This is a genomic window from Pseudomonas paraversuta (assembly GCF_904063065.1).
GTDB lineage: Bacteria > Pseudomonadota > Gammaproteobacteria > Pseudomonadales > Pseudomonadaceae > Aquipseudomonas > Aquipseudomonas paraversuta.
This window is the reverse complement of record NZ_CAJFCL010000006.1, coordinates 284740-341619: the sequence shown is the minus strand read 5'-3', so window position 1 is coordinate 341619 and position 56880 is coordinate 284740. Positions and strand designations below refer to the sequence as shown.

The window sequence follows — 56880 nt, the reverse complement described above, 5'->3', positions numbered from 1 at the left end:
GTGCGAATCCGGCTGTCCCGGGCGCTTCTGTGCTTGCTTTTAAACAGCCAGCTGTAGACTTCCTGACGCTCGAATTCACTGGCGGCTATTGCTTGCTGGAAGGTGGCCTGGGGATTGTTCAGCAGATAGCCCAGCAGCCACAGATCCAGTGGATGGACTTTGGCAATGTAGCCCTGGTCCGGCAGGTCGTAGGTGCCGGGGCCATAGCTTTGGTAAAGCTTGGCCAGACGTTCGTCGATGATCTTGTCGCTACTGAGGTGCGAACGTACGAACCTGTTGAACGTGGCCTGCTCAGCATGGGGGAACAGATAGCGGTGCACCGCGGACATGCGAATGGCGGTGGGGTGCATGCTGTCGAGAAAGGTCTCCAGGCGCGCCTTGGAATCCTTGCCTTTGTATTTTTTCCAGAACTTGAGCATGTAGGTCGTACCTTCGCGGTCGGCGAAGCGGCTCAGGTATTCCTGCCGGCGCGGGTTCTGGTCATCGCGAAGCAATTCGGCATTGTTGCTGGGTGCCTGGTAAGAGGTGTAGCGCACCACATCGCGCATAAGGCGCACGAACGGCAGGTTGATCGATTCCCGTATCGCGTCCCGCAGGGAGGGGCTGCGGTTGTTGTCCTGATTGCGGAAGTTGTGGAAGTGATGCATACCGCCCCCGGTAAAGAAACCTTCCCCGGGGTTGGCTGAATACTGCCGGTCCAGAGCCGCATCGAGCATTTTGGCGAGGCTGGCGCCGGGGTTCTGGATCATGTAGGCCAGGGCCCAGCGAGTCAGAGGGTCTTGATCGGTAATCTGGATTTTTTTCAGGTCGGCGCTCGACTGGCTGGCATAACGCTCATGCAGCTCGGAAATGATTTGCAGGTAGGTGGTCATGACCCGCAGTTTGGCGGTTGAACCCAGCTCCAGCTTGCTGCCTTCATTGATATCAAAGGGTTGGTCGGTGCTGTCGGTCTGCACCCGCGCGCGCGCGCCATCGGGGGTGAGTTCAAACAGAGTGAAGCTGTAACGCACTTGCGCGGTACTGGTTGGCGTCAGCAAGCTCGGGCCCAACAGACCCAGCTTGCCGGCAAACACGGGGTCAGCCAGTTTGCGCAGGTAGTCACTGGCCTGCTGCTGCAAATCACCCTGCAAGGTGCTGGTGGCTGACAGGTCAAGGCGATCGAGATCATAGAGCGGGCGCTTGAGCAGGACCGATAGCCGACTGCGGGCGAGGCTGATGCCCTTGTTGGTTTCGACGGGTTGAATCGTCGGCGCCTGTTGCCAGTCGCGGTAGCTCACGCGGCTGGCCAGGGCGGCGGTTGTCAGTGCGGGATCGATCACATTGCTCTGCGCAAGCAATCGTATGTGGCTGTCGGTCAGTTGCGCCAGTTCATCGCGGCCCTTGGTCAAATAATGTGACGGGCGACGCTGGGCAATCATCAGCGACAGCACCTCGCGCAGCGCCAGGCCTTTATCTGCCAGGCTTTTTGGGTCAGTAGCGGGGCTGCTCAACTGTTGATTGACCTGATTGAAGTCGGCGCCGTACCACACGCGCAGACCCTCAGCCATGCCATGCACTTCGCCGTGGCCGGGTACCGCGGAAAGCGGCACGCTGTTGAGGTAGTCGCGTACCACTTTCTGGCGTGCTTCCAGTGTTTGCGGACCACCCTGGTAAGCCCGCACGCTGGCTGAAATCATTTGCCGCAGCTTTTCGCCACCGGACAACGTCAAACCATCCGGAGAGTGGCGGTATTTTTCGAGTTGTGTGGCCAGGGTGCTGCCCCCTGCCGACTGGCCGGGCAAGTGCAACAGTTTGGCCACTTGAGAGTATGCCGCCATGGCGAAACGCGGCCAGTCGACCGCAGGGTTGGCCATTGGCAGTTTTGGGTCCAGCAGGTCGCGGTTTTCAATAAACAGCAGGCTGTGAACCATCAGCGGCGGAATACTCGCAAAGCTGGAGTACAGATGCTGCGGGTAATCGTACTGGTACAGGGGGCTGCCGGCACAGTCGGTGATAGACAGCCCGGCCTGGATTTTTTCGGCGTAGGGCACGAAAAATCCTTTCTCGCTGTAGCTGAGGAGCTCAGGGGAGAAGCGGGTTTGCTCAGCGATTATGTAGTCACGCTTTAACAGACGCGGCAGGAAATCACCCAGGGCGCTGTAGCCCAGGCGCTGGTCGAAAGGGCCTGTTCCGGGATAGCGGATCGAGTCTGTGGGGCCTGCATGCATCGAGTAGCTCAGGGACGCAGCAAAACGGCTGAACTCCCGGGCCTGGAGTTTTGAAGTGCGCACTTCGTTGGCAATGGCAAACCCGCAGACGATCAGTGTGATTAACACCAGGAGCCAGAATAAACCCCAGCCATAGCGCCCCGATTTGCCCTTTTCTGGTTGGGGCACAGGTTCCGCCATTGTCGTTGATGGCTCTGCGGTTTTATTGGAATTGGAATGCCACAGTACGCCCATAGTTTGCAGATCCAGATGCGCATATTGGCTGCGCTTGAATGAAGCGTAGACGCTGACGCAAGCAGGCGAAAAGATTTGTGCCGTGGAAGTGAACAGAATTTTGCGACCCTGGCCGTTACCCAAGTGTTAAGTGGTATTAGTCCTAAAGTGCAGGACTAGAGCCTTCAAGCAGCAAAACAGGTCTTGGAACGGGGCATGACTGTGCACCAGCCCTATGCAATACTCGCCGCCGATCTCAACAGGGCATTTCCCTTTTGGTCCATCGACCTACAAGGTCAGGGCCGATCAAGAGGCAAGCCAGGTCACTCACCCGGTTTGGTCGAGCGCTCAGTTGATGCACATCCAAAAACAATACGAGGTTGTACTTTTATGCCAGTCGGCAACCACCAGCCCCACGGTGAAACCGCACAAGGCGGTCCGCTCAAGCGCGAGCTGGGCGAACGCCACATTCGCCTGATGGCCCTTGGCGCCTGCATCGGTGTCGGCCTGTTTCTGGGCTCGGCCAAAGCAATTGAAATGGCCGGCCCGGCCATCATGCTGTCTTACATCATCGGTGGCCTGGCCATTCTGGTGATCATGCGCGCACTCGGCGAAATGGCCGTGCACAACCCGGTAGCCGGCTCGTTCAGTCGCTACGCCCAGGATTACCTGGGGCCATTGGCCGGATTTCTGACCGGCTGGAACTACTGGTTCCTGTGGCTGGTGACCTGCGTTGCCGAAATCACCGCGGTGGCGGTGTACATGGGTGTCTGGTTTCCCGATGTCCCGCGCTGGATCTGGGCGCTGGCTGCGCTGATCAGCATGGGCTCGATCAACCTGATTGCAGTCAAAGCCTTCGGCGAGTTTGAGTTCTGGTTTGCTCTGATCAAGATCGTCACCATCATTGCGATGGTGATCGGCGGCATCGGCATTATCGCGTTCGGCTTTGGCAACAATGGCGTAGCGTTGGGTATTTCCAATCTCTGGACCCATGGCGGCTTCTTGCCCAATGGCATCCAGGGCGTGCTGATGTCCCTGCAAATGGTGATGTTCGCCTACCTTGGAGTGGAAATGATCGGCCTGACTGCCGGTGAAGCCAAGAACCCGCAAAAGACTATCCCGAGCGCGATCGGTTCGGTGTTCTGGCGCATTTTGCTGTTCTACGTCGGCGCGCTGTTTGTGATTCTGTCGATCTACCCGTGGAACGAAATCGGCACCTCGGGCAGCCCGTTTGTGATGACCTTCGAGCGTCTGGGTATCAAGACAGCGGCAGGCATCATCAACTTCGTGGTGATTACGGCAGCACTGTCATCGTGCAACGGCGGTATTTTCAGCACGGGCCGCATGCTCTACAGCCTCGCGCAAAACGGTCAGGCCCCGGCCAACTTCGGCACCACCTCGAAAAATGGTGTGCCGCGTCAGGCATTGCTGTTGTCGATTGCGGTGTTGCTGATGGGCGTATTGCTTAACTACCTGGCACCCGGACAAGTGTTCGTGTGGGTGACTGCGATTGCGACCTTTGGTGCGATCTGGACCTGGCTGATGATCCTGCTGGCTCAACTGCGCTTCCGTAAAAGTCTGAGCCCTGAAGAAGCCGCCGGCCTGAAGTACCGCATGTGGCTGTACCCTTACAGTTCATACGCCGCTTTGGGATTCTTGCTGATGGTTGTAGGGCTGATGGCCTACTTCGAGGAAACCCGGATCGCCCTGTTCGTGGGCCCGGCGTTCCTGATTCTGCTGACGGTGCTGTTCTACGTGTTCAAGCTGCAGCCGACCCAGACAACATCGCCAGCGGTCCGTAGTTAACTCCCCCTGCACCGCTCATTCTGCAGTAGCGAGCTTGCTCGCGCTGCAATCACCTCGGTCAATCCGTTAAACCGAAGTGATTGCATCGCTGGCAAGCCAGCTCCCACAGTGCTGCTTACCTGGCAAGCCAGCTCCCACAGTGCTGCTTACCTGGCAAGCCAGCTCCCACAGTGCTGCTTACCTGACAAGCCAGCTCCCACAGTGCTGCTTACCTGGCAAGCCAGCTCCCACAGTGCTGCTTACCTGACAAGCCAGCTCCCACAGTGCTGCTTACCTGGCAAGCCAGCTCCTACCGTGCTGCTTACCTGGCAAGCCAGCTCCTACCGTGCTGCTTACCTGGCAAGCCAGCTCCCACAGTGCTGCTTACTTGGCAGGTCGGGCCAGGCGCTTGTTCCAGTCCAGCCATGCGGCCAGCACGGCCATGATTCCCACGCCCATCAGGGCGCTGAAAATCTGCATCACCATGATGTCCCCCCCCAGTGCATTCAGCATGTCGGCCAGCGGCGCCAGAATCACCCCCAGACAAAACACTTCCAGAGAGTAGCGACCCATGCGGCAGGTTTGCCGGGCGAACCAGTTGTTCAGCCAGCCACTGTGGGGCACCAACCTGGCAACCACGTAAGCCAGCGCCAGAAAGTGCAGCAAGCGAACCGGCGAGAGATTGGTCTTGCTGATCGGGTACAGGTATTCCCCCAGCCATGGCGGCATGACTGCGTCGTGCAACTGAGGCCACTTCCATGACAACGCCAGCAGACCTGTGAGCAACAGGTACACCACGGCCGTCATAAACAGGGGTTGATGCGACAACGCGCGAGTTTCAGGCGCCTTGCCTTGTTGTCCGTGAAGCGCAGCCGCGCCCCCCAGAATGAACAGGAATTGCCAGGCCATCGGGTTAAAGAACCACACGCCGCCTTCCTGGGCCGCGAAGTTCCACACCGGTGCCAGCAAGTACAGCGCGAACGACACGGCCAACACGTATCGGGCTTTGCGCAGCAACATCGGCAGCACCAGCGGCAAGCCCAGCAACAGCACGATATACAGCGGCAGCGGGTCCATCAGGTTGGGTTTGAAACGCAGGAGCAGCTCGTCGGTCAGTGCCTGTTGCGGGTTGCTCAGGAAGTACTGCAAGCCCATCTCTTGCACCAGATCCCGGGTCTCTACATGGCTGTTGGCAAAGAACACGATGCCCATCAGCACCGCGAGCAAGAAAATATGCACCACATACAGCACCCAGGCGCGGCGCAGGATTTTTACTCCGGCGATCAGCAGGCCGTCACGCTGTGCGATTTTTCCGTAGGCCAGTACCGCGGCATAACCGGCCAGGAAGACAAAGATTTCTGCGGCATCACTGAGGCCGAAATTACGCACGGTCAGTTCGGCCAACGGGTTGTGCGGGATGTGATCCCAGAAGATAAAGATCAGCGCCAGCCCGCGAAAGAAATCGATGCGGTGGTCGCGTCCGTTAATCGTCACGGTGAGTACTCAAACGAAAGGTTGAATTAAGACCGGCGCGCGTAACAGATGATGCGCGCCGTACATCGGCGGCGCGCAGGGTGCGGGTATTGGTAGCTAATTGCAAAGGTTGGATATTGCAGAATATCTCAAGGGCCACAGGTTGGTGTCGTCAAAAGGCATTCATGAACATAAACCTGCATTCCTGCGACTGGTATGCATTGATCTGCGGCACCAACCGCCTGAAATGCTCACTTTGGCAGTGAGCATCCAGAGCGGCCTGATCGGGCCATTGCTCGACAAAAATAAAATGCCCCGGATCCTGGTGATCCACATACAAGTCGTAAGCGATGCAGTCAGGCTCCAGGCGGGTTTTTTCCACCAGCTCGGCGTACCACGGGCGCACAGTTTCAAGGTGTTCGTGCTTGATGAAGTCTTCGGCAATCACTTTCAACATGTTGATCAGTCCTGGTCAGGCTGCGGCAATTTCATTGGGTTCAAAGCTGTCGGCCCGGGCCATTTGCCACATGCGCGAATAGAACTCGCCATTGATCTCGCCGGTCAGCAACTCGCCGGGTTTTAGGAACACGTGCAGTTGCGAGAACAGTTTGATTTCGGTGGCCGAGACACGGCGCACCAGGTGTTTGGCCGAGAGTTGTGCCGGGTGTTCCAGGCCTGCTGCCGCGAGCATTTCGGCCAGTGCCTTGAGGGTGTTGGTGTGGAACTGCAACACCCGCTGCGCCTTGTCCGGTACCACCAGCGCACGCTGGCGCAGAGGGTCCTGGGTGGCGACGCCGGTCGGGCATTTGTTGGTGTGGCACGATTGCGACTGAATGCAGCCGACGGCAAACATGAAGCCCCGGGCCGAGTTGGCCCAGTCGGCGCCAATGGCCAGCACGCTGGCAATGTCGAAGGCGCTGACAATCTTGCCGCTGGCTCCCAGCTTGATTTTGTCCCGCAGGTTCAAGCCCACCAAGGTGTTGTGGACGAACAGCAAGCCTTCGCGCATCGGCGCGCCGATGTGGTCGGTGAACTCCACCGGGGCGGCGCCGGTACCGCCTTCCTTGCCATCGATGACGATAAAGTCGGGGAGGATGCCGGTTTCAAGCATGGCCTTGGCAATCCCCATGAACTCCCACGGATGGCCCAGGCAGAACTTGAAGCCGACAGGCTTGCCGCCGGATAGCTCACGTAACTGGGCGATGAATTGCATCAGTTCCAGTGGTGTTGAAAATGCACTGTGGCGCGAAGGCGAGATGCAATCTTCGCCCATGGGGACGCCGCGGGTTTCGGCAATTTCCGGGGTGACCTTGTGCTTGGGCAGAATACCGCCATGGCCCGGTTTGGCACCCTGGCTCATTTTGATTTCGATCATCCGTACTTGCGGGGTGCGGGCCTGTTCGGCAAAGCGCTCGGGATCGAATCGACCGTCAGAGGTACGGCAGCCGAAATAGCCGCTGCCCAGTTCCCAGGTCAGGTCACCGCCATTTTCACGGTGGTAGGAACTGATGCTGCCTTCGCCGGTATCGTGGGCAAAGTTACCGAGCTTGGCGCCCTGGTTCAGCGCGCGAATGGCATTGGCACTCAGTGAGCCAAAACTCATCGCCGAAATATTGAAGATGGAGGCCGAGTACGGCTGGGTGCATTGCGGGCCACCGATGATGATGCGGAAGCTGCCGGGGTCGGTGAGCGGTGCCGGGCGCATGGAGTGGCCGATAAATTCGAAGCCGGGCTGGTACACGTCAACCAGGGTGCCAAAAGGTTTGTCGGCGCTTTCATTCTTGGCGCGGGAATAGACCAGGGAGCGTTGCGCCCGCGAGAAGGGCAGTGCGTCGCTGTCGGACTCCAGCAGGTACTGGCGGATCTCCGGGCGGATAGCCTCCACCAGATAGCGGATATTGCCCAGGATCGGATAGTTACGGCGCACCGCGTGGGGGCTTTGCAGCAGGTCGAAAATCCCCAGCACGCTCAAGATAAGGGTCACGGTGGTGAATGGCCATAACCACTCGTAGTGCATAAATGGCAGGCTGGCGAGAGTGAAAATCACGCAGAAGGCAAAAAACGCATAGCGGCTTAGCAGTGACAGGCTCATAGGGTTTCCTGTTTCAGGCTTGTCTGTTCAGGCGGGCGTCGAACAGAAAAAACGGGGCGGTAAACCCCCGGCGATACAGCTGTAGCAGTCGGCTCCCTCTCTGGACTGGAGGTTTGCTGACAAGGCATCTTACCCATTGAACGGGGCTTAGTGTCTTAAAGACGGCAAATGTCCATACAGAGGGTTCGGTTATGCGCGGCATCTGTGTCTTTGCATGGGCGCCAAGCCATGTGATCCTTCGCGCTCTTTCTACGCTGCTGGCCGATTCTTGTGACGTCTTCTGAACGCTGCACCGCAACCCCTGACATCATCCGTATTGCTGCTGCTCTGCTGATCGGTCCCGATGGCCGAACCCTGCTGGTGCGCAAGCGCGGCACCCTGGCGTTTATGCAGCCGGGTGGCAAGATCGAACCCCACGAGCAGCCGATCACTGCCCTGGCCCGTGAACTGGAAGAAGAGCTGGCATTAAAGATTGATCCGGCCAATGCCACCTACCTGGGCCACTTTTCGGCACCGGCGGTCAATGAGCCGGGATTTGAAGTGCAGGCCGAGCTGTTTCTGCTGCATATCCAGCAGTCAGTGGCGCCCGCCGCCGAGATTGAAGAAGTGCAGTGGATCGATCCGCAGGGTGATGGCGGGCTGATATTGGCTCCCTTGACCCGAGACCTGATCCTGCCGTTTTATCGCGACACCATGCTGACCTCAGCCTGATTCCTTTTCTGACAAGGACTGACCATGATTCCTGCTCAAGACCTGCTGATTTTCGCTGCGGCGTGTTTGCTGATGGTTTTGACGCCGGGGCCAAACATGATTTACCTGATTTCGCGCTCGATCTGTCAGGGTCGAAAAGCGGGGGTGACCTCATTGGTCGGTGTGGTCGCAGGTTTTTTGGTGCACATGTTTGCCGCCGCAGCCGGGCTGACAGCGGTATTTTTAGCAGTACCAATGGCCTATGAGGTATTGAAGTGGGCGGGGGCCCTGTATCTGCTGTGGATGGCGTGGCAGGCGCTCAAGCCGGGTGCCCGCTCGCCTTTTGAAGCGCAGGAGCTGGCGCCGGACTCATCGCCCAAGCTGGTGCTGATGGGGTTTATGACCAGCGTCCTGAACCCCAAGGTCGCGGTGTTTTACCTGTCGGTGTTCCCGCAATTCATCAGCCCCGAGCATGGTTCGATGTTTACCCAGAGCCTGCTGTTGGGCCTGACCCAGATCAGCGTCAGTTTCACCGTGAACCTGTTGATTGCGCTGTTTGCTTCAGGCATTGCCTTCTGGTTTATGCGTAATCCGCTGTGGCTGGCTGTCCAGCGTTATGTCATGGGCTTTGTACTGGCCGGTCTGGCGGTAAAATTGATGCTGGAACAACGTAAAACCCTATGATTGGGACCCGATATGGCTATAGAACTGCTTGATCCCTCACACGCCAGTGCGTATCGCCAGTTACTGCTGGAGGCCTACGCGCTGCACCCCGAGGCTTTTGTTTCCAGCCTGTCAAACCGTGAAAAGTTGCCACTGAGTTGGTGGCAAGCACAGCTGGATGATGAATTGAGCGCGCTGTTCGGCGCCTTTGTCGATGACCGGCTGGTGGGGGTAGTGGGTCTGGCTTTCGAGCCGTGGGAAGACGCCCGGCATCAGGCCACGCTGTTTGGCTTGTACGTATCCGGGGGCTTTCGCGGGCAGGGGCTGGGCGAGCACCTGGTGCAGGCAGTGTTGTCCATGGCAGAGCAGGAGCCCGAAATAAAAGTGCTGCAACTGAGCGTGAGCGCCAACAGTCCAGCGGCGCTGGCCTTGTATCGCCGCTGCGGGTTTGAACAGTCGGGGCTTGAAGATTGCGCGATCCGGGTGGGGGAGGAGTATTACGACCGGGTGCATATGCGCCGGCTGGTATAAGCGAGCCGCCCCTGCAGGAGCGAGCTTGCTCCCGCAGGTTGTACAGGTTCAGCGAACGGCACTCACCCCGTCCAGGGTCGAGAAAGATGTGTCTTTGGCCGTCAGCAAAAAGTCGCGCATATAAGGGGCGTCGAGCATATCGGCACGTACCGCCGCGTAGAGCGTGGCAAACAACCCTTTCTCACCGAGGCGCTTGGCTTTCACGTAGCCGCGCGAGCTGTATTCATGCAAGGCCCAGTGCGGCATCCCGCATACACCACGGCCACTGGCTACGAGCTGCATCATCATGACGGTCAGCTCGGAGGTGCGCACTTGTGCCGGTTCAACGTCTGCCGGCTCTAAAAAGCGGGTGAAAATATCGAGCCGGTCGCGCTCCACCGGGTAGGTAATCAGAGTCTCAGTGCTTAAATCTTCCGGCACGATAAACGGCTTGCTGGCCAGAGCATGCTGATTGGCAACGGCCAACATGGCTTCGTAGGTAAACAGCGGCACATACGTCAGCCCTGCAATCTCTTGCGGGTCAGAAGTAACCACCAGATCCAGATCGCCCCGGGCCAGTGCAGGCAAGGGGGCGAAGGCAAAGCCCGAAGCCAGGTCCAGTTCGACCTCGGGCCAGGCGTCGCGGAACTGATCGATGGTGGGCATCAGCCACTGGAAGCAGCTGTGGCACTCAATCGCCATGTGTAAGCGTCCGGCCGTACCGCCGACCAAACGGGCGATATCGCGCTCGGCGCCGCGCAGCAGCGGGAGCATGGCATCGGCCAGTTGCAGCAGGCGCAACCCGCCGCTGGTGAAACGGACCGGTTTGGTTTTGCGCACAAACAGCGGCATGCCCATGCGTTCTTCCAGCTCTTTGAACTGGTGGGATAAAGCAGATTGTGTCAGGTGCAGCCGTTCAGCCGCTTCGACCAGGCTGTCGGACTCGCGTAATGCGTGCAGGGTTTTGAGGTGACGAATTTCCAGCACGGTGGCTCCATGAGTAAATTTGATGATCAACACGAAAACGTTGAGTTTGTCTCATGTTGCAGTGCGTGTCGATAATTGTGCCATTACTTACACGAAGGAATGTCGTTATGGCCCTGGCACACAATCTTGGTTTCCCGCGTATCGGTGCGGATCGTGAACTGAAAAAAGCACTCGAAGCGTACTGGAAGGGCGATATTGACCAGGCTGCCCTGCAATCTGTGGGGCGTGAACTGCGCGCCAGCCACTGGCAACTGCAAAAAGACGCCGGGATCGACTTACTGCCGGTGGGTGACTTTGCCTGGTACGACCAGGTGCTGACCCACTCGCTGACCTTCGGTGCCATTCCCGAGCGGTTCGCCAGTACCCTGGACGCCCAGGGCCGTCCAACCCTGAATACCCTGTTCGGCATGGCCCGTGGTGCGAGCCAGAGTTGCTGCGGCGAACACGGCAAAGGCCAGTACGCTCAAGAACTGACCAAATGGTTTGATACCAACTATCACTACCTGGTGCCGGAGTTCAGTCAGGATCAGCGTTTTGAACTGAGCTGGAATCAGCTGTTTGAAGAAACTGCCGAGGCCCTGGCCCTGGGCCACAAGGTCAAGCCGGTGATCATAGGACCGCTGACTTTCCTGTGGCTGGGCAAGACCAAGGGCAATGAGTTCAACAAACTCGATCTGCTGGAAAACCTGTTGCCGGTATACGCCGCTATTCTTTCCCGTCTGGCTGAACAAGGTGTGGAATGGGTGCAGATTGACGAACCGATTCTGTCGCTTGACCTGCCCCAGGAGTGGAAAAACGCCTTTGAGCGTGCTTACCACATCCTTCAGTACTCACCTCTGAAGAAGCTGGTAGCCACTTACTTCAGCGGTCTGGAAGACAATCTGGGGCTGGCTGTCAGCCTGCCGGTGGAAGGTTTGCACGTTGACCTGGTGCGTGCCCCTGACCAGTTGCATGCCATTCTGGATCGCCTGCCGACCTATAAAGTGTTGTCGCTGGGCCTGGTGAACGGTCGCAACGTCTGGCGCTGTGATCTGGAAAACGCCCTGGCCCAATTGCAGGAAGCCGAAGAACGCTTTGGTGACAATCTGTGGGTTGCCGGCTCTTGCTCGCTGTTGCATAGCCCGGTTGATCTGGACCGCGAAACCCGGCTGGATGCCGAGCTTAAAAGCTGGCTGGCCTTTGCCCGGCAAAAGTGCGACGAAATTGCCGTACTGCGCGATGCGCTGAATATCCCCCAGGATGCCAAAGTGCAGCAGGCGCTGGCCCAAAGCCGTGCGGTGCAGGCCAGCCGCGCCAACTCGCCACGGATTCACAAGCCTGCGGTGCAAGCACGTACTGCAGCGATCACCGCTGCTGACAGCCAGCGTCAGTCGCCGTTTGCCACCCGTATCCAGTTGCAGCGCGCGCGCCTGAATCTGCCGGCATTTCCTACGACCACTATTGGATCGTTTCCGCAGACAGCATCGATTCGGCTGGCGCGGCAGTCTTACAAACAGGGCAAATTGTCGGTCAGTGAGTACACCGACGCCATGCACAGCGAAATTCGCAACGCCGTACAAACCCAGGAGCGTTTGGGGCTGGACGTGCTGGTCCACGGCGAAGCCGAACGTAACGATATGGTCGAGTACTTTGCCGAACAGCTGGATGGCTACGTGTTTACGCAATATGGCTGGGTGCAGAGCTACGGTTCGCGCTGTGTGAAGCCGGCGATCATTTTCGGCGACCTGAGCCGTCTTCAAGCCATGACCGTGGACTGGATCAAATACGCTCAGGGCCTGACCGACAAGGTAATGAAGGGCATGTTGACCGGCCCGGTGACCATGCTGATGTGGTCATTCCCCCGCGAAGATGTATCGCGCAAAGTGCAGGCGCAGCAACTGGCGCTGGCGATTCGTGACGAGGTGATCGATCTGGAAAAAGCCGGGATCAAGATTGTGCAGATTGACGAAGCGGCTTTGCGCGAAGGCCTGCCGTTGCGTAGGGCGCAGTGGCAGGAATACCTGGACTGGGCAGTGGAGGCTTTTCGCCTGTGTGCTTCGGGAGTCGGGGACGAAACACAGATTCATACCCACATGTGCTACAGCGAGTTCAACGATGTGATCAAGTCGATTGCCGAGATGGACGCTGACGTCATCACCATCGAAACCTCGCGTTCGGATATGGAACTGCTGGATGCGTTTGAAGCATTCGATTACCCGAACGACATTGGCCCGGGGGTGTATGACATCCACTCGCCAGGGGTTCCGGACACGGCCGAGATGGTCAAGTTGCTGAGCAAGGCGGCCCAACGTATTCCGGCTGAGCGGTTGTGGGTAAACCCCGACTGCGGCCTCAAAACCCGCGCCTGGGCCGAGACCGAAGCGGCACTGATCAACATGGTGGCGGCGGCGCGGCAGTTGCGGGCGCAGGTTGCCTGAACCCGGCGCAGCACCTGTAGGTGCGAGCTTGCTCGCGAGCATTGGAGCTTGAAAGCTCGCGAGCATTTGATGTTGAAACAGGGGGTTGGCTTTATCTGATGATTTTGTCGACGTGTATATCGAGCTTTTTCAGGCGGTACCAGAAGCTGCGTTCTGATATGCCAATCAACTGCGCTGCAGCAGCCTGGACTCCGTGGGCTTGTTGCAGCGCCGCCAGGATGTAGGCTTTTTCCACTTCAGCCAGCGCCGCTTCCAGATCGGGCGGTACGCTCGGGCCCGGGCTCGGCAGGGCGCTGGTCTGGCTCGGCTGGGCACTGAACAGGTACGGCGGCAGGTCACTGTCCTGGATTGTGCTGCTGGAGGCCACAATGGTGGCGCGCTCGACGCAGTTCTGCAGTTCGCGAATGTTGCCGGGCCAGCTGTATTCGGCCATTGCCCGCAAGGCACTGGGGCTGAAACCGCTGATCCGTTTGCCAGCAGTAGCCCCCAGATTGTGGGCGAAGTGCCGCGCCAGCGCAGCGATGTCTTCAACCCGCTCGCGCAAGGCAGGCAGGGGAATCGGGAATACATTCAGGCGGTAGTACAGATCCTCGCGAAACTCTTTGTTGGCCACGGCTTCCAGCAGGTTTTTATTGGTGGCTGCAATGACCCGGACATCGACCTTGCGCTCGCGGGGATCTCCAACGGGCTCAATGACCCGCTCTTGCAGCGCGCGCAAGATCTTGGCCTGCAGGGCCAGGGGCATATCACCCACTTCATCGAGAAACAAAGTGCCTTTGTCCGCTTGCATGAAGCGCCCGACACGATCAGCGACGGCACCGGTAAAGGCGCCTTTGCGATGACCGAACATCTCGCTTTCCAGCAGCCCTTCAGGAATCGCCGCACAGTTGACCGCGACAAAGGGTTTGTCGGCCTGGCTACCGTGGTTGTGGATGGCACGGGCGACCATCTCTTTGCCGGTACCGCTTTCACCGGTCAGCAGGATGGTGGCGTTGCTGTCACGCACCGAGTCGATGGCCTGCAACACCCGGCGAAAACTCGGGCTGTCACCTATCAGGCTCTCGATATGCCAGTGCTCCTCGAGTTCGGCGCGCATGCGTGCGTTATCGCGCAGGATGTCGCGAAACTGCAGGGCTTTGCTGACGGTGATGTCCAGTTCGTCGATATCGAAGGGTTTGGCAATGTAGTCGTAGGCGCCATCGCGCATCGACTGTACGGCGTTTTTCACCGTGCTGTAGGCCGTCATCACAATGACTGGCAGATGCGGATAACGCACTTTGACCTCGGCCAGTAACTGCGAGCCGTCCATGCCGGGCATGCGCCAGTCGCTGATGATCAGGTCGATGTCTTCCTGTTCCAGAATGGCCAGTGCGTGCAGGCCGTTGCCTGCGGTAAATACCTGCACCTCGTTCTGGCTCAGCGCGGAACTGAGCAGGTCGCAAAGTTTCGGCTCGTCGTCGACCACCAGGATGTTGTGACTCATGACTCATCCCCTCCGTGGGCCGGAATATACAGGTTGAAGGTGGTTCCGGCGTTTTTCTCGCTGATGCATTCAATCCGGCCGTCGTGGTTTTCCATAATGGAGAACACTTTGGGCAGACCCAGGCCCGTACCCGATGCCTTGGTGGTTACAAAAGGCGTGAAAATTCGCTCGATCATGTCAGGTTCAATACCTTGGCCGTTATCGATAATGCTGATCACGGTGTCATTGTTGGTGTCACGGGCAATGCGCAATGTCAGGTGCCCTCCGTCAGGCATTGCGTCTATGGCATTGATGATCAGGTTCAGGCAAGCCTGTTTCAGTTGCCGGGTGTCTGCGTAAATGGTTGCCCCGGGGGCCTTGTCGTCTATTTCGGTTTTGATGTTGTGGCTGTCCAGCTCGGGCTTGCAGAAGCCCAGAATATCTTCGACCAGAAGTCGCGCCGGCTGGACTGAACGCACCGGTGCACTGGGTTTGGCAAAGTCCAGAAAGTCGGTAATGAGCTCGTTGATTCGCGATACCTCGCTGACCACGTACTCCAGATGGCGCTTGTCGGTTTCGTCCAGATTGGCCCGCCGGTGCAGCAGTTGGGTGGCGGTTTTGATAATGCCCAGCGGATTGCGGATTTCGTGGGCCAGGCCCATGGCGACCTCGCCCAGGGCATGCAGGCGATCACGCCGGCGCAACTGGGCCTCTAGATGATGCAACTGGGCCAGGCGTACGGTCATGTGGTTGAAGGTGCTGCTCAACTCAGCCAGTTCGTCCCGGCCAGACACCGCGACCAGTTGCGTGTAATCCCCGGCAATCACTGCCCGTACACCTTCAGACAGACCGCGCAGTGGCCGGGTCAGGCGCTCGGAAACCAGCCAGCCAACGCTTAGCGAAAGTATCGAGCCGACCAGGAAAATCAGTGCAAACAGGTTGCTCTGATTGACCAGGCCGACAAGACTGGTATGGCGTAGCAAACCACTGTAAATCACGCCTTGCAGTTCACCGGTACCGTTGAGGATTGGCCAGTACAGTCCGCTGTAGCGAGTGGTGAATTGCTCGCTGGGCTGTTTGGTCTCGCGCAGTATTTGCTCGATGGCAGTCGGCACCTGAAGCTCACGGTCATCAAAGTGCTGACTGGAGAAAATTTCGGAATAGCCATTACCACTGGACAGGTACAGGCGCAGGTCCAGGGAGTGGACGTCAGCGACGCTGGTCAAAAAGCTGTTGTCCATGTAAGTGGCAACCAGTAATTGATACGCCTCGCCATCCTGGGTGGTAGGAAAGGTCGAAACCACTGTGCCGGTGGGCACGCCGCCCACGTCGATGGTTTGCAGCACGGCATTGGGCGCCATGCTGATCTGGTCAACGATGGCTTCACTGGCCGTGCTGAATACCACTTTGTGGTCACTGCTGCGAATCAGCGCCACCACGTTAATGTCCATTGCACTGGCAATGTCGGCGGTCAACTTGTCGTGGCGCAGGGCTGTATGGGAGGTAGGCGGGTGGGTATAGCGCAGGAACAATTGCGCAGCGCGGGCATTGTCTTGAACGATTTCGCCGATTTCGTCTTTGACGATTTCGGTCGATTCCTGCAGCCAGACGCGCACGTTGTTGTCGAAAATATGCGACAGCGTGGTGGCGGCCAGTTCGGCGGCGATCATGGTGGGGATGACGCTGACCAGCCAGAAGGCCAGTACCAGTTTGCGCTGAACCGTCCAGCGCGAGACCTTGAACGCTGGAGCATTGCGCTTTGATTCAGAGGTGATTGGCATTAATGCTCGCTTATCGCTGCCGCAAGGGCGGGGTCATGACGGTCTGGGCGGACGAATAGTTTGACTAACTTGAGCATGTTATTGACCAACCCGTTGCGATGGCGGAAGAACAGCGTATTGCTCTGGAAGGTGCAGCCCAGGCGAACTTTGCTGGCGTATCCGGCCTGGCCACATTCGTATAGCGCAATTCTGTTACGGATGCAGTAGTCGACGTTCTCCATCCAGCTTCTGAAATACAAGCTGTACTCACGTGTCAGTTCAAGGTCGTGACCGAAAAATTTGTCCACCAGCCGATGTTCGTCGATCAGTAGCAGATTGAACGCTACAAGTTGATCATCGAGCCAATACAGCACGCAGAGCGCCCGGTCTCCCAGTTGCTGGAGGATACCCGTGAAATAAGCGGGCGGTAAGCGTTCGAATTGCAGGTCGCTGCGGCCCAGGCTGGCTTCGTACAAACGCATGATGTCGGGCAGGACATCGTCAATGCTGCTGCGCCATTCCACCCTGGGTCCGGGTGAGCGCAATTTGCGGCGCATGTCTTTGCGGGTGGATTTACCCAGGGAGCCGAGGTAGCAGTCAACCGAGCCAAAAGGTACGGGCAGCACGGCCCTGGGCAGGCTGGGCATGGACTGATAGCCCGCCGCCTTGCAGCTATGGGACCAGTCATCGTCATGGCTGGGGACGTCCTTGACCGCTATCAGGCCGATATCCAGCTGGCGGGCGTCGTGCTGCGCCAGAAGCAGCAGGCGTGCCAGCAGGGCCGGGCGCTGGTCAGGCGGAATATGGCTGGCGGTGCCCGCGTTGCATTGTTCGGTCACCGGGGAGCCGATGGCGTATAGAGGCAACTGCACCAACCCCGGCAAAATATGGTTCAGCTTTTCGGTAAATCGTTTACCGATCCCCTGAACCGTGGTGTCGAGGCGATAAGAGGTGGTGAATGCGGTGGCGGCGGCAATCAGGGTCGAGCCTCTGTACAGCGTCAGGTAACGCCACTCGAAGCCCTCAATGCCGGCGTTTTCCACTGCCACGATGTAGTCCCAATCCTCCAGAGAATCTGGGAAGCAGTCATTCCAGGCCTCGCGTTCGATGGCCTGGATTGATGAAAAGGCTTGGGCTGTAATCATGGATCTTCCTTGGTCAGGCTTGCTGCAGGTACTCGACAGAGCCCTGGGCAACGGTGCTGTGGTGCTTGATGAAAGCGTCACTCAGTTCAATCACGCGGCGGTATTGCAGGTCGACGGTGATCATGTGGTAACAGTTATCGAGCAGCACTTTGGTCACCGGGCCGCCCAGATGGCGCTCTACGTAATCGGCATTCCAGCGGCTGGTGATGTCGTCTTCGATGGAGTGCAGTACCAGTGCCGGGGTGGTGATCGACGGCATGCGTTTTTTCACCACGGCGTTCATCCGGTGCAGCTCGCGCACGGTGATGCCTTCCATTGTCAGTAACCCGGCATTGCTGCTTTCACCGGCTTTCATCTGTCGTTCAACGATCGCTCGCAGGCGCTCGTTCTTGATCCCGTAGGGCGGTTTCTCCTCGAAACTGCACAGGTGCACGCCGAACGGAATGGCCATCAGCAAGGGTGTCAGGAACGCCAGTTTATGAATGCTCCAGCCGTCGTAGCGCAAGGTGGTGGAGTACATCAACAGGCCCGCCACTTGCCCCGGGTGTTCGGAGGCCAGGTACATCGACATCACTGCACCCATCGACAGACCGCCGACGAAAACCCGGGCATGGCGCTGGCGGACATCGACGAAGGTTTTACGCACCCCTTCGTACCAGTCTTGCCAGCCGGTGGCCTGCAGGTCGCTGTTGTCACCGCAGTGGCCGGCCAGGGTGGGTACGTACACTGTGCATGTTCCGTCCTTGGCCAGCCCCTGGGCCACCCGCCGCAACTCCGTCGGGGTGCCGGTGAGGCCGTGGATCAACAGGATCCCGACCTCACCCGTGCCGAGAACGAAACCGGCGTCGCCTTCGCCCAGGTCGATCTCTGACCGCTTCACCGCTTCATGGCCCGATGCAACAGGCGATCGAGCAGGGCGATGCCAAGGTCGATTTCGGCGTAGCTGATTTCCAGCGATGGAGCCAGGGTGATGACGTTTTTGTAGTAGCCGCCGACGTCCAGAATCAGACCCAGACGCTTGCCGTCGATTTCGATATCGCCCTTCATGCCTTCTTCAACCATGTAGTCCAGGGTTGCCTTGTCCGGGGTAAAGCCGTCTGGCCCGCAGATTTCGCAGCGCAGGGCCAGGCCCAGGCCGTCGACATCGCCGATGATCGGGTAGCGTTTTTGCAGGTCCTGCAGGCCTGCCAGAAAGTATTTGCCTTTCTCCATGACCATCGCGCCGTAGTCGATTTCGCTGGTCATTTTGAACATTTCCAGACCCACCGCAGTGCCTAGCGGGTTGGAGGCGAAGGTGGAGTGGGTCGAGCCTGGCGGGAAGATTTTCGGGTTGATCAGCTCTTCACGGGCCCAGATGCCGCCCAGCGGGTTGAGGCCGTTGGTCAGCGCCTTGCCGAACACGATCACGTCGGGTTTGACGTCGAAGTGCTCGATCGACCATAGCTTGCCGGTGCGCCAGAAGCCCATCTGGATTTCATCGACCACCATCAAAATGCCGTGTTGATCCAGAACCAGCTTGAGTTCGCTGTAGAAGTTCATGGGGGGAATTACATAGCCGCCGGTGCCCTGGATCGGCTCGACGTAAAACGCGGCATATTCGCTCTGGCCGACTTTAGGGTCCCATACACCGTTGTATTCAGTTTCAAACAAACGGGCGAATTGCTGTACGCAGTGGCTGCCATATTCTTCTTTGGTCATGCCTTTTGGGCCGCGGAAGTGATAAGGAAACGGGATGAAATTGGCGCGCTCACCGAAGTGGCCATAGCGACGGCGGTAGCGGTAGCTGGAGGTGATCGACGAAGCACCTAGCGTACGACCGTGGTAGCCGCCTTCGAAGGCAAACATCAGGCTTTTGCCGTTGGTGGCGTTACGGACCACTTTCAACGAGTCTTCGATGGACTGTGAACCGCCAACGTTGAAGTGCACGCGTCCGTCGAGACCGAACTTGTTTTTGGCGTCGACCGCGATGCGCTCCGACAACTCGATCTTGCCTTTGTGCAGGTATTGGCTGGCAATCTGCGGCAGGGTATCGATCTGTTGTTTCAGGGCGTTGTTCAAGCGCGGATTGGAGTAACCGAAGTTAACCGCCGAGTACCACATTTGCAGATCGAGATAAGCCTGGTCACTGGTGTCCCATACATAAGAGCCTTCGCAGCGGCTGAAAATGCGCGGTGGTTCGATGTAGTGGACAGTGTCGCCGTACGAGCAGTACTTGGCTTCTTTTTCCAGAAGAATCTGGTCTTCAGGTGAGGCGATCCGGATATCAGACATGATTGAAAAGCTCCTGTTGTTCACGAGAATAGTGGGGGGCGTTGGCGGCGTTGCTTGGCAATTTGGCCAGCAGGGCCGCAAGTTCAGCGAATGTGTCGAAGCGTGCGTACGGGATGCCGTTGCGCTCGCAGTGTTCAGCCAGACTGTCTTTGGCGAATACGAAGTCGGCGCTTGCGGCCACACACATGTCGGAGCGCCCGTCGCCAATCACCAGCACGCGTTTGCCGCCAGGCGTGGATTTGCATTTGCAGTTGCCTGAAGCCGCATGGCAGGCGTCGCTGGCATGGGGGAAGTCGATGCGCCAACGGTTGTGGTCGACCTGGCGCAGGCGGTTGGCGAGGATCGGTAACAGGCTCACATAGTTGCGGGCCAGGATGCGCGCGATGCCCTGTTCGATGCCGTCACTGACCACTTCGATAGAAGCACCGAGGCCGATGACGTGATCAACGAAATCCGGAAAGTCCGGGTCAATCTCAACGGTATCGAAATAGGCCAGCAGTTCGGCTGGGGAGGCTTTAACCAGCGACAGCTGGCGGCTGAGGCATTCACGCGAACCAATCTCACCTTGCACCCATTGTTCTTCGATCGCTTCCCAGCTGGGGTCGGCGAAACGTTGAAGAATGTTGTCGATGACGTCGGTGCGGGTGATGGTTCCGTCGAAATCACACACGATATGCCATTGCATCATCTGCATTGTCCTGTTGTGGAGACGCGCACTTTGCGCATGTACAGGACAGAGCACGGACTGTGCCAAGTTGCCAAAGCCCCGTGGGCCGGGGCTTTGGCCGTTGCCCGCGGTGAGAATCCCCGAGCAGGCTACAATTTTTGTAGCTTGCTACAAACAACATCAGTGCTTGCGTCGAATTCTCAAAAAAGCGACTTATGCGCGCATGAATTCATATGGAACCTCTGTCATGAAAACCTGCGCTCCTGTTTTTTTGCTGCTCTCATTGTTGGGTGTCGGGGTCGTGGCGCGTGCTGCCGACGGCCCCAGTGGCGAAGTGGGGGTCGGGATTGGCTATCAGCCTTACGACCCCAGTGGCAGCCGCTATCAGACAGTACCGCTGCCGTATTTCGATGTGGACTGGGGCGATGTCAGTCTGGATACCGACAATGGCCTGACCTGGAGCAGCTTCAAAGCTGATGGCTGGAGCGCCGGGCCATTTATCAATTACTTGTCGGGGCGTAACGCCAACGGTTCGCTGCGCGGGCTGCGGGATGTTTCGGACATGGCGCAGCTGGGCGGCTTCGTGCAATACAGTCCGGCCGAGTTCTGGCGCGTGTATGCGCAACTGGGCCAGGCGGTGGGCGGTGCCGGCGGGCAGGGAGGGTTATTGGGGCAAGTGGGCGGTGAGCTGGGTTATCCGCTGGGCCTGGGAATTATCGGCAGCAGCCAGTTGGCGGTGAACTTTGCCGATGCCCGGCAAATGTCGACTTTCTTTGGTGTCAGCGCCAGTGAAGCCCGGGCTTCGGGTTTTTCTGCGTACAAGGCCGGCGGTGGTTTCCAGAACGTGACATTGACCCAGAACTTCGAGTTTGCGCTGACACAACATTGGTCACTGGTGGCCAGTGCCAGCTGGGTTCGTCTGGTGGGTACAGCGGCAGACAGCAGCATCGTCAAGGATGTGGGCGACGTGAATCAGGGCACAGTGCAGACCGCGATCAGCTATAAATTCTAGAGTGCGGGCTGACTCTGCGGGAGCTGGATAGCCGGCTCCCGCAGTTGCTCATCAGTCGATCTGTCAGTGCTCCGGCTCGCCGTCAGCCAGCAAGGCAATCCCGCCAATGATCACCGCCACGCCCGCCCAGTGCAGCGCGCTGATGTGCTCACCCAGGCCCAGCCACGACCCCAGCAGCACCCCCACGAATACCAGCGAACTCAGCGGAAACGCCAACGACAGACTGCTGCGGCGCAATATCAGCATCCACACGAAAAATGCGCCGATATAGCAGGCAATGGCTGCCCATACCCCGGGGTTGAGCAGCATGTCGTGCAGCCATTGCAGGGTGAAATCCGTATTGCCCAACTGGTCGCCGCCGACTTTGGTCGCTATTTGCCCTGCGCTTTCCAGGATGATCAGCAATGCCCACAGTACAACCGTACCCAGCCGCCCATGCAGCCATCCACTTTGTGGCAGATTCATCGGTTCAGAGTTTTGCATGATTAATCTCCTAAGCTCCGGCGATGCTGACCAGCAACACGCCGAGGGTAATCACCAGAGTGCCCATCCAGCGGCGACGGCTGACGTGTTCACCAAGAAACACCTTGCCGGCGAAGACCACGCCGCAATAGGCCAGCGCTGCGGCCGGAAACAACAAACTCAGCGGCGCCCGGGACAAGGCTTCAAGCCAGATGAAAAATTCGATCACGTAGGCAGCGATACCCGCCCACAGCATGGGAGCCTGGAACACCTGGCCCCAGAACGCATTGAGGCGAAAGCCGCCTTCGAGTTCGGGTAACCGGTCGAGGCCGATTTTGAAACACAGTTGGCCGATCACATCGAGAACGATGGAAAACGCCACTAGCGCAATAACAGTCAAAGTCACGGAAACAGCTCCTCAAACAACGAAATAAGGGCTTTGTTGGTGGTTGAGTTGCGTAACAAATCGCTTTCGCTCCAGCGTTCTGGTGGCGGCTGATCGGACTTGGCCTCCCAGCGTTTGAGCAGGTTGCTGTGTGGCGCCCTGGCGAAGTCGCCGCAGACGTCGATCCCCAGTACGCGCTTGCTGGTGGCCAGCGCGCGTATGGCGTGGAGCAGGTGGGTAAGACGCATGCCGCCCTGATCCCAGTTGGTGGCGGCGTCTTCGCTGGCCAGCACGTCTTTGTCGATGCTGATCCACACCCCTGTGGTGGGCAGGTTCTTGATTAGTTTGTCGATAAAGGTGGGCCAGTCCTGATCGGCCAGGTTGCGCCAGTACAGGAGATTTTCGTGTTGCTCATGGCCTGCGCCATCGCCGATGCGGCCCCAGACTTTGGTGGGCGCATGGCGCCATGGAAAGAGTTGTAGAGCCCCGCTGCGCAAGGCCCCCAGGTTGGCGCCTTTGAACTGCGGGCTTTTCAGGTCATCGCTGCAGGGGCCAAGGGTGACGATACGCTTGATATTGTGCAGTCTGAGTGCCCGGTTGATCCATGAACCGCAATGCCGGCGGGGAGCAAAGCGCACCCAGTCGGGGTGGTTGTCGAAATGGATCAGGGTGACAGGCTCGCGCAGGTCTGCCAGCAGGGCCGGGGTCAGGTGATGATAATCACCGGAGCCGACGAAGAATATTTCAGGCCTGTGGGCCGCCCGGCTGGGACGTTCCTGCAGTAATTTGGCGAAGCGCTGGTAATTGCGTTCGGTGGACCACAGGCGCAATTTCGGTCCCAGGGCCAGTAAATCCATACGGATCGCGCGACCATCGGCCAGCCGCAGCGCAATGGGCGCCTGGTGGGTCAGGCTGTGATCCAGATCGAGAATGTTCATGTGCTATGTACCCCCGTTTATTCACCGCCGGGTCAGACCAGGCGGGCGTCAGAGGGTAAATGCAAGGGGCGGGCCAGAATTTCGGCGGGTGTGGATCTCTGCTGGAACGAGACAGCTTGCGATCCAGGCCCCCGGGTATTTCAAGTGCAGCGCGACTTTGCTACCGCCAGCAAGCTCGCTCCTGGCGATCAGTGCAAGCGCACCCAGACACTGACCAGTACGGTTGCGGCGATCAGCCAGGCCACGGCGGCCAGTGCCAAAGAGGCTTCTAGACGCATGCGATCCACCAGTACGTAGAGTGCTGCGAGGTAGACGAAGTAGGGAATGATCGACCACATGCCGAAGACGATGGTGGTTTTCAGGTCGTCCAGTGAGCGCCCTTTGCCGACGATGTAGTGGGCAATCAGGGCAAAAGTCGGGAACAGCGGGACCAGACCTGCGATGTAGTAGTTTTTGGTTTTTGCCAGCATCGCCAGGATGATTACCACTGCGGCGCCCAGTGCAGCTTTCAGAATTAAATCCATCAGTGAGCCAGCCCGTATTTTTTGACCTTGTCGAAGAGTGTGGTTTTGGCCATGCCCAACTCCTGGCTGGCCTGGGTCAGGTTGCCGCCACTGCGTTGTAGTGCATCGCTGAGCAGATTGCGCTCGAACGCCTCCACCGCTTCCGAAAAGCCCAGGCCCTGGGCGACGTTGCTGCCCGATTTCTTGAAGGCCGGCAGGCCCAAAGCAAAACGCTCAGCCACGTTGCGCAGCTCTCGCACGTTGCCCGGCCAGTCATGGCTCATCAGGTTGGACAGGGTCTGGTTATCCAGTTCAGGCGCCGTGCGGTCGAAACGCAGGGACGATTGCTGCAGGAAGTACTCGAACAGTTGCAGGATGTCTTCGCGGCGCTCGCGCAGAGGCGGCAGCTCGAGTGTCACCACATTCAACCGGTAATAGAGGTCGCTGCGAAACTGGCTGACTTTGCTCAGCTGATCGAGGTCGGACTTGGTGGCGGCAATCACCCGGCAATCGACATCGATGCTCTGGTTGGAGCCCAGGCGCTCCAGTGAGCGCTCCTGCAGCACCCGCAGCAGTTTGATCTGCAGGTTGAGCGGCATGCTTTCTACTTCGTCGAGAAACAGGGTGCCGCCGTCGGCATGTTCGATCTTGCCGATCCGACGCTTGCCGGCACCGGTAAAGGCATTGGCTTCGTGACCGAATATCTCGCTTTCGAACAGGTTTTCCGGCAGCCCGCCGCAGTTGAGCGCGACGAATTGCCGGGGCTGGCGACGGCTGAAGTCGTGCAGGCAGCGGGCGACCAGTTCCTTGCCGGTACCGGTTTCGCCCTCAATCAGCACGTTGGCCGAGGTATCGGCGACGTTGGCGATCAATTCGCGTAATTGCTGCATGGCGGGCGAGCGGCCGATGATCCGGCCCTCAAGGGAATCACGCTCGGCCAGCTGCCGGCGCAGTGACCACACTTCCCGGGCCAGGCCGCGTTGCTCAAGAGCCCGGCGTGCGATGTCGACCAGGCGTTCAGGAGAAAAAGGTTTCTCCATGAAGTCATAGGCGCCATCGCGCATGGCGCCCACGGCCATGGAAATATCGCCATGCCCGGTAATCAGTACCACCGGCAGGCTGCGATCACGGGCCTTGAGCCGTTTCAGCAGCTCCAGACCATCGATCCCGGGCAGGCGGATGTCACTGATGACAATGCCGGGGAAGTTGTCCCCGACCATTGCCAGGGCTTGTTCAGCACTGCTCACGCCTTCGCTGCGAATATCTTCGAGCGCGAGCGCCTGCTGGCATCCGAGCAGGACATGGGGGTCGTCTTCGACAATCAGGACGGTCAGCTCGTTATTCATATCGGCTCGGCCTTAGCGGGTTGCAACAGCGGTAATAAGAGGACAAACGCAGCACCACCGGTGGCCGGGAACTCGACGCTGAGGCTGCCGCCGGCAGCGGCGGCCAGGCTGGCCGACAGGGTCAGGCCCAGGCCCAGACCCTGCTCGCCGGGTTTGGTGGTGAAGAAGGGTTCAAACAGGTGTTTTCGGCTTTCAGGGTCGATGCCGGGACCGTTGTCACGTACTCGCAGGCGGTACTTGCCGTCGCCGGGCTCGCCTTCCAGCCACAGCTTTTTGGGGGCTGCCTGGTCCTGCATGGCGTCCAGAGCGTTGCCAATCAGGTTGACGAGGATCTGTTCCAGCCGGGTCTGGTCGATCTTGAGCTGGACATCGCTGAAATCGCGCTGCAGTTCAACTCCGGCTGCTTCCAGGCGAAGCGCGAGCAGTTGCAGGGTCGCCTCCACTGCCTTGCCCAGGCTGGCCTGGCCCTGGTCATCGCCGCGTCGGGCAAAGGAGCGCAGGTTGGCAGTGATGCGGCCCATGCGGTCCACCAGATTGTTGATGGTGTTGAGATTGTCCGCCGCTACCTTCAGATCGCCGCGCTGGAGAAACCTTATGGTGTTGCCCGACAGTGTGCGCAAGGCGGCCAATGGCTGATTCAGTTCATGGGCAATGCTGGTGGACATTTGACCGATGGCGGCCAGTTTGCCGGCCTGGACCAGTTCGTCCTGGGCCCGGCGCAGGGTGTCTTCGGCCTGACGGCGCTCGCGAATCTGGCCCTTGAGCCGTTCGTTGCTGGCACGCAGGTGGGCGGTGCGCTCCGTGATTTTGCGTTCGAGCTGGTTATTGGCTTCTTGCAGGGCTTCGCGGGCCGCAAGCCTGGTTGCTATCACTTTGCGCCGCTCATTCCAGGCAATCAGCAAGAAGGCCAGCAGGGCAAAGGCCACGGCCACCAGCATGCCCTGATTGGCAGCTTCGCGGCGCAAGTCTTGTAATGGGGTGAGCAGGGTTATTTCCCAGGGCGTGTCGTTGAGCTTGCGGGTCTGGGCCAGATAGCTGACTTCCTTTTCATCCTTGGCCAGTCCGCTACTGGCGGCAAAGGTGACGGTTTCTACGCCTTCGGCCAGATGCTCACGTTCCACAGGTTGCAGCTCATTAAGCGGCCACCAGTAATACTGCAGGCTGCGCGCCAGTTGCTCTTTGGTGTCGGCGGTCAGGGGGCGGACCGATTTCAGGCGGCGGGTCGGATCACTCGACAGAATGATGATGCCGTTTTCATCGCTTACATAGGCTTCGAGCCGGGCGCGTTGCCAGCGCTCCTCAAGGGCTTCGAGGCGGACTTTGATCACCGCAACGCCAATGATTTTGCCTTGTTCTTCCAGACCGTGGGCCAGGTAGTAGCCCGGCTCGCCGGAGGTGCTGCCAATGCCGTAAAAACGTCCCGGCTGACCGCGCACTGCGTCTTGAAAGTAGGCCCGGAAAGACAGGTCTTCGCCCAGGTAGCTGTCGGCGTCGCGCCAGTTACTGGTGGCCATTACCCGGCCCGTGGTGTCCAGTACATAAATGGCACGGCTGCGGCTGCGGCGGTTCAGGCCTTCGAGGTATTGATTGACGGTAACCCGGTTCTGCGCGGTCGGATCTGCCAGCAAATGCGAAACACTGGACTCCAGCTCCAGCAGGCTGGGCAGGTAGGTGTATTTGCCGAGCTCACTCTCGACAGTGCGTGCATGGAGTTCAAGTTGACGCTCACCGTTCTCGCTGAGGCTGCGGATGCCAAAGTGTTCGCTGACGCGATAGCCCGCGTAGCCCAGCCCGATGGTTAGCAGCAGGATGAGCGGGGGTAACAGCAAATGGCGGAGCAGACGAGGTTTCACGGCAAGTGAGGGCGGGGCACCGCGATAAATAGTGGGGTCGCATTTCATCACAGATGCCTTGGGTCAACCACTGCGCAAGAGCAGCCGATTAACAGAAATCTCCTGTAGCAGCGAGCTTGCCTCGCGATCTTTTGGAAGATCGCGAGACCAGCCCGCTCCTGCAAGGAATGGTGCTGCTTAGTGCTGCAGGATTTTGGCGAGGAAGTGTTGCGCACGCTCGGAACGGGCCGTTACATCACCGAAGAACTCTTCTTTCTCACAGTCTTCGACGATTTTGCCCTGGTCCATGAAGATCACCCGGTTGGCGACCTTGCGTGCAAAGCCCATTTCATGGGTGACGCACATCATGGTCATGCCTTCGTGGGCCAGTTGCACCATCACGTCCAGTACTTCGTTAACCATTTCCGGGTCGAGGGCCGAGGTCGGTTCGTCAAACAGCATGACGATCGGGTCCATGGCCAGTGCGCGGGCAATGGCTACGCGCTGTTGCTGGCCGCCGGAGAGTTGTCCCGGGTGCTTGTGGGCATGTGCCGAGAGGCCAACGCGTTCCAGCAGTTCGAGGCCCTTTTTGGTGGCTTCTTCCTTGCTGCGCCCCAATACCTTGATCTGCGCGATCGTCAGGTTTTCGGTGATGGTCATGTGCGGGAACAGTTCGAAATGCTGGAACACCATGCCCACCCGCGAGCGCAGTTTTGGCAGATCGGTCTTCGGGTCGGCAATCGAAGTGCCATCGACCACGATGTCGCCTTTCTGGAACGGTTCCAGGGCGTTGACACACTTGATCAGGGTCGATTTACCGGAGCCGGACGGGCCGCAGACTACAACCACTTCGCCTTTTTTGACTTCAGTACTGCAGTCGGTCAGTACCTGGAAGTCCCCGTACCACTTGTTGATGTTCTTGATCGAGATCATACGGCAAACCTTTTTTGCAGACGCTTGACCAGCAGCGAGGCGGAAAAGCTGATGATGAAATACACCAGACCGGCGAAGATCAGGAACTCATTGGAGCGGCCGATGATGTCGCCACTGGAGCGCGAGGCATTGAGGAAGTCCACAAGGCCAACCGTGTAAACCAGCGAGGTGTCCTGGAACAAAATGATGCTCTGTTGCAACAGCAGCGGGGTCATTTTGCGAAAGGCCTGGGGCAGGATGATCAGGCGCATGGCCTGGCCGTAACTCATGCCCAGCGCTTTGGCTGCGCCCATCTGGCCTTTGGGAATGGCCTGTACGCCGGCCCGCACGATTTCGCAGAAGTAGGCGGCTTCGAACATGACGAATGCCACCATGCATGATTCGAATGCACCGATCGGGGTGTCTTTGCCGGTGATCCAGCGCAGTACGAACGGGACCGCCAGGTAGAACCAGGTAATGACCAGCAGTAGCGGGATGGAGCGGAAGTAGTTCACGTAAGCGCCGGCCAGGTTGGCCAGCCACTTGCTGGACGACAAACGCATCAACGCCAGCACGGTGCCCAGTGCAATACCGCCGATAACGCCCAGGACCATGAGTTTCAAGGTCATGAGCATGCCGTTCCACAGGCCCGGCAGGGCAGGAACAATCCCGCTGAAATCGAAGAAGTCCATTATTTGCCCCCCAATGACATCAGGCCGGGCACCGCGACTTTCTTCTCGATCAGGCGCATCAGCAACATCAGGCTCATGTTCAGGGTGAAGTAAATCAGCGTGGCCAGGGTGAAGGCTTCAAACAGGTTGGCGGAAAACTCTGCCGTCTGTTTGGTTTGCGCCAGCAACTCCATCAAACCGATCAGCGATGCCACAGACGAGTTCTTGAACACGTTCAGGAATTCGGAGGTGAGCGGTGGAATGATGATTCGGTAGGCTTGTGGCAGCAGCACGTTCCAGTAGATCTGCGACAGGCTGAAGCCCATGGCGCGCGCGGCGGCTTCTTGCCCGTGGGGCAGGGCCTGAATACCGGTACGTACCTGTTCGCAGACACGGGCGGCGGTGAACAGACCCAGACACACGACAACGCTCAGGTAGGCCGAGGTGGTCGGGTTGAGGTCTTGCTTGTACCAGTCCTGCAGGTTCTGCGGCAGCAGGTCGGGTACCAGGAAGTACCAGATAAACAGTTGAACCAGCAGTGGTACGTTGCGGAAGATTTCCACGTACACCCCGGCGATGCCGGCTACCAGGCGGTTTGGCATGGTGCGCATGACGCCCAGCATCGAACCCAGTATCAGTGCAACAATCCAGGCGACAACAGCGATCGCAATGGTCCAGCCCAGACCGGAGATAAACCAGTCGAGATATGTCTCGCTGCCTATGCCGGTGGACTTGAAGAACACGCTCCAGTCCCAGTTGTAATTCATGCAGGGTCTCCCCTCAGATGGGTCTATAAAAAAGCACTTGCTTCAGGGAATCCGTTCTCACCCGACAGGGTCCGTCAGGCACACCGAGCCCGCTCGATCATCAGGGGTTCGAGTGTTCTCTAATGCAGTAAGAAGCAGTACAGCCGGTGAACAAGACTGGTGAGCGCGTTCAATCGCGCTCACCAGTCGCCTCAGCCAGGGATCAGGCCGCTGGTTTTTCTTCAGGTGCCGGCTTGTCGTTTGGGTTGGCGATCAGCTCTTTGAGCTCTTTGCTCATCGGGAAGTCGAGGTTCAGACCTTTTGGCGGGATAGGGGACTGGAACCATTTGGCGTAGGATTTATTGACGTCGCCAGACTTGTAGTAAGTGATGATGGCGTCATCCACGGCTTTCTTGAAGTCAGGATCACCTTTACGCAGCATGCAGCCATAAATTTCGTACGACTGTGGCGTGCCGGTCACGGCCCAGTCTGTTGGCTTCTTGGCCTTGGCCATTTCACCGGCCAGCAGTGCGTCATCCATCATGAAGGCTACAGCGCGGCCCGACTCAAGCATGTTGAAGGCTTCGCCGTGGTCTTTTGCCGAGATCACGTTCATGCCCATCTGCTTGTCGGCGTTCATCGCCTTGAGGATACGCTCCGAAGTCGTGCCCGCGGTGGTGACCACGTTTTTGCCTTTCAGGTCAGCGAAGTCCTTGTAAGGCGAGTCCTTTTTGGACAGCAGACGAGTACCGATTTCGAAGATGCCGACCGAAAAGTCTACTTGCTGGGCGCGTTCCGCGTTGTTGGTGGTGGAACCACACTCAACGTCAACGGTGCCGTTCTGCACCAGCGGGATGCGGGTCTGGGAAGTGACCAGGTTGTACTTGACCTTGAGGTCGGGCATGTCGAGTTGCTTTTTCAGCCCTTCGACGATTGCCAGTTGCACATCGTGGGAGTAGCCAACCGGCTTGCCGGAGCCATCAGCGATGTAAGAGAACGGGATGGAGGAGTCACGATGCCCGAGGGTGATGGTGCCGGATTCTTTGATTTTCTTCAGTGTGCCGGTCAATTCGGCTGCAAAAACTGGAGTGCTAATCAGAGCTGCAGCAATAGCTGCGCTCAAAAGTTGCGGAACGATGCGCATCGATGTTTCCTCGACATTGTTTTTTTTATTGAGCCCGTTTGCGGACCCTTTTTGTACTAGGAATAGCCCAACAGGCTTGAGCACTGTTTAAGCATTCGGCTCAGAGTGTAGAGCATGAGTCGTGCCAAACGCGTGAATAATGCTCATCTATATGATTTGTAAGGGTTTTTTAATATTTCAAGAATGGCTGTCGATAGGGAATGCCCGGAAAGCCGAATCAATGTGGGGCTTGCCGTTCGGAAAACCGAATGAAACCGGGCTACAGCAGCGAGCCTGTTCGCGATGAAGGCAATCCGGTTGTCAGAAAACCGGGGAGGGTACCTTCGCGAGCAGGCTCGTTCATGCCGCGCGTCATGCCATCAAGCGGCTGCTACCTTGCGATGCTTCAAGTCCAGTGTGGCCATGTATTGCGCCAGGTGTTCCTGCTCTTGGGCCGTGGTGAACAAGCCGAGCTTGGTCCGGCGCCACAGGATGTCCTGTGCATCCAGTGCCCATTCCTGTGTGCACAGGTAGTCGACTTCACGACTGTAGAGACCGCTGCCGATATGCTCACCCATATCGTCCAGCCCTTGCGCACCGTCCAGCAGGTTCCATGAGCGGCTGCCATAGGTGATTGCCCAGCGCTTGGCAATGGCAGCATCCAGCCAGTTGTATTTGCTGGTCAGGGCAGCGCTCAGGGCTTGCGGGGTAGTCATGTTTTCGCCACCCGGCAGGGTGGCCTTGGCGGTCCAGCTTGGCTTGATCTGAGTAAAGTACGGCGTCAGTTGGGCCATGGCCGATTCAGCCAGCTTGCGGTAAGTGGTCAGCTTGCCACCAAACACCGACAGCAAAGGTGCTTCGCCCGGCACGCCGGACAGTGCCAGGGTGTAGTCACGGGTGACCGCCGACGGGTTGTCCGACTCGTCATTGCACAGCGGGCGTACGCCGGAGTAAGTGCGCAGAATGTCGGCACGGCTCACTTGCTGTTTGAAGTGGGCGTTGACCACGTTCAGCAAATAGTCGGTTTCCTGTTCGGTGATGCTGACTTTGGCCGGGTCGCCGGTGTATTCGCGGTCAGTAGTACCGATGATGGTGAACTGGTCCATGTACGGAATGGTGAACACTATCCGTTGGTCTTCGTTCTGCAGGATGAAGGCGTTGGGTGCGTCATACAGCTTCGGAACGATCAGGTGGCTGCCCTGAATCAGGCGAATGCCGTATGGCGAGTCCAGCTTGAGATCGTCTTTGATGAACTTGGCCACCCAGGGCCCGGCAGCGTTGACCAAAGCCTTGGCGCGAATCGAAAACAGGCTGCCGTCAGCGCGCTCAAGATTCAGCTCCCACAAGCCTTTGCTGCGACGAGCTCCGACGCAGCGGGTCTGGGTATGTACATGCGCACCTTTTTCCCGCGCAGCCATGGCGTTGAGTACTACAAGGCGTGCGTCATCCACCCAGCAGTCCGAGTATTCGAAGCCTTTGGTGATTTCTGCTTTTAACGGGCTGTCGGTACCGAACTTGAGGCTGGTAGAACCGGCGAGCTTTTCACGCTTGCCCAGGTGGTCATACAGGAACAGGCCGGCACGGATCATCCATGCCGGGCGCAAGTGCGGGCGATGGGGCAAGACAAAGCGCATGGGTTTGACGATATGCGGGGCTTTTGCCAGCAACACTTCGCGCTCGGCCAGGGCTTCGCGCACCAAGCGGAACTCGTAATGCTCCAGGTAGCGCAGGCCACCATGAATCAGCTTGCTGCTGGCGGACGAGGTGTGACTGGCCAGATCGTCTTTTTCGCAAAGGAACACAGACAAGCCTCGACCGGCAGCGTCTGCCGCGATCCCTACCCCATTGATTCCACCGCCAATGACGGCGACATCGTAAACCTCGGCGAGGGGAGTGGCAGGCAAGGTGGTCAGGGACATATGTAGGCCTCGCGTTCTTTACGCATATTTGAATTCGAACATTAATGTTCATTTTCGAAAATGGTAGCGGATAAAGGCCGACAGAGCCAGCGCGCTTCGATTGAAAAAACTCATCGAAGGAGGGGGAAAGGAAGATTTTCGAACATTTTAGCGCGTGGGCCAGTTGCCTCGCGATTCACGCGAGGCATGCATGGGCCTGGCCGTGCTGTCATCGCGAGGCACACTCGCTCCTGCGGGAGTTTGTGCGGTGTGGTGTTAAACCACTTCCAGGCGGATTTTGTACTGGGCGAGCAGTTGCGCAAGTTCCGGGACCGGCGGCTGGTCGGTGACCAGACAATCGATCAGGCTGATAGGCCCGAGGCGGACCATCGCGTTGCGCCCGAATTTACTGGAGTCAGCGGCGAGAATGGTCTGTCGGGCATTGGCGATGATGGCCTGGGAAACACGCACTTCCTGATAATCGAAATCCAGCAGGCTGCCGTCTGAATCGATGCCGCTGATACCGACCAGTGCAAAGTCGAACTTGAACTGGTTGATAAAGTCGACGCTGGCCTGGCCCACGATGCCGCCATCGCGGCGCACGTTACCGCCGGCTATCAGGACTTCAAAATCATCCTTGGCGCTCAGGATTGAAGCGACATGCAGGTTGTTAGTGATGATTTTCAGGTGATTGTGGTTGAGCAGCGCCCGGGCAATGGATTCGGTAGTGGTACCGATATTGATGAAAATCGAGGCGTGATCGGGAATCTGGGCGGCGATGGCTTCGCCAATACGGCGTTTTTCATCGCGCATCTGGTCGGCGCGCATGGCGTAGGCGGTGTTTTCAACGCTGGAGTCATAGGCGGCGCCACCGTGATAGCGACGCAACAGGTCGGCTTCTGCCAACTGATTGATGTCGCGACGGATGGTCTGCGGTGTAACGACGAACAACTGAGCCATTTCCTCGATGCTGACATAGCCACGTTCGCGAACGAGTTCGAGGATCTGCTGTTGGCGTGGAGGCAGATTCATGGAGTTTCCTTTGGGCGGCGAAGCAAATTCGCCCATCATGCCGCAGGAAAGCGCCGCCTGCTACTCGCAGGTGCCATGAACCATAGGCGTAGCAGCGAATACCAATGGTATCCGCTGCTCGCTTATCAGAGCGTGTTTAGTTGCTTTCTTCGTGGGGTTCCCAGTCACGAGTACGGCTCACGGCCTTTTTCCAGCCCGCGTAGAGCTTCTCTTTGCAAGCATCTTCAAGTGCAGGTTCGAACTCGCGTTCAATCACCGCCTTGCCTCGCAACTCTTCCAGGCTGCTCCAGAAGCCGCAGGCCAGACCGGCCAGGTAGGCCGCGCCCAAGGCAGTGGTTTCACGCATTTGCGGACGTTCAACCATGGTGCCGAGAATGTCTGCCTGAAATTGCATCAGGAAGTTGTTGGCGACAGCGCCGCCATCTACGCGCAAGGCCTTGAGGCGTTCGCCCGAGTCTTGCTGCATGGCATCCAGTACATCGCGTGTCTGGTAGGCAATCGACTCCAGTGCGGCACGGATGATGTGATCCACGCGGACACCACGGGTCAGACCGAACAATGCGCCACGGGCATACGGATCCCAGTAAGGAGCCCCCAGACCGGTGAACGCAGGTACCAGGTACACGCCATTGCTGTCTTTGACCTTGTTGGCGAAGTATTCGGTGTCATGGGCGTCGTTGATGATTTTCAATTCATCACGCAGCCACTGCACTGTGGAGCCGCCGTTGAACACAGCGCCTTCCAGTGCGTAGGCCACTTCGCCTCGTGGGCCGCAGGCAATGGTAGTCAGCATGCCGTGAGTCGACTTGACGGCCTTGGAGCCGGTGTTCATCAACAGGAAGCAGCCAGTGCCGTAGGTGTTTTTGGCCTGGCCCGGCTCAACGCACATCTGACCGAACAGCGCGGCCTGTTGGTCTCCGGCAATACCGCCAATGGCGATGCCGCTTTTGGTACGCCCGTAGATCTCTGAAGACGATTTCACTTCAGGCAGCATTTCGCGAGGGATATCCAGCACCTCAAGCATCCTGGCATCCCAGTCCAGGGTGTGGATGTTGAAGAGCATGGTGCGCGAAGCATTGGTGTAGTCGGTGACGTGGGTTTTGCCGCCGGTAAATTTCCAGATCAGCCAGCTGTCGATGGTGCCGAACAGCAGTTCGCCATTACGTGCGCGCTCGCGGCTGCCTTCGACGTTGTCGAGGATCCACTTCAGCTTGGTGCCGGAGAAGTACGGGTCGGTCACCAGGCCGGTGGTGTCGCTGATGTATTGCTCGTGACCGTCGCGCTTGAGCTGCTCGCAGATCTCGGTGCTGCGCCGGCACTGCCAGACAATGGCGTTGTAGATCGGACGCCCGCTGATTTTGTCCCAGACAACCGTGGTTTCCCGCTGGTTAGTGATGCCGATCGCCGCAACCTGATCATGATGCAGGCCGGCTTGAGCCAGGGCTTCGACCATGACCGCGCTTTGGGTGGCAAAAATTTCCATCGGGTCATGTTCGACCCAGCCTGGCTGCGGATAGTGCTGTTGAAACTCGCGTTGCGCGGTGCAGACCACGTTTGCGTCACGATCGAAGATGATCGCTCGCGAACTGGTGGTGCCTTGGTCCAGCGCAATGATGTAGTTCTTATTCTGAATGTCGGTCATTTGATTGCCTTGCAGAATGAAGTAATGGGTTCAGGGCGCGAGAAAGTTATGGGCAGTAGTCTCGTGCGCCCCGTTTCATAAGTCGATATCAGGAAGCCTGGGTTTTTACCTCTGCGATGGCTTGGGCGTCCGTTGCCACGGGTTCGTCAGCAGGCAAGTGGCGGGCAATCATCCCGCGATATATGGCTGCGCCGAGGCAGGCACCCACGATCGGGGCAAAGATTGGAATCAGGAAATAAGGAATGTCGCGCCCGCCAGTAAGCGAAATGTCACCCCAGCCAGCCAAGAAAGTCATCAGCTTGGGCCCGAAATCACGCGCAGGGTTCATTGCAAAACCTGTCAGCGGACCCATCGAGCTGCCGATTACCGCAATCAACAAGCCAATCAGCAACGGCGCCAATGGGCCGCGGGGCAAACCGTTCTTGTCATCGGTCAGGGCCATGATCACGCCCATGAGGATTGCGGTAATGACCATTTCGACGAGGAAAGCTTGCAAGGTCGAGAGTGCAGGGTGTGGATAGGTCGAGAACACCGAGGCCAGTTCCAGGCTTGCCTGGCTGCCGCGAACCATTTGATGGGTTTGTTCGTAATCGAAAAATAAATTGCTGTAGAGCGTGTATACCAAAGCCGCTGCGCAAAAGGCTCCCGCGACCTGGGCGATGATGTAGAAGGGAAGTTTGCGCTTGTCGAAATCGGTAAACAGACAGAGTGCGATGCTGACGGCGGGGTTCAGGTGCGCACCGGACACGCCCGCAGTCAGGTAGATCGCCATGCTTACCCCAACCCCCCATATGATGCTGATTTCCCACAGGCCCAGGCTGGCACCGCCTACCTTGAGGGCCGCAACACAACCTGTGCCGAAGAAGATTAGCAGCGCGGTGCCGAGAAACTCGGCCATGCACTGGCCTGAAAGTGTGGGGTGCCGGGTAGCAGTCGTCATTTTAAACCTCGTTTTTGTTGTTTTTTTACGTTGTCAGTCCGGGTTGCCAATGGGGCTGTATTAAAACCGGAGCGTCTCGATCCGGGTTTTTCAGGCCTGGGTAACAGAATGGCTGAAATGCTCGGGTATATTCATATTCGAAAAAATATAGACAAGAAACACTGCTGTCAAAGGTCGAAAGTGAACGCTCAGCCACATTCTGACTTTTTACCGCAGGTTTGGTACTTATTTTTGTGTAAGCAAAGAACACAAATTGGTAGGTTCGAGTTTAACGTTTCAGCTTTATGGGGCGCTGAAAGGCCTGCTCCAGCGCCTTTTTGCCGTGCAATAGCCTAATATTCGGGCTTGGTTTACTTCGTCCGATTCCTGACTGGAGCTGTCATGACGCCTGCACTGGACCTGCTGAAAAAAGTTCGCGCCGAACACCGGGTACACAGCTACGAACACGACCCCAAGGCCGCGTCCTATGGGTTGGAGGCCGCGGAAAAGCTTGGTCTCACGCCGGCGCAGGTGTTCAAGACACTGTTGGCCAGCAGTGAAAAGGGTGAGCTGCTGGTGGCCGTTGTACCGGTCGTCGGAAGTCTCGATTTAAAAGCGCTGGCCCAGGCGGCTGCGGTCAAGAAAGTCGAAATGGCGGACCCTGCGGCAGCACAGCGTGCGACGGGGTATCTATTGGGCGGCATCAGTCCGCTGGGGCAGAAGAAACGCCTGCGCACCTTTATTGATCAAAGTGCACAGGGTTTTGCGACGATTTTTGTCAGCGCCGGTCGACGCGGACTGGAAGTGGAACTGGCGCCTGCGGTACTGGCAGAGCACACCCAGGCAATCTTTGCGCCTGTGGGGCGTATCTGAGGGGGTTGCAGGAACCCGCTTGCCCCGCGAGCTCTTCGTTATTGCGTTGAAAAGCTCGCTCCTGCGGGGTTTTGCAGTTCAAAAATGTGGGATCTGGTCTGGCAGCGACCGCTTAACCAGTTGTACTGAAACGTCTTACGCCAGACTCGGTGTGTTGAATTTGCGCAGCCGTGCTGCCGCTGGTCTGGAACATCACCAGATGTTCGGCTGCAACGCGAATGCCGACTTCTGCTCCCGGCAAGTGATCGGCATGGCTCGGGAAAATCGACTCCAGCTGGCTGCCGGTAGGCAGTTGCAGGCGGTACAGGGTCGATGCGCCCAAAAAGGTTTTGCCGATAATTCGCGCCTTCAGCTCACTGTCCGGGGCGTAGACGATATCGTCCGGACGCAGTAGCACATCAACTGCACCTCCGGTCGGCCAGGTGTAGGCACGATTGCCTCGTAATACGCCAAGCTCGGTTTGTACCGACTCCGGGCTCAGCAACTGCCCGCGAATGAAGTAACCCTGACCTATAAAACTCGCAACAAACGGCGTCAGAGGCTCGTGGTAAAGGTTGTAGGGGGTATCCCACTGTTCAAGGCGGCCTTCCTTGAAGACGCCGACATGGTCGCTGACAGCGAAGGCTTCTTCCTGATCGTGGGTTACCAGAATTGCGCTGGTGCCACGGGCTTTCAGGATGTCGCGCACCTCATGGCTGAGCTTGCGCCGCAGTTCGCCATCGAGGTTGGAGAAGGGCTCGTCAAGCAGTAACAGCTGTGGCTCGGGGGCCAGAGCACGGGCCAGAGCGACCCGTTGCTGCTGGCCGCCGGAAAGCTCGTGGGGGAAGCGTTTGCCAAGGTTCTTGAGGTTGACCAGTTCAAGCAGCTCTTGGGTTACGCGCTCTTTGTCAGGGTGTTTGCGGATGCCGAACGCGATGTTGTCGGCGACGCTTAGATGCGGAAAAAGAGCGTAGTCCTGAAACACCATGCCGATGCGACGTTTCTCGGGTGCCAGTGTGAAACCGGCACTGGAGATGACTTCGCCGGCCAGCTGGATTTCACCCTGGTGTACGGGTTCGAAGCCGGCAATAGCGCGCAACGTAGTAGTTTTCCCGCACCCCGAGGAGCCAAGCAGGCAGCCAATGTCCCCTGCATTGAGATGCAGGTTGAGGTTTTGCACCACGCTCTGGCCCTGGTATCCACAGGCCAGGTCGCGCAGGTTGAGCAATAGCGGCTGGCTCATACGGGTTGGTACGCCGGTTGAACGAGAAATTCGAGCAGTGCTTTTTGCGCGTGCAGGCGGTTTTCGGCCTGATCCCACGCGACAGAACGCTTGTCGTCCAGCAGGTCGAGGCTGATTTCTTCACCCCGGTGCGCAGGCAGGCAGTGCATGAACAGCACATCTTCGGCGGCAAGGTCGAGCAGGGCGCGGTTGACCTGATAGGGTGCAAACAGCTTTAAACGCTTGGCCGTTTCTTCTTCCTGACCCATCGAGGTCCAGACGTCAGTACTCACCAGATGGGCGCCCTCTACAGCCTCACGGGGATCGCGGACGATGGTTACGCGATCACCAGCCAGGGCCACGAACCCGGGGTTGGGCTCATAGCCTTCAGGGCAGGCCACACGCAGCTGGAAGTCGAACTGGATTGCCGCTTCTATATAGCTGTTGCACATGTTGTTGCCATCGCCGATCCAGGCCACGGTTTTGCCTTTGATCGAGCCGCGATGTTCCAGGTAGGTCTGCATGTCGGCCAGCAGTTGGCAGGGGTGCAGATCGTCCGAGAGGCCGTTGATGACCGGTACCCGGGAATTGGCTGCGAATTCGGTCAAGGTGCTGTGGGCAAAGGTGCGGATCATGACAGCGTCAAGCATGCGTGACATGACAATGGCGCAGTCGCCGATCGGCTCGCCACGACCCAACTGGGTATCGCGTGGGGACAGGAAGATGGCCTGACCGCCAAGTTGAATCATGCCGGCTTCAAAAGACAGTCGGGTACGGGTCGATGACTTTTCGAAAATCATTCCCAGAACGCGGTTCTTCAGGGGTTCGAAGAGTACGCCGCGCTCGCGCAGGTCCTTGAGCTCGATACCGCGACGAATCACGCTGAGTAGTTCTTCGGGCGTGCAATCCATCAGGGAGAGAAAGTGCCTTGCGCTCATCATAAACTACCTTTTTTGCAACGATCGCAGATGCTCAAAGCCGGGTTTTTCGGAAAAACGGGCGAGACCTGCGGCGAAAGCCGCACGGGGCGACGGAAATAGGGGAAGGCGCGATCTTATAAGGAAATGTCGCGTCTTGCCAATAAGGGTCGTGCGTTTAGAGGTTCGAGCGAGACTTGCGCTATATGAGCACCAGGCTTGAACCACCATTGAGTGGTTTGCCTCACCTCAGCGGCCCATTTGTACACTGCCCTCAGGCTGCTTGGCAATTGTGTGCCATGTTGGCGCTGCTCCGCAGGTGGGAATTCGGACTATTGTCTGTCGGGGAGACCGAGCGTCAGGCCCGGCTTTCCGTTACAATGCGCCACCGTGCCGACAACTGAGTCGGAAAGTTCAGCCGAGGTGCTCCATGGATATCATCGAAACTATTAAAGAACAGATTGCTAACAACACCATTCTGCTCTACATGAAAGGCTCCCCGAACGCCCCGCAGTGCGGCTTTTCGGCTAAAGCTGCGCAAGCTGTCATGGCCTGCGGTGAGAAATTCGCTTACGTGGATATCCTTCAGAATCCTGAAATTCGCGCCAACCTGCCGAAATACGCCAACTGGCCAACTTTCCCGCAGCTGTGGGTAGGTGGTGAATTGATCGGCGGTAGCGACATCATGACCGAGATGGCAGCAGACGGTTCTTTGCAGTCGACGATCAAAGCCGCTGTAGAAAAAGCCGCAGCGAGCAAGACTGAAGCGTGAAGACAATCGCCACGGTCACTTTTAGTTAAGTGACCGTGCATAAAAAGCCCCGCTCCTGATTAAACAGGGCGGGGCTTTTTTATTGAGCCGTGGCGTGTTGGTTATTCACCCATTTGCGACTGCAGGTAATTCTCAATCCCTACTTTGTCGATCAGGCCCAGCTGTGTTTCCAGCCAGTCGATATGCTCTTCTTCAGATTCAAGAATATCTTCCAGAAGTTCACGGCTGCCAAAGTCACCTACAACTTCGCAGTGTGCGATCGCGGTCTTGAGATCGGCGTGGCCGGTCCTTTCGATGCGCAGGTCGCACTCCAGCATTTCTTTTGTGTGCTCGCCGATGTGCAGCTTGCCCAGGTCTTGTACGTTTGGCAGGCCTTCAAGGAACAGGATGCGCTTGATCAGTTTGTCCGCGTGTTTCATCTCGTCGATGGACTCGTGGTACTCGTGTGCACCCAACTTCTCCAGGCCCCAATCCTGATACATGCGTGCATGCAGGAAGTATTGGTTGATAGCGACCAGTTCGTTGCCGAGAATTTTGTTGAGGTGCTGGATGACTGAAATGTCGCCTTTCATGGCTAGGGCCTGCCTTAAGTAACCGTATATAAGGCAGAGTTTGATCCGCGTACTTACGACTGTCAAACCTAAGTGTTTGAATAATAAATGAAAATTAATCGGAATAAGAATGTTTGTGTTCCGCGTCTTGGTCCTAAGCGCTTGAATTTTAGACATAAAAAAACCGGACATTAAGTCCGGCTCTTCAAAATTCTCGATTCAGGCGACTGAAAATTCCGCCGGATAACTCATCACAGACTGGCTGGCTTGCAACGAGGACAGGGTTTCACGAACCACTTGCTTGGCCAGACAGGCACATTTACCACATTGGCTTGCGACACCCGTCGCTTCACGCACTTCACGGTAGCTGCAGCAACCGTCGTAGATTGCGTCGCGGATTTTTCCATCGGTGACGCCAGTGCAAAGGCAAACGTACATAAATAAGAACCATCGCTGGTTGGGATTCAATGCGAAGGATCTTAATGTTAACGAGAATGATTGTCAAAGTACCTTGAGTCTCAATCAGGCCTTGGCGGTCCTGTAGTGACGAACGGTATGAGTCGAGAGTTTTTCGGGGGGTGAAAAAGGGTTAAGGCCGGTTCGGACGAGCGGTGTATGATGGACGGTCATTTTTTCCGCGAGAGCTGGTTTCAAGGCTGTTGTTTCACGATGGCAGCCTGGCCGGGTCCCGTTTTTCACGTTGCACACCAGGAGATATCCAATGAGCGTACTCGTAGGCAAACAAGCCCCTGACTTCACCGTCGCAGCCGTACTCGGCAATGGCGAAATCGTTGACAGCTTCTCGCTGTCCACTGCCATCAAAGGCAAATATGGCCTGGTGTTCTTCTACCCGCTGGACTTCACTTTCGTTTGCCCGTCCGAGCTGATTGCTCTGGATCACCGCATTCCTGAGTTCCAGGCGCGTAACGTTGAAGTGGTAGCCGTGTCCATCGACTCCCATTTCACTCACAACGCATGGCGCAACACGCCAGTGAACAATGGCGGCATCGGCCAGGTGAAATACACCATGGCAGCCGACATCAATCACGCAATCTGCAAGGCTTATGACGTTGAAACCGAAGGCGGCGTTGCTCTGCGTGGCGCATTCCTGATCGATGACAAAGGCGTTGTTCGCTCCCAGATCGTTAACGACCTGCCACTGGGCCGTAACATGGATGAGCTGCTGCGTCTGGTTGACGCTCTGCAATTCCACGAAGAGCACGGCGAAGTTTGCCCTGCCAACTGGAAGAAAGGCGACAAAGGCATGACTGCTTCGACTGCAGGCGTTGCTGCTTACCTGACCGAGAATGCTGACCAGCTGTAAGGGTCTGCTTCAGGCATAAAAAAACCGGACCCTGGGTCCGGTTTTTTTATGGGGTGAAGTAAGCCTTGACCACAGGATCAGTCGTTGAAGTCTTTCCAGCCACCCATTTGTTTCCAGCGGTTAACAATGCCGCAGAACAGCTCGGCGGTCTTTTCAGTGTCATAGCGTGCCGAGTGAGCTTCACGGCCGTCAAAGTCGATATCGGCTGTTTGACAGGCTTTGGCCAATACCGTCTGGCCGTATGCCAGGCCTGCCAGGGTGGCGGTGTCGAAGCTGGAGAACGGGTGAAACGGGTTGCGTTTCATGTCCAGACGCGCGACAGCTGCGTTGAGGAAACCCAGGTCAAAGCTGCTGTTGTGACCCACCAGAATGGCGCGTTTGCAGCCGTTGGCTTTCAGGGCTTTACGCACGCCACGGAAGATGTCGGTCAGGGCCGTTTCTTCGCTGACAGCCATGCGCAACGGGTGATCAAGCTTGATACCGGTAAATTCCAGTGCCGCAGCTTCGATGTTCGCGCCTTCGAAGGGTTCAACACGGTGGAAATAGGTGTGTTCGGGATACACAAAGCCTCTTTCATCCATGCCGATGGTGACCGCTGCAATTTCCAGCAAGGCATCAGTGGCGCTGTTGAAACCGCCGGTTTCAACATCGATTACGACCGGCAGATAGCCGCGAAAACGCTCGGCCATCGGGTGGCGTGAGCCGCCGCCATGACCGCCTTCGTGTTCGTCATCATAATGGTCGTCACTCACAGCTGTTCCTCCAGCAGGCGCCAGCGCAGTTTTTCACCGGCGCGCAGCGGAATTACGGTCAGCTCGCCGAATGGCAGACTGGTTGGGGCGGTCCACTCCTGGCGAACCAGGGTGATGTGTTCGGTACTGGGGGCCAGTCCGTAGAAACGGGGGCCGTTCAAGCTGGCAAAGGCTTCCAGTTTGTCCAGCGCGTTACGCTGTTCAAATGCTTCGGCATACATCTCGATGGCTGCGTAGGCGGTGTAGCACCCGGCACATCCGCACGCGGCTTCTTTGGCATGCTGGGCATGGGGCGCCGAGTCTGTGCCCAGGAAGAACTTCTCGCTGCCGCTCGTGGCCGCATCCAGCAGGGCTTCCTGATGGGTGTTGCGCTTGAGGATCGGCAGGCAATAGAAGTGCGGGCGAATGCCGCCAACCAGCATGTGGTTGCGGTTGTAAAGCAGGTGGTGAGCCGTAATGGTTGCGCCTACGTTAGCCGAAGCTTCATTGACGAACTGCACTGCATCTGCGGTGGTGATGTGCTCGAACACGACTTTTAGGGTCGGGAAGCGATCAACAACGCGGCGCATATGCTCGTCGATAAAGATTTTTTCGCGGTCAAACACGTCGACGTTGGCGCGGGTAACTTCGCCGTGTATCAGCAAGGGCATGCCGACTTCGGCCATGACTTCAAGGACCGGGAAGATCGCATCGATGCTGGTCACGCCAGAATCGGAGTTGGTCGTGGCGCCAGCCGGATACAGCTTGGCGGCGTGCACGAAGCCACAGGCCTTGGCCGTGCGGATGTCTTCAGGCTGGGTACGGTCAGTGAGGTAAAGCACCATCAGCGGCTCGAAACGGCTACCAGCCGGGCGAGCAGCCAAAATGCGCTGGCGGTAGGCATCTGCTTCGGCGGCATTACGCACCGGAGGTACCAGGTTTGGCATGATGATGGCGCGGCCAAAAGTGCGCGCCACATCTGCGACAGTGTGGGGCAACACAGCACCATCGCGAAGATGTATATGCCAGTCGTCGGGACGCAGCAGGGTCAGGCGGTCAGACATTGGGAATTCCAGGCGGGTCAAACTGATGCGAATGCTACCGGAAAAGACTCTCTCAGGCACTCGCTATCAAGTTTTGTCGCGGCTAACCGATATACGAAGGGTCTGCGGTAAACCGACGGACTGTTTTTTTGCAGTACAAGGCTGTGGAGGCTGCGGTGCGCCAGTGTTATTTCATTCTGCTCGGCATGTTTGCCAGCCTGCCAGCCATGGCCCTGACTTTTCAGACTCGACTGGAGAATATTGAGTGGAAGGTCGAGGGCGACAAATTTGAATGCCGGCTGATCCAGCCTATTACCGATTTCGGTTCGGGAGCCTTCGTGCGCCGTGCAGGTGAGCAGGCCGTATTTCGCCTCAATGCCTACAACTCAATGCTGGGTGAAGGTTCTGCAACCTTGCTGGCAGCCGCTGCGCCGTGGCAGCCGGGTCGGGGTGACATTGATCTGGGGCCGGTGCGCATAGGGCGCGGCCACGTACTTTTCAACAGTTCGCAGGCCCAGGCAGGGCGCTTGTTTCGTGGCCTGCTGGAAGGCCGTAGCCCCCTGGTGAGGCATTACTCGCCTGCCGGCGGTTTGTCGGAGGTTCGTTTATTGCCGGTCAAGTTTCGCCAGGCCTACGGCGATTATGAGGCCTGTACTACGAAGCTGTTGGCCAAAAACTTCGAGCAGGTGCGCCACAGCCAGATCGGATTTCCAGACGGTGGCATCGAGCTGGACATCAAGGCCCGGACCAATTTGCAAGTCATGCTCGACTACTTAAAGGCAGACCCTACGGTCAATCACCTCATCCTTGACGGCTATTCAGACAATAGCGGCAATCGTTTGACCAATCGTGAGTTGTCGCGGCGCCGGGCCCTGGCGGTGATGAACTACTTCAAGGAAAGCGGCATGCAAGAATCGCAGATGACGTTGCGCTTCCATGGCGAACAATACCCCTTGGTGCCTAATACCAGTGCCAGCAACCGCGCTAAAAACCGTCGTGTCAGCGTGCGCATGGAGCGTGTGCCCGAGCCCGGAAAAGCCGCCCCGTCAGCCAGTGTGGCGAGTTTGGGTACGCCGTCCTGAGTTGCGACGACTGGTCGCCTTGTTGAAACTTACTGTCGCTTTGTCGTCTTAACGTGTCGCGCCTCTGTAATTTCTCCCACTTGAGCGGTAGACTGTTCGGCTTTTCGAACAACCCGTGGAGTGATGGCATGGCGGACGTAAACAAGGTCGTTCTGGCTTATTCGGGCGGCCTGGACACTTCGGTGATCCTCAAGTGGCTGCAGGATACTTATAACTGTGAAGTCGTAACCTTCACCGCTGACCTGGGTCAGGGGGAAGAGGTCGAGCCTGCACGCGCCAAGGCGCAAGCCATGGGCGTCAAGGAAATCTATATTGATGACCTGCGCGAAGAGTTTGTTCGAGACTTCGTGTTCCCTATGTTCCGCGCCAACACCGTTTACGAAGGCGAGTACCTGCTGGGTACTTCCATCGCACGTCCGCTGATTGCCAAGCGCCTGATCGAAATCGCCAACGAAACCGGTGCAGATGCCATCTCCCATGGCGCGACAGGCAAGGGTAACGATCAGGTTCGTTTCGAACTGGGTGCCTACGCACTGAAGCCTGGTGTGAAGGTAATTGCGCCATGGCGTGAGTGGGATCTGCTCTCCCGTGAAAAGCTGATGGATTATGCTGAAAAGCATTCCATCCCGATCGAGCGTCACGGCAAGAAAAAATCGCCGTACTCGATGGACGCCAACTTGCTGCACATCTCTTACGAGGGCGGCGTGCTGGAAGACACCTGGACCGAGCATGAAGAAGACATGTGGCGTTGGACCGTCTCCCCGGAGAAAGCGCCTGACACCCCGCAGTACCTGGAACTGACCTACCGCAACGGTGATATCGTCGCGCTGGACGGCGTTGAAATGACCCCGGCTACAGTCCTGGCGACCTTGAACCGTATCGGCGGCGAGCACGGCATTGGCCGTCTCGACATCGTTGAAAACCGTTATGTCGGCATGAAGTCCCGTGGCTGCTACGAAACTCCGGGCGGCACCATTATGCTGCGCGCTCACCGTGCCATTGAGTCGATTACTCTGGACCGTGAAGTTGCACACCTGAAAGACGAGTTGATGCCCAAGTACGCCAGCCTGATCTACACCGGCTACTGGTGGAGCCCTGAGCGCATCATGCTGCAACAAATGATTGATGCTTCCCAGGCTCACGTTAACGGTGTAGTTCGCCTCAAGCTGTACAAAGGCAACGTGATCGTTACCGGTCGTAAATCTGATGAATCGTTGTTTGATGCAAATATTGCAACATTCGAAGAAGACGGCGGCGCTTACAACCAGGCTGATGCCGCTGGATTCATCAAGTTGAACGCCTTGCGCATGCGTATTGCTGCGAATAAAGGCCGTAAACTGTTCTGATATATGCACACATGAAAAAACCCGGCCTTCAGGCCGGGTTTTTTTTGCTCTGCCTGAAGTGTCGTTGTCAACATCAGAGGTATACACATACATGTCTTTGCGGGTAAAAAACTTTCGGCATAGTTTGAATTAATCAGAAACAGATTAATGTGTTCTGATGTTGTATTTTGATACGGATCAAATTGAAAAATGCAATACCAGGGCTGTTGGCGGCATGATCATGGGCTTGATTTCGGGTTGGCGCAGCGTGCGCACTTCAAGTCGCCAGGTGAACCTGATGGAACTTACTACAGTTTGTAGTAATGCCTGTGAGTCGCAATTAAGGTTGAATATACAATCTTAGGTCTTTCTTGTACGGCACACAGTGCCCACAGGTTTTGCGAGAGGGACTAATAATCGTTTGGTGTTGTTTTTTAGGATAAATCTTTATTTCGTGTAGGAATTTTCTTTGAATGTTGGTACCTGGCAAGGAGGTATGCCCAGGCTGTTATGACTAGGTTATTGTATTGGCTCTAAAATTTAGAACGGCGAAAAATGGAATTGTCCCATGAATAAAGTAATGATCGTGGATGATCACCCGGTAGTTCGTCTTGCTGTGCGCGTGCTCATGGAGCGACATGGATACGAAGTCATAGCAGAGACGGACAATGGTGTGGATGCTTTGCAACTTGCTCGCGAGCACACACCCGATATTGTGATTCTGGATATCGGAATCCCCCGGCTTGACGGCCTTGAAGTTATAGCTCGCTTGTCAACAACTGTAATGCCTATAAAGATATTGGTGTTGACCTCGCAAGTGCCCGGCCATTTTTCCATGCGTTGCATGCAGGCGGGGGCCGCGGGTTACGTTTGCAAGCAGCAAGGTTTGACTGAACTGTTGAGTGCGATCAAGGCAGTGCTTTCAGGGTATAGCTATTTTCCGAGCCAGGCCTTGCACTCCACGCGTTCCAATTTTGGTAGTACCAGTGAAACAGATATGATCAATCGTCTGTCGGGGCGGGAAATGATGGTGCTGCAACAACTGGCAAGGGGTAAGAGCAACAAGGAAATAGCCGACAGCATATTTTTGAGTAACAAGACCGTGAGTACTTACAAAACGCGTCTTCTATTGAAACTCAATGCCCGCTCGCTGGTTGATCTTATTGAATTGGCGCAACGTAATGGTCTGGAATGAATAGGATGTGAGCCGTTGCTCTTCGACAGCTCCTGAAAACAAAAAGCCTCCGTTAATGGAGGCTTTTGATCTCGCGAGCTAAAAGTCAAAGATCGTAAGGATAATCTTCCAGCTCTTTTTTCAGGCGCTTTTCAGCTAAAAGCGCATCAATCGTCCGGCGTTTGGCCAAATTGGTTTTAGCTACCTCAACCACAGGTTCCACTATCTCTTCCGGATCTGAGACAGGAAAATCTTCTTCCACTTCCAGTTGTTCTTTGCCAGTGCTCATTCAGTTCACTCCAGGCTAAGACATTCAATGGCGCCCCTTATAGCGATAATCGCTGCGCGGGTAAAAAAGATTTTCTCAATCGATCAGCACATAAACGCTCTATCGCTCAATCGTCAGAGGTCTTTTGCTTGAATTCACACAGGTCTTCTATGCGGCAGCTCCCGCAGCGCGGCTTGCGCGCCTGGCAAACGTAACGACCATGCAGGATGAGCCAGTGGTGGGCGTCGAGCAGATAAGGCTTGGGTACGAATTTCATTAATTGCTTTTCAACCTCGACCACATTTTTGCCTGGTGCAATACCGGTTCGGTTACTGACCCTGAAAATATGGGTATCTACGGCCATGGTCAGCTGTCTGAAGGCGGTGTTAAGCACGACGTTTGCTGTTTTACGACCTACACCGGGAAGCGCTTCAAGCTCCTCGCGGGTTTGTGGAACCTGGCCGGCATGCCGTTCAATCAGTAAACGACAGGTTTCGATAACGTTCTTGGCCTTGCTGTTATACAGGCCGATGGTTTTGATGTACTGCGACAGCCCTTCCACTCCCAGAGCGTAGATGGCTTCTGGGGTATTTGCGACTGGAAACAATTTGGCCATTGCCTTGTTCACGCTTACGTCGGTGGCTTGCGCAGACAAGATAACGGCAATCAATAATTCGAAGGGAGACGTGTAGGCCAGTTCGGTTTTGGGCTCGGGATTGTCTTCGTGAAACCGGCGAAATATTTCAAGGCGCTTTGCGGCGTTCATGGGTAAACACAATTCCTGGAGAGCGGTCAGTTATTTCATGGCTAAAATCCATCAGGCTTTGGGTGACTCCAAAGCGCCGATTGCCAATTCTGCCTGTGTAACCGCGTCATTCAAAAGCGCCAGTTGCGCACTGGGCTGTTCTTGGGTGATGGCTTTTTTAAGTTCTGCCCGGCGCATGGCGAGCTGGATTTTTGCACGTTTAAGTTCCGCGTTGTTTATGGCCGGTGCGCTAATTGAGGCTTCTGGGGCAGGTTCAAATTGCGCCAGTGCCTGTTCGGCTGCCTCAAATTGTTGTTGCAGGAGCACCAGCTGGGATTGCTGTTGTGCAGTAGGAGGATGACCAAAGGCTTTAAGCGATTTGTTTAACTGCGCGCGTGCCATTGCCAGTGTGACCTTGGCTTTTTTCAGCGCCATTTCGTCGGCACTGGAAGACCCGGTTGTCGGCTCTTTGAGTTGCCCGGTGCCGTCGACGGCTGACGAACGCTGGGCGCGTGCCAGGCGTTCTGCCTGTTTGTGTTGCTCCTCACGGAGCAGGCGTTCGGTACGTCGCTCAAAGCGGCTGCGTGCGTGATCGCGCTTTTGGTGACGAGCCTTGTACTGTTCGGGCTCGTGGGCAAGTCCGGCAACAATCGGGATTACATTGGCCGGCAGAGGGCGCATCTCTATGCAATCGACAGGGCAGGGCGCAACACAGAGGTCGCAACCGGTGCATTCATCAATGATTACAGTGTGCATGAGCTTGGCTGCGCCGAGGATCGCGTCGACAGGGCAGGCCTGGATGCACTTGGTACAGCCGATACACTCAGCTTCGCGAATGTAGGCTACCTGTGCCGGTGCGGTACCACGCCCGGTGTCCAGGGCCACCACGGGAATGGCAAGCAAATCAGCCAGTGCGGCGATGGTCTCGGTCCCGCCGGGCGGGCATTTATTGATGGGCTCGCCCTGGGCAATACCTTGCGCATAGGGTTTGCAGCCGGGGTGGCCGCATTTTCCGCACTGGGTTTGCGGCAATAAGGCATCAATACGTTGAATCAGGCTCATGGTGTGATCAGTCCAGCGACGGCGGGCCGCACCCGGGCGACACTCATCATGCGCAGTGAATAAGAGGGTGTGAGGCGGTTAAACGAGCGGCGCTGATTATCCGGCAAGACAAGAAGGGCGGCTAGGGATCAACATCCGCTAACGGCTAGTTGGCCGTTAGCGGATGGGGAGGACATGTTACTTGATGCGCTGGCCTGGCTTGGCGCCGCTGTCCGGGCTAAGCAGGTAAATTTCTTCACCGCCGGGGCCGGCAGCCATCACCATGCCTTCAGACATCCCGAAGCGCATTTTTCGCGGTTTCAGGTTGGCAATCATCATGGTCAGGCGACCTTCAAGTTCAGCCGGGTTCGGATAAGCGCTTTTGATCCCCGAGAACACATTGCGTTGTTCGTCGCCGATATCCAGGGTCAGGCGCAGCAGTTTGTCTGCGCCTTCAACCGCTTCGGCCTTGAGGATCAGGGCTACCCGCAGATCCACCGCGGCAAAAGCATCGAAGTCGATCTCGGCTGCAAGCGGTTCTTTTACCAGTTCGCCGTTGCCTTGAGGGGCGGCTGTGCCGGTATCTGTCTGGCTGGCAACCAGGTCTTCTTTAGATGCATCACTCATGGCTTGTACTTTTACCGGATCGATGCGCGTCATCAGCGGTTTGAACGCATTGAGCTGATGGTTGGCCAGCAGGGTGCTGTGATCTGCCCAGGTCAGAGGTGCAACGTTCAGAAAGGCTTCGGCGTCAGCGGCAAGCACTGGCAGAACCGGCTTGAGGAAGATCACCAGTTGACGGAACAGGTTGATGCCCAATGCGCAGACCGCTTGAACTTCGTCCTGCTTGCCCTCCTGTTTGGCCATTGCCCATGGCGCTTTCTCGGCAATCCAGGCGTTGGCCCGATCGGCCAGGCCCATGATTTCACGCATGGCACGAGCGAAGTCGCGGGCTTCATAAGCCTCGGCAATGCTCGGTGCCGCACTCAGGAACGCATCGGTGAGCTCGGGAGCCGCATTGCCCTCGACCATTACCCCAGCGTTACCCTTGTGAATGAAGCCTGCGCAACGGCTGGCAATGTTCACAACTTTACCCACCAGATCCGAGTTGACCTTCTGTACGAAGTCTTCCAGGTTCAGGTCAAGGTCATCGACGCCACGGCCCAGTTTGGATGCGTAGTAGTAGCGCAGGTATTCCGGCGACAGGTGATCAAGGTAAGTACGGGCCTTGATGAAGGTGCCGCGGGATTTGGACATTTTCTGACCGTTGACGGTCAGGTAGCCATGGACGTTGATCGCTGTCGGCTTGCGATAGCCAGCGCCTTCGAGCATGGCAGGCCAGAACAGGGCGTGGAAATTCACGATGTCCTTGCCGATGAAATGATAAAGCTCGGTGGTGGAGTCCTTGGCCCAGTACGCATCGAAGTCCAGTTCCGGACGGCGAGCACACAGGTTCTTGAAGCTGGCCATGTAGCCGATTGGCGCATCCAGCCAGACATAGAAGTACTTGCCCGGCTCGTCCGGAATCTCGAACCCGAAGTAGGGCGCATCACGGGAAATGTCCCACTGCTGCAGTCCTGCATCCAGCCATTCGGCGATTTTGTTTGCGACTGCATCTTGCAGTGCGCCGCTTCGGGTCCAGCTTTTGAGCATGGCGTCGAAGTCTGGCAGCTTGAAGAAGAAGTGCTGGGAGTCCTTGAGTACCGGGGTTGCCCCCGAGATCGCTGACTTTGGATTTTTCAGGTCGGTTGGTGCATAGGTCGCACCACATTTTTCGCAGTTGTCGCCGTACTGATCATCCGTGCCGCATTTAGGGCAAGTGCCCTTGATGAAGCGGTCGGCCAGGAACATTTTCTTTTCCGGGTCGAAATACTGGGTGATTGAGCGGGTGGCGATATGCCCTGCTTCGCGCAACTTGATGTAAATCGCACTCGACAGCTCACGGTTCTCTTCGGAGTGGGTCGAATGGAAGTTATCGAAATCGACGAGGAACTCGGAAAAGTCGGCGCTGTGTTCAGCCTGGACGTTGGCGATCAGTTGTTCTGGCGTGATGCCTTCTTTCTCGGCGCGCAACATGATTGCCGAGCCGTGGGCGTCGTCTGCGCAGACGTAAGTGCATTGATTGCCGCGATGCTTCTGGAAGCGCACCCACATATCGGTCTGGATGTACTCAAGCATATGGCCAAGGTGAATTGAACCATTGGCATAGGGCAGGGCGCTGGTGACGAGGATCTTGCGTGGCTCGGACATGGGGCTCGGCTACTTGATGAGACGGTGGTCGGCCACTATAAAGCGCCGGGCAATTTATTTCACCCCGTCGACGTGTATCTGATCGTTTACGGTGTTTTTGTAGGTACGATAGCGGGCTGTTTTACTCAGTCTTTTTCGGGAGTTGCCCATGAGCGCAGTCAATCGCGCAGCGGTGGAGGCCGTCCTTCGCCAATACACCGACCCTTATTTGAATCAGGATCCGGTCAGTGCCGGGTGCGTACGTAACATTGAAGTCCAGGGTGAGCACGTCAGCGTTCGGCTGGAGCTGGGTTATGCCGCCGGTCTGTTCAAGAGTGGCTGGGGGCAAATGTTGCAAATGGCTATCAGCAACATGGACGGGGTGTCCTCGGCCAAGGTTGAGGTCAGCTGCGTGATTGCTGCGCATAAGGCTCAGGCTCAGATCCCGGGCCTGGCCAATGTGAAAAACATTGTGGCCGTGGCTTCCGGGAAAGGTGGTGTAGGCAAGTCGACTACTGCTGCCAACCTGGCGCTGGCGCTGGCGCGTGAAGGCGCGCGGGTGGGGATTCTGGATGCGGATATCTATGGTCCGAGCCAGGGGGTGATGTTTGGTATTGCTGAAGGCACCCGTCCGAAAATTCGTGATCAGAAGTGGTTTGTGCCGATTGAGGCCCATGGTGTCGAAGTGATGTCGATGGCGTTTCTGACCGACGACAACACGCCAATGGTATGGCGCGGTCCGATGGTGTCGGGCGCATTACTGCAATTGGTTACGCAAACGGCATGGAATGATCTGGATTATCTGGTCATCGATATGCCGCCCGGCACGGGTGATATTCAGCTGACCCTGGCGCAAAAAGTCCCGGTGACCGGTTCGGTGATAGTGACGACCCCGCAGGATCTGGCGTTGCTGGATGCGCGTAAAGGTGTCGAGATGTTCCGCAAGGTGAATATCCCGGTACTGGGTGTTGTGGAAAACATGGCGGTGCACATTTGCTCGAACTGCGGTCATGCCGAGCATCTGTTCGGCGAAGGCGGTGGCGAGAAGCTGGCCACTCAGTACGGCGTTGAAGTGCTTGCGTCACTGCCGCTGTCGATGGCGATTCGTGAGCAGGCCGATAATGGCAAGCCAACTGCGATTGCAGATCCGGACAGCCCTGTTGCGTTGATCTATCAGGAACTGGCCCGGCATGTCGGGGCGCGCATAGTTATGTCTGAGGCTGCCTCGCAGGCCATGCCTACAATCACCAGCAGCGACGACTGACGGTTGGCAGCAGGGGGTGCAGTTTGGCGCAAGCGCTGAGTAACTGTGGGAGCTGGCTCGCCAGCGATTACATCTACATGGTCTGAAGTCGAACCGCATCCCCTGCATCGCTGGCAAGCCAGGGGATTACAAAGGGTTGCCGGGTGCATTTATTGCGGGCATAAAAAAACCCCGCTTTTAAGGGCGGGGTTTTTTACTGGATCAGTACAAGTTAGATAACTTGAACTTCCTCAGCTTGCATGCCTTTCTGACCGCGGGTAGCGATGAAAGAAACCTGTTGGCCTTCTTTCAGGCTTTTGAAGCCGTCGGATTGGATTGCTTTGAAGTGAACAAACAGGTCGTCACCGGATTGTGGAGTGATGAAGCCGAAGCCTTTTTCATCGTTGAACCACTTAACGGTACCAGTTTGGCGATTAGACATGGTGTAACTCCTTGAACAAAGAAAACTGCGACGCAGGAAAAGCCCTGGCCGAGACTGAGTGCAAAGAGCAGGAAAAATTCTTGGAGATGGTTGGATCGAAATTCAACATATCGTGTAGAGATTCTCAGTGACACAAGCAGCACAGTGGCGCCACCTTAACCCTTTTTGCCGAACGTGCAAAGGGTCTTTGCAAAGGTTTCTCTAAAAACGTGACTGGCGGTTGTCCGTGCAGCCTGTATTCAGGGGTTGTGCAGCTATTTTCGATATTTTTGTCCCAGACTTTTGAACCGGGCCTTGGGGGGCGGTAAGATGCCCGACAGAATTTTTCTACCTCGCTATTCAGGACTCCCGCCATGAGCATCAAACCAGACAAGTGGATTCGCCGCATGGCGCAAGAACACGGCATGATCGAACCTTTCGTCGAGCGTCAGGTGCGTGGCGAAGGCGAAAACCGCCTGATTTCCTACGGTGTGTCGAGCTATGGCTACGACGTTCGTTGCGCAAACGAATTCAAGGTGTTCACCAACATCAATTCGGCCACCGTTGATCCAAAGAACTTCGATGAAGGCAGCTTTGTCGATGTCACCAGCGATGTGTGCATCATTCCGCCGAACTCCTTTGCCCTTGCCCGTACGGTTGAATACTTCCGTATCCCGCGCAACGTGCTGACCATCTGCCTGGGTAAAAGCACCTACGCCCGTTGCGGGATCATCGTTAACGTGACGCCGCTTGAGCCGGAGTGGGAAGGCCACGTCACGCTGGAGTTCTCCAACACCACCACGCTGCCCGCCAAAATCTACGCCAACGAAGGCGTGGCGCAGATGCTGTTCTTCGAGTCGGATGAAGAGTGTGAAGTGTCGTACAAGGACCGTGGCGGCAAATATCAGGGTCAGCGCGGCGTAACCTTGCCCCGCACCTGACGAGCTGAGGGAATTCCTGGGCGAATTGATACTCTATTGAGTGTATTTCCGGTCACGCACCCAGCGGGCCGGTTTATCGCTCAGGAGTTGCCCTATGAAGATCGATCCGAGTATCCGCGCCCAGCTGGCCAGTCTTGAGCCTAACCAGGTGGGCTTGCTGGCCTGGTCGCTGCTGGCTCAGCCCCAGGTGCAGGCAGGTGGCATTCCCGGTCAGCCTGACCCTGATACCCCGCTACCGACCGAGCCGGGCGTACCTACCATTCCGGATGAGCCTCCACCCGCGCCAGTAGCCTGATCGCGCGCAGGTTACCTTGCGCCCCCGCTAGCCCTTTGCCGTGCAATGGCCAGGCGCAGAGCCTGGCTGGCAGGGCATGAATGCCAATCAAGGGATGGCCTATTTCAGATTTCCGCTGAGGAACTGACGCAAGCGCTCGCTTTTGGGATTATCCAGCACCTCCTGTGGTGTGCCCTGTTCTTCCACCAGGCCTTGATGCAAGAACATCACCTGGCTCGCCACTTTGCGTGCGAAGTTCATCTCGTGGGTCACCATGATCATGGTGCGGCCTTCCTCGGCCAGGCCCTGAATCACCCGCAAGACTTCGCCAACCAGCTCAGGATCCAGCGCCGAAGTGGGTTCGTCGAACAGCATGACTTCCGGTTCCATCGCCAGTGCCCGGGCAATAGCCACGCGCTGTTGCTGGCCGCCGGACAGAAATGCAGGGTATTGATCGGCAACACGGGCAGGCAGGCCGACCTTGTCCAGATAGCGGTGAGCCCGCTCTTCAGCGTCTTTTTTGCTGACCCCCAGCACCCGGCGCGGCGCGAGAGTGATGTTTTCCAGCACCGTCATGTGGCTCCACAGGTTGAAGTGCTGAAACACCATGGCCAGGCGGGTGCGCAAGCGTTGCAGCTGGTCATCATCGGCCACTCGCATACCTTGTTTGTCGCTGACCATACGAATCAACTGACCATCAAGGGTCATGGTTCCGTCATTGGGGGTTTCAAGAAAGTTGATGCAGCGCAAAAAGGTGCTTTTGCCGGAGCCGCTGGCCCCGATCAGGCAGATGACATCCCCGGTTTTAGCCTTGAGTGACACGCCCTTGAGCACTTCGTTGGTGCCATATTTTTTATGCAGGCCTTCGACGGTAAGTTTGAACATGCTGACCTCAAGGGGAAAGAAGATAGCCGCTGCGATAGGCTTGCTGCCCGGCAACATGGGCGATGACCATCCCGGCGGTGGCCATGCGCCGCAATGAGCGGGCATAGAGCAGGCCTGCAGTGGTGCAATAAACCGGGGTCAGCCGGTCGCTGACAGGGTCAATGACCTCGGCAATCAATTGGCCCGCCTGCAGGTAATCTCCGGGGCTGGCACAAAACACCAGAATTCCCCCGGCCGGCGTCATGACGGGTTCGACACCTGCCAGCGGGGTCGCGGGGTAGAGCAGCGGGGGAAGCACTCCGGTGGTTCCCTCGATGGCGCCAAACCCGATCAGATAATCGAGCAGCGCCTGGCAGTCCTGCTCGGCCAGGGCATGGCTGACATCGCCCTGGCCGCGCAATTCGACGGTGACGGAAACACTGCCCTGTGGCATGGCGAAGTCATGTCCAAAGCGTTGTTGTAACTGCCACCACAGCAGCGTGAAACACTCATCGAATGACAAGCCGCCGGAATCGGTCGCCAGCAGGCTGGCCTGGGCGCCGAGATAGCGTGCCAGCGGCTCGACCTGTGGCCAGGCCTCGGGCGTGGTGTACAGGTGCGCCACGGCCTCGAAATCACAGTGCAGGTCCAGCACCAGATCGGCGTCGCAGGCCAGTGTCTGGAGGGTCAGCCGTTGCGACTGCAGTTGCGTTGTCGCGGTTTGTGCCCCCAGGGCTTCACGCAGGTGCCGACGGATCAGTTGCCGGTTGTACAAGGGGTCCTGGTTTAACAAACCCTCAAGTTCATCACCGATCTGTGTACTTAGATCCAGAAAGTTGCGATTGAAATTTTGCCCGCTTTCCAGTTCATACCGGCCCAGCGGAATGTCCATCAAGACTTGCTCCAGTCCCGCCGGATTGGCCACTGGCACCAGCACGATTTCGCTGCGCAACCGGCCAGCACTTTCCAGGGCTGCCAGATGTTGCTTCAGGTGCCAGGCCACCAGCATGCCGGGCAACTCGTCGGCATGCAGCGAGGCCTGAATGTAGACCTTGCCCTGTGGCTTCGAGGGGCCGTAGTGGAAGCTGTGAATATGCCGTTCGGTGCCCGGGACGGGGGCCAGCAAGGGATGGGTTTGATGTCGCTGCATGGAAAAATCCTAGTGTGCAGGGCCGAGAAAGGCTAACCAGCGGCGCTCCGCCAGGCGGAATAAACCGACCAACAAAAAGGTAACGCACAAGTAGATGATGGCCGCGATCCCGAAGGACTGGAACGTCAGAAAGGTCGCCGAGTTTGCGTCCCGCGCAACTTTCAGTACATCGGGGATAGTTGCGGTAAAGGCCACGGTGGTCGAGTGCAACATCAGAATCACCTCATTGCTGTAATACGGCAATGAGCGGCGCAAGGCCGAAGGCAGAATGATGTAGGCATAGAGTTTCCAGCCGTCCAGACCATAGGCCTTGGCCGCTTCCACTTCGCCATGGGCCATGCTGCGAATGGAACCGGCAAAGATTTCCGTGGTGTAGGCACAGGTATTGAGGGCAAACGCCAGAATCGTGCAGTTCATGGCGTCCCGAAAGAATGCATTGAGTTCGGGCTGAGCACGGACTGCCTCGATGCTGTAGATCCCGGTGTAACAAATAAGCAACTGGATATACAGCGGGGTGCCACGAAACAGCCAGGTGTAGAACTGCACCGGCCAGCGCACCCAGCGTCTGGATGAAACCCGTGCCACGGACAGCGGAATAGACAGTACAAAGCCAATCACCAGGGATGCGCTCAGTAGCCACAATGTCATCGCCAGGCCGGTGATGTGGTAGCCGTCGCTGTAGAGGAACGGTCGCCAGTACTCTTGTAGTAACTCAATCATCGCACTGCCTCTCGGGCGCCCGCGCCGTAGTGGCGTTCAAGGCGGCGTAAAACAAAGTTCGAGGCGCTGGTGATCGCCAGATAAATAAGTGCGGCGATGACCAGAAACAGAAACAACTGGTAGGTACTTTTGCCCGCATCCTGAGCCGCCTTGACCAGGTCGGCCAGCCCGATGATCGACACCAGCGCAGTGGCCTTGAGCATCACCATCCAGTTGTTGCCAATGCCC

The 56880-nt window shown here is 57.3% G+C and carries 54 protein-coding genes and 1 pseudogene (2 of these 55 cut by a window edge); 15 read left to right on the top strand and 40 right to left on the bottom strand.

The features are described 5' to 3' along the window. A protein-coding gene (locus JQ845_RS14865) for a transglycosylase domain-containing protein (protein WP_203009187.1) crosses the window boundary here: on the bottom strand, window positions 1-2441 show its 5' portion. Its footprint begins 664 nt before the window's first position; only the first 2441 of its 3105 coding nucleotides appear in the window; it begins with the start codon at window positions 2439-2441; the stop codon falls past the left edge of the window. 369 nt (window positions 2442-2810) lie between these two features. Here JQ845_RS14865 and JQ845_RS14860 point away from each other — a divergent pair, with 369 nt between their 5' ends. Further along, complete coding sequence (locus tag JQ845_RS14860) at window positions 2811-4226, top strand: amino acid permease (protein WP_003443263.1); 1416 nt, start codon at window positions 2811-2813, stop codon at window positions 4224-4226. 363 nt (window positions 4227-4589) lie between these two features. On the opposite strand, the gene JQ845_RS14855 is transcribed toward JQ845_RS14860, so the two are convergent. The 3 genes from JQ845_RS14855 to JQ845_RS14845 form a co-directional block, all read right to left on the bottom strand. After that, a complete protein-coding gene (locus JQ845_RS14855) occupies window positions 4590-5699 on the bottom strand; it encodes an OpgC family protein (protein ID WP_127196116.1) in 1110 nt (369 codons plus the stop codon). A gap of 151 nt (window positions 5700-5850) precedes the next feature. Further along, on the bottom strand, window positions 5851-6135 hold the full coding sequence (locus JQ845_RS14850) for a putative quinol monooxygenase (RefSeq protein WP_203009186.1): 285 nt from the start codon (window positions 6133-6135) through the stop codon (window positions 5851-5853). A gap of 15 nt (window positions 6136-6150) precedes the next feature. Then, the gene (locus JQ845_RS14845) at window positions 6151-7770 is read right to left on the bottom strand and encodes an FMN-binding glutamate synthase family protein (RefSeq protein WP_010655649.1); all 1620 of its coding nucleotides are present in this window, start codon (window positions 7768-7770) and stop codon (window positions 6151-6153) included. Window positions 7771-8040: 270 nt separating this feature from the next. Between JQ845_RS14845 and JQ845_RS14840 the strand changes: the two genes are divergently transcribed. From JQ845_RS14840 to JQ845_RS14830, 3 genes are read left to right on the top strand one after another with little or no spacing between them, the layout of a single operon-like run. Beyond that, on the top strand, window positions 8041-8481 hold the full coding sequence (locus tag JQ845_RS14840) for an NUDIX hydrolase (RefSeq protein ID WP_010655650.1): 441 nt from the start codon (window positions 8041-8043) through the stop codon (window positions 8479-8481). 24 nt (window positions 8482-8505) lie between these two features. Next, window positions 8506-9144 (top strand): LysE family translocator, encoded by a 639-nt coding sequence (locus tag JQ845_RS14835; RefSeq protein WP_203009185.1) that lies wholly within the window; start codon window positions 8506-8508, stop codon window positions 9142-9144. Between the two features lie 12 nt (window positions 9145-9156). After that, window positions 9157-9654, top strand: coding sequence for a GNAT family N-acetyltransferase (locus tag JQ845_RS14830; RefSeq protein WP_010655651.1), 498 nt, complete (start codon window positions 9157-9159; stop codon window positions 9652-9654). Window positions 9655-9702: 48 nt separating this feature from the next. Here the strand turns inward: JQ845_RS14830 and metR are convergent, their stop codons facing one another. After that, the gene (gene metR / locus JQ845_RS14825; RefSeq protein ID WP_003443249.1) at window positions 9703-10620 is read right to left on the bottom strand and encodes a transcriptional regulator MetR; all 918 of its coding nucleotides are present in this window, start codon (window positions 10618-10620) and stop codon (window positions 9703-9705) included. Between the two features lie 107 nt (window positions 10621-10727). Here metR and metE point away from each other — a divergent pair, with 107 nt between their 5' ends. Next, window positions 10728-13037, top strand: coding sequence for a 5-methyltetrahydropteroyltriglutamate--homocysteine S-methyltransferase (gene metE / locus JQ845_RS14820; RefSeq protein WP_203009184.1), 2310 nt, complete (start codon window positions 10728-10730; stop codon window positions 13035-13037). Window positions 13038-13128: 91 nt separating this feature from the next. Here the strand turns inward: metE and JQ845_RS14815 are convergent, their stop codons facing one another. Genes JQ845_RS14815 through JQ845_RS14790 form a run of 6 tightly spaced genes read right to left on the bottom strand, consistent with a single transcriptional unit; the run spans window position 13129 to window position 20363 of the window. Then, window positions 13129-14520 carry a sigma-54-dependent transcriptional regulator gene (locus tag JQ845_RS14815; protein WP_203009183.1) on the bottom strand — a complete coding sequence of 464 codons (1392 nt, stop codon included), beginning with the start codon at window positions 14518-14520 and terminating at the stop codon, window positions 13129-13131. After that, window positions 14517-16280 (bottom strand): sensor histidine kinase, encoded by a 1764-nt coding sequence (locus tag JQ845_RS14810; RefSeq protein WP_203009182.1) that lies wholly within the window; start codon window positions 16278-16280, stop codon window positions 14517-14519. Before JQ845_RS14810 ends, JQ845_RS14815 begins: the two co-directional genes overlap by 4 nt. Next, window positions 16280-17404, bottom strand: a complete 1125-nt coding sequence (locus JQ845_RS14805) for a GNAT family N-acetyltransferase (RefSeq protein ID WP_003443241.1) — start codon at window positions 17402-17404, stop codon at window positions 16280-16282. Before JQ845_RS14805 ends, JQ845_RS14810 begins: the two co-directional genes overlap by 1 nt. Before the next feature lie 13 nt (window positions 17405-17417). Then, window positions 17418-18284, bottom strand: a complete 867-nt coding sequence (locus JQ845_RS14800) for an alpha/beta hydrolase (RefSeq protein WP_003443237.1) — start codon at window positions 18282-18284, stop codon at window positions 17418-17420. Beyond that, window positions 18281-19675 (bottom strand): aspartate aminotransferase family protein, encoded by a 1395-nt coding sequence (locus tag JQ845_RS14795; RefSeq protein WP_203009181.1) that lies wholly within the window; start codon window positions 19673-19675, stop codon window positions 18281-18283. The genes JQ845_RS14800 and JQ845_RS14795 overlap by 4 nt, the downstream gene beginning before the upstream one ends. Next, window positions 19668-20363 carry an MtnX-like HAD-IB family phosphatase gene (locus tag JQ845_RS14790; protein ID WP_203009180.1) on the bottom strand — a complete coding sequence of 232 codons (696 nt, stop codon included), beginning with the start codon at window positions 20361-20363 and terminating at the stop codon, window positions 19668-19670. The genes JQ845_RS14795 and JQ845_RS14790 overlap by 8 nt, the downstream gene beginning before the upstream one ends. Window positions 20364-20589: 226 nt before the next feature. Here JQ845_RS14790 and JQ845_RS14785 point away from each other — a divergent pair, with 226 nt between their 5' ends. Then, window positions 20590-21354, top strand: a complete 765-nt coding sequence (locus JQ845_RS14785) for a MipA/OmpV family protein (protein ID WP_161718241.1) — start codon at window positions 20590-20592, stop codon at window positions 21352-21354. A gap of 63 nt (window positions 21355-21417) precedes the next feature. Here JQ845_RS14785 and JQ845_RS14780 read toward each other — a convergent pair whose 3' ends face one another. The 14 genes from JQ845_RS14780 to JQ845_RS14715 form a co-directional block, all read right to left on the bottom strand. Beyond that, complete coding sequence (locus JQ845_RS14780) at window positions 21418-21837, bottom strand: EamA family transporter (protein ID WP_010655655.1); 420 nt, start codon at window positions 21835-21837, stop codon at window positions 21418-21420. A gap of 10 nt (window positions 21838-21847) precedes the next feature. Further along, window positions 21848-22222 carry a DMT family transporter gene (locus JQ845_RS14775; protein WP_003443228.1) on the bottom strand — a complete coding sequence of 125 codons (375 nt, stop codon included), beginning with the start codon at window positions 22220-22222 and terminating at the stop codon, window positions 21848-21850. Beyond that, a complete protein-coding gene (locus tag JQ845_RS14770) occupies window positions 22219-23139 on the bottom strand; it encodes an arginase family protein (RefSeq protein ID WP_203009179.1) in 921 nt (306 codons plus the stop codon). Before JQ845_RS14770 ends, JQ845_RS14775 begins: the two co-directional genes overlap by 4 nt. A 188-nt stretch (window positions 23140-23327) precedes the next feature. Further along, window positions 23328-23654 carry a GlpM family protein gene (locus tag JQ845_RS14765; protein WP_177412970.1) on the bottom strand — a complete coding sequence of 109 codons (327 nt, stop codon included), beginning with the start codon at window positions 23652-23654 and terminating at the stop codon, window positions 23328-23330. Between the two features lie 8 nt (window positions 23655-23662). Further along, complete coding sequence (aauR, locus tag JQ845_RS14760; protein ID WP_003443222.1) at window positions 23663-24988, bottom strand: two-component response regulator AauR; 1326 nt, start codon at window positions 24986-24988, stop codon at window positions 23663-23665. Next, on the bottom strand, window positions 24985-26889 hold the full coding sequence (aauS, locus tag JQ845_RS14755; protein WP_003443220.1) for a two-component sensor histidine kinase AauS: 1905 nt from the start codon (window positions 26887-26889) through the stop codon (window positions 24985-24987). The genes aauR and aauS overlap by 4 nt, the downstream gene beginning before the upstream one ends. Window positions 26890-27018: 129 nt before the next feature. Next, window positions 27019-27753, bottom strand: a complete 735-nt coding sequence (locus JQ845_RS14750; RefSeq protein WP_003443218.1) for an amino acid ABC transporter ATP-binding protein — start codon at window positions 27751-27753, stop codon at window positions 27019-27021. Beyond that, complete coding sequence (locus JQ845_RS14745; RefSeq protein WP_003443216.1) at window positions 27750-28424, bottom strand: amino acid ABC transporter permease; 675 nt, start codon at window positions 28422-28424, stop codon at window positions 27750-27752. Before JQ845_RS14745 ends, JQ845_RS14750 begins: the two co-directional genes overlap by 4 nt. Further along, window positions 28424-29170 carry an amino acid ABC transporter permease gene (locus tag JQ845_RS14740; RefSeq protein WP_003443214.1) on the bottom strand — a complete coding sequence of 249 codons (747 nt, stop codon included), beginning with the start codon at window positions 29168-29170 and terminating at the stop codon, window positions 28424-28426. Before JQ845_RS14740 ends, JQ845_RS14745 begins: the two co-directional genes overlap by 1 nt. 202 nt (window positions 29171-29372) lie before the next feature. Continuing rightward, window positions 29373-30293, bottom strand: coding sequence for a glutamate/aspartate ABC transporter substrate-binding protein (locus JQ845_RS14735; protein WP_003443212.1), 921 nt, complete (start codon window positions 30291-30293; stop codon window positions 29373-29375). Between the two features lie 359 nt (window positions 30294-30652). Then, the gene (gene glpD / locus JQ845_RS14730; RefSeq protein ID WP_003443204.1) at window positions 30653-32191 is read right to left on the bottom strand and encodes a glycerol-3-phosphate dehydrogenase; all 1539 of its coding nucleotides are present in this window, start codon (window positions 32189-32191) and stop codon (window positions 30653-30655) included. Between the two features lie 255 nt (window positions 32192-32446). After that, window positions 32447-33202, bottom strand: coding sequence for a DeoR family transcriptional regulator (locus JQ845_RS14725; RefSeq protein WP_003443202.1), 756 nt, complete (start codon window positions 33200-33202; stop codon window positions 32447-32449). Window positions 33203-33338: 136 nt separating this feature from the next. Beyond that, entirely contained in the window at window positions 33339-34844 is a 1506-nt protein-coding gene (glpK, locus tag JQ845_RS14720; RefSeq protein ID WP_003443190.1) for a glycerol kinase GlpK, read from the bottom strand. An 88-nt stretch (window positions 34845-34932) separates the two neighbouring features. Next, window positions 34933-35784, bottom strand: a complete 852-nt coding sequence (locus JQ845_RS14715) for an MIP/aquaporin family protein (RefSeq protein ID WP_003443188.1) — start codon at window positions 35782-35784, stop codon at window positions 34933-34935. 381 nt (window positions 35785-36165) lie between these two features. Between JQ845_RS14715 and ybaK the strand changes: the two genes are divergently transcribed. Beyond that, a complete protein-coding gene (gene ybaK, locus JQ845_RS14710) occupies window positions 36166-36636 on the top strand; it encodes a Cys-tRNA(Pro) deacylase (protein ID WP_010655659.1) in 471 nt (156 codons plus the stop codon). A gap of 112 nt (window positions 36637-36748) precedes the next feature. Here ybaK and JQ845_RS14705 read toward each other — a convergent pair whose 3' ends face one another. Continuing rightward, window positions 36749-37858: an ABC transporter ATP-binding protein gene (locus JQ845_RS14705; RefSeq protein ID WP_003443186.1), complete on the bottom strand. Its 1110-nt coding sequence runs from the start codon at window positions 37856-37858 to the stop codon at window positions 36749-36751. Continuing rightward, the gene (argF, locus tag JQ845_RS14700) at window positions 37855-38775 is read right to left on the bottom strand and encodes an ornithine carbamoyltransferase (protein WP_203009178.1); all 921 of its coding nucleotides are present in this window, start codon (window positions 38773-38775) and stop codon (window positions 37855-37857) included. Before argF ends, JQ845_RS14705 begins: the two co-directional genes overlap by 4 nt. 409 nt (window positions 38776-39184) lie before the next feature. On the opposite strand from argF, the gene grxD reads away from it, so the two are divergent. Continuing rightward, the gene (gene grxD / locus JQ845_RS14695) at window positions 39185-39526 is read left to right on the top strand and encodes a Grx4 family monothiol glutaredoxin (protein WP_003443184.1); all 342 of its coding nucleotides are present in this window, start codon (window positions 39185-39187) and stop codon (window positions 39524-39526) included. Window positions 39527-39627: 101 nt separating this feature from the next. Here the strand turns inward: grxD and bfr are convergent, their stop codons facing one another. Beyond that, entirely contained in the window at window positions 39628-40098 is a 471-nt protein-coding gene (gene bfr, locus JQ845_RS14690) for a bacterioferritin (RefSeq protein WP_003443183.1), read from the bottom strand. Between the two features lie 198 nt (window positions 40099-40296). After that, the gene (locus tag JQ845_RS14685; protein ID WP_003443182.1) at window positions 40297-40515 is read right to left on the bottom strand and encodes a bacterioferritin-associated ferredoxin; all 219 of its coding nucleotides are present in this window, start codon (window positions 40513-40515) and stop codon (window positions 40297-40299) included. Window positions 40516-40798: 283 nt separating this feature from the next. Here JQ845_RS14685 and JQ845_RS14680 point away from each other — a divergent pair, with 283 nt between their 5' ends. After that, window positions 40799-41401 carry a peroxiredoxin gene (locus JQ845_RS14680; RefSeq protein ID WP_003443181.1) on the top strand — a complete coding sequence of 201 codons (603 nt, stop codon included), beginning with the start codon at window positions 40799-40801 and terminating at the stop codon, window positions 41399-41401. A 77-nt stretch (window positions 41402-41478) separates the two neighbouring features. Here JQ845_RS14680 and rnt read toward each other — a convergent pair whose 3' ends face one another. Together rnt and pyrC are read right to left on the bottom strand one after the other, a co-directional pair. Continuing rightward, on the bottom strand, window positions 41479-42153 hold the full coding sequence (gene rnt, locus JQ845_RS14675; protein ID WP_003443180.1) for a ribonuclease T: 675 nt from the start codon (window positions 42151-42153) through the stop codon (window positions 41479-41481). Beyond that, window positions 42150-43196 carry a dihydroorotase gene (pyrC, locus tag JQ845_RS14670; RefSeq protein ID WP_127196123.1) on the bottom strand — a complete coding sequence of 349 codons (1047 nt, stop codon included), beginning with the start codon at window positions 43194-43196 and terminating at the stop codon, window positions 42150-42152. Before pyrC ends, rnt begins: the two co-directional genes overlap by 4 nt. A 155-nt stretch (window positions 43197-43351) precedes the next feature. On the opposite strand from pyrC, the gene JQ845_RS14665 reads away from it, so the two are divergent. From JQ845_RS14665 to JQ845_RS14655, 3 genes are all read left to right on the top strand, one after another. Next, window positions 43352-44257, top strand: a complete 906-nt coding sequence (locus JQ845_RS14665; RefSeq protein ID WP_328823177.1) for a flagellar protein MotY — start codon at window positions 43352-43354, stop codon at window positions 44255-44257. A 128-nt stretch (window positions 44258-44385) separates the two neighbouring features. Continuing rightward, window positions 44386-45603, top strand: a complete 1218-nt coding sequence (locus JQ845_RS14660; RefSeq protein ID WP_003443176.1) for an argininosuccinate synthase — start codon at window positions 44386-44388, stop codon at window positions 45601-45603. A gap of 547 nt (window positions 45604-46150) precedes the next feature. Next, a complete protein-coding gene (locus tag JQ845_RS14655; RefSeq protein ID WP_003443174.1) occupies window positions 46151-46777 on the top strand; it encodes a response regulator transcription factor in 627 nt (208 codons plus the stop codon). An 85-nt stretch (window positions 46778-46862) separates the two neighbouring features. Here JQ845_RS14655 and JQ845_RS14650 read toward each other — a convergent pair whose 3' ends face one another. The 4 genes and pseudogenes from JQ845_RS14650 to metG all read right to left on the bottom strand — a co-directional run bounded on the left by JQ845_RS14650 (window position 46863) and on the right by metG (window position 51060). After that, a complete protein-coding gene (locus tag JQ845_RS14650) occupies window positions 46863-47045 on the bottom strand; it encodes a PA3496 family putative envelope integrity protein (protein WP_003443171.1) in 183 nt (60 codons plus the stop codon). A gap of 106 nt (window positions 47046-47151) precedes the next feature. Continuing rightward, window positions 47152-47790, bottom strand: coding sequence for an endonuclease III (gene nth / locus JQ845_RS14645; RefSeq protein ID WP_003443169.1), 639 nt, complete (start codon window positions 47788-47790; stop codon window positions 47152-47154). A gap of 51 nt (window positions 47791-47841) precedes the next feature. Beyond that, window positions 47842-48852 (bottom strand): annotated as a pseudogene (rsxB, locus tag JQ845_RS14640) (electron transport complex subunit RsxB); the annotation flags it as partial. 156 nt (window positions 48853-49008) lie between these two features. Next, window positions 49009-51060 (bottom strand): methionine--tRNA ligase, encoded by a 2052-nt coding sequence (gene metG, locus JQ845_RS14635; protein WP_203009176.1) that lies wholly within the window; start codon window positions 51058-51060, stop codon window positions 49009-49011. 148 nt (window positions 51061-51208) lie between these two features. Here metG and apbC point away from each other — a divergent pair, with 148 nt between their 5' ends. Next, entirely contained in the window at window positions 51209-52303 is a 1095-nt protein-coding gene (apbC, locus tag JQ845_RS14630) for an iron-sulfur cluster carrier protein ApbC (protein WP_010655665.1), read from the top strand. A gap of 211 nt (window positions 52304-52514) precedes the next feature. On the opposite strand, the gene JQ845_RS14625 is transcribed toward apbC, so the two are convergent. Continuing rightward, a complete protein-coding gene (locus tag JQ845_RS14625; RefSeq protein WP_002554837.1) occupies window positions 52515-52724 on the bottom strand; it encodes a cold-shock protein in 210 nt (69 codons plus the stop codon). A gap of 353 nt (window positions 52725-53077) precedes the next feature. Here JQ845_RS14625 and dcd point away from each other — a divergent pair, with 353 nt between their 5' ends. After that, entirely contained in the window at window positions 53078-53644 is a 567-nt protein-coding gene (dcd, locus tag JQ845_RS14620; protein WP_003443164.1) for a dCTP deaminase, read from the top strand. Window positions 53645-53738: 94 nt separating this feature from the next. Further along, window positions 53739-53939, top strand: a complete 201-nt coding sequence (locus tag JQ845_RS14615; protein WP_003443163.1) for a hypothetical protein — start codon at window positions 53739-53741, stop codon at window positions 53937-53939. Between the two features lie 99 nt (window positions 53940-54038). Here JQ845_RS14615 and JQ845_RS14610 read toward each other — a convergent pair whose 3' ends face one another. The 4 genes in view from JQ845_RS14610 to JQ845_RS14595 are tightly spaced (at most 9 nt apart) and all read right to left on the bottom strand, a layout consistent with a single transcriptional unit that may run on beyond the window. Beyond that, window positions 54039-54803 (bottom strand): ABC transporter ATP-binding protein, encoded by a 765-nt coding sequence (locus JQ845_RS14610; protein WP_003443162.1) that lies wholly within the window; start codon window positions 54801-54803, stop codon window positions 54039-54041. A 7-nt stretch (window positions 54804-54810) separates the two neighbouring features. Then, on the bottom strand, window positions 54811-55932 hold the full coding sequence (locus tag JQ845_RS14605; protein ID WP_127196126.1) for a succinylglutamate desuccinylase/aspartoacylase family protein: 1122 nt from the start codon (window positions 55930-55932) through the stop codon (window positions 54811-54813). A gap of 9 nt (window positions 55933-55941) precedes the next feature. After that, window positions 55942-56652, bottom strand: a complete 711-nt coding sequence (locus tag JQ845_RS14600) for an ABC transporter permease (RefSeq protein ID WP_003443160.1) — start codon at window positions 56650-56652, stop codon at window positions 55942-55944. After that, window positions 56649-56880, bottom strand: the 3' portion of a protein-coding gene (locus JQ845_RS14595; protein WP_127196127.1) for an ABC transporter permease. 497 nt of this gene lie beyond the right edge of the window; 232 of the gene's 729 nt are visible here — the last part of the coding sequence; the start codon falls outside the window, past its right edge — the gene reads right to left on this strand; its stop codon occupies window positions 56649-56651. Before JQ845_RS14595 ends, JQ845_RS14600 begins: the two co-directional genes overlap by 4 nt.

Excerpts from the sequence above, each read along its gene's own strand:
- JQ845_RS14860 (WP_003443263.1), top strand. The coding sequence starts at position 2,811 with ATGCCAGTCGGCAACCACCAGCCCCACGGTGAAACCGCACAAGGCGGT.
- JQ845_RS14850 (WP_203009186.1), bottom strand. The coding sequence starts at position 6,135 with ATGTTGAAAGTGATTGCCGAAGACTTCATCAAGCACGAACACCTTGAA.
- JQ845_RS14845 (WP_010655649.1), bottom strand. The coding sequence starts at position 7,770 with ATGAGCCTGTCACTGCTAAGCCGCTATGCGTTTTTTGCCTTCTGCGTG.
- JQ845_RS14835 (WP_203009185.1), top strand. The coding sequence starts at position 8,506 with ATGATTCCTGCTCAAGACCTGCTGATTTTCGCTGCGGCGTGTTTGCTG.
- JQ845_RS14830 (WP_010655651.1), top strand. The coding sequence starts at position 9,157 with ATGGCTATAGAACTGCTTGATCCCTCACACGCCAGTGCGTATCGCCAG.
- metE (WP_203009184.1), top strand. The coding sequence starts at position 10,728 with ATGGCCCTGGCACACAATCTTGGTTTCCCGCGTATCGGTGCGGATCGT.
- JQ845_RS14815 (WP_203009183.1), bottom strand. The coding sequence starts at position 14,520 with ATGAGTCACAACATCCTGGTGGTCGACGACGAGCCGAAACTTTGCGAC.
- JQ845_RS14810 (WP_203009182.1), bottom strand. The coding sequence starts at position 16,280 with ATGCCAATCACCTCTGAATCAAAGCGCAATGCTCCAGCGTTCAAGGTC.
- JQ845_RS14805 (WP_003443241.1), bottom strand. The coding sequence starts at position 17,404 with ATGATTACAGCCCAAGCCTTTTCATCAATCCAGGCCATCGAACGCGAG.
- JQ845_RS14795 (WP_203009181.1), bottom strand. The coding sequence starts at position 19,675 with ATGTCTGATATCCGGATCGCCTCACCTGAAGACCAGATTCTTCTGGAA.
- JQ845_RS14790 (WP_203009180.1), bottom strand. The coding sequence starts at position 20,363 with ATGATGCAATGGCATATCGTGTGTGATTTCGACGGAACCATCACCCGC.
- JQ845_RS14785 (WP_161718241.1), top strand. The coding sequence starts at position 20,590 with ATGAAAACCTGCGCTCCTGTTTTTTTGCTGCTCTCATTGTTGGGTGTC.
- JQ845_RS14780 (WP_010655655.1), bottom strand. The coding sequence starts at position 21,837 with ATGCAAAACTCTGAACCGATGAATCTGCCACAAAGTGGATGGCTGCAT.
- JQ845_RS14770 (WP_203009179.1), bottom strand. The coding sequence starts at position 23,139 with ATGAACATTCTCGATCTGGATCACAGCCTGACCCACCAGGCGCCCATT.
- aauR (WP_003443222.1), bottom strand. The coding sequence starts at position 24,988 with ATGAATAACGAGCTGACCGTCCTGATTGTCGAAGACGACCCCCATGTC.
- aauS (WP_003443220.1), bottom strand. The coding sequence starts at position 26,889 with ATGAAATGCGACCCCACTATTTATCGCGGTGCCCCGCCCTCACTTGCC.
- JQ845_RS14750 (WP_003443218.1), bottom strand. The coding sequence starts at position 27,753 with ATGATCTCGATCAAGAACATCAACAAGTGGTACGGGGACTTCCAGGTA.
- JQ845_RS14745 (WP_003443216.1), bottom strand. The coding sequence starts at position 28,424 with ATGGACTTCTTCGATTTCAGCGGGATTGTTCCTGCCCTGCCGGGCCTG.
- JQ845_RS14740 (WP_003443214.1), bottom strand. The coding sequence starts at position 29,170 with ATGAATTACAACTGGGACTGGAGCGTGTTCTTCAAGTCCACCGGCATA.
- JQ845_RS14735 (WP_003443212.1), bottom strand. The coding sequence starts at position 30,293 with ATGCGCATCGTTCCGCAACTTTTGAGCGCAGCTATTGCTGCAGCTCTG.
- glpD (WP_003443204.1), bottom strand. The coding sequence starts at position 32,191 with ATGTCCCTGACCACCTTGCCTGCCACTCCCCTCGCCGAGGTTTACGAT.
- JQ845_RS14725 (WP_003443202.1), bottom strand. The coding sequence starts at position 33,202 with ATGAATCTGCCTCCACGCCAACAGCAGATCCTCGAACTCGTTCGCGAA.
- glpK (WP_003443190.1), bottom strand. The coding sequence starts at position 34,844 with ATGACCGACATTCAGAATAAGAACTACATCATTGCGCTGGACCAAGGC.
- JQ845_RS14715 (WP_003443188.1), bottom strand. The coding sequence starts at position 35,784 with ATGACGACTGCTACCCGGCACCCCACACTTTCAGGCCAGTGCATGGCC.
- ybaK (WP_010655659.1), top strand. The coding sequence starts at position 36,166 with ATGACGCCTGCACTGGACCTGCTGAAAAAAGTTCGCGCCGAACACCGG.
- JQ845_RS14705 (WP_003443186.1), bottom strand. The coding sequence starts at position 37,858 with ATGAGCCAGCCGCTATTGCTCAACCTGCGCGACCTGGCCTGTGGATAC.
- argF (WP_203009178.1), bottom strand. The coding sequence starts at position 38,775 with ATGAGCGCAAGGCACTTTCTCTCCCTGATGGATTGCACGCCCGAAGAA.
- grxD (WP_003443184.1), top strand. The coding sequence starts at position 39,185 with ATGGATATCATCGAAACTATTAAAGAACAGATTGCTAACAACACCATT.
- bfr (WP_003443183.1), bottom strand. The coding sequence starts at position 40,098 with ATGAAAGGCGACATTTCAGTCATCCAGCACCTCAACAAAATTCTCGGC.
- JQ845_RS14685 (WP_003443182.1), bottom strand. The coding sequence starts at position 40,515 with ATGTACGTTTGCCTTTGCACTGGCGTCACCGATGGAAAAATCCGCGAC.
- JQ845_RS14680 (WP_003443181.1), top strand. The coding sequence starts at position 40,799 with ATGAGCGTACTCGTAGGCAAACAAGCCCCTGACTTCACCGTCGCAGCC.
- pyrC (WP_127196123.1), bottom strand. The coding sequence starts at position 43,196 with ATGTCTGACCGCCTGACCCTGCTGCGTCCCGACGACTGGCATATACAT.
- JQ845_RS14660 (WP_003443176.1), top strand. The coding sequence starts at position 44,386 with ATGGCGGACGTAAACAAGGTCGTTCTGGCTTATTCGGGCGGCCTGGAC.
- JQ845_RS14655 (WP_003443174.1), top strand. The coding sequence starts at position 46,151 with ATGAATAAAGTAATGATCGTGGATGATCACCCGGTAGTTCGTCTTGCT.
- JQ845_RS14650 (WP_003443171.1), bottom strand. The coding sequence starts at position 47,045 with ATGAGCACTGGCAAAGAACAACTGGAAGTGGAAGAAGATTTTCCTGTC.
- nth (WP_003443169.1), bottom strand. The coding sequence starts at position 47,790 with ATGAACGCCGCAAAGCGCCTTGAAATATTTCGCCGGTTTCACGAAGAC.
- metG (WP_203009176.1), bottom strand. The coding sequence starts at position 51,060 with ATGTCCGAGCCACGCAAGATCCTCGTCACCAGCGCCCTGCCCTATGCC.
- apbC (WP_010655665.1), top strand. The coding sequence starts at position 51,209 with ATGAGCGCAGTCAATCGCGCAGCGGTGGAGGCCGTCCTTCGCCAATAC.
- JQ845_RS14625 (WP_002554837.1), bottom strand. The coding sequence starts at position 52,724 with ATGTCTAATCGCCAAACTGGTACCGTTAAGTGGTTCAACGATGAAAAA.
- dcd (WP_003443164.1), top strand. The coding sequence starts at position 53,078 with ATGAGCATCAAACCAGACAAGTGGATTCGCCGCATGGCGCAAGAACAC.
- JQ845_RS14615 (WP_003443163.1), top strand. The coding sequence starts at position 53,739 with ATGAAGATCGATCCGAGTATCCGCGCCCAGCTGGCCAGTCTTGAGCCT.
- JQ845_RS14610 (WP_003443162.1), bottom strand. The coding sequence starts at position 54,803 with ATGTTCAAACTTACCGTCGAAGGCCTGCATAAAAAATATGGCACCAAC.
- JQ845_RS14605 (WP_127196126.1), bottom strand. The coding sequence starts at position 55,932 with ATGCAGCGACATCAAACCCATCCCTTGCTGGCCCCCGTCCCGGGCACC.
- JQ845_RS14600 (WP_003443160.1), bottom strand. The coding sequence starts at position 56,652 with ATGATTGAGTTACTACAAGAGTACTGGCGACCGTTCCTCTACAGCGAC.